This is a genomic window from Lacihabitans sp. LS3-19, from assembly GCF_024343575.1.
Lineage (GTDB): Bacteria > Bacteroidota > Bacteroidia > Cytophagales > Spirosomataceae > Leadbetterella.
Genome location: NZ_RJUA01000016.1, coordinates 1 through 55,036 on the forward strand (window position 1 = coordinate 1; position 55,036 = coordinate 55,036).

Annotated in this window: 49 protein-coding genes and 1 pseudogene; 22 read left to right on the forward strand and 28 right to left on the reverse strand. The window is 34.8% G+C overall.

Features of this window, described 5'->3' with window-relative positions; genetic code table 11:
- Window positions 1-93: 93 nt before the first annotated feature.
- Window positions 94-1,596 (forward strand): S8 family serine peptidase, encoded by a 1,503-nt coding sequence (locus EGI22_RS12265; RefSeq protein WP_255068735.1) that lies wholly within the window; start codon window positions 94-96, stop codon window positions 1,594-1,596.
- Between the two features lie 5 nt (window positions 1,597-1,601).
- On the opposite strand, the gene EGI22_RS12270 is transcribed toward EGI22_RS12265, so the two are convergent.
- Both EGI22_RS12270 and EGI22_RS12275 read right to left on the reverse strand, forming a co-directional pair.
- Window positions 1,602-2,411 (reverse strand): N-acetylmuramoyl-L-alanine amidase-like domain-containing protein, encoded by an 810-nt coding sequence (locus tag EGI22_RS12270; RefSeq protein ID WP_255068736.1) that lies wholly within the window; start codon window positions 2,409-2,411, stop codon window positions 1,602-1,604.
- 1 nt (window position 2,412) lies between these two features.
- On the reverse strand, window positions 2,413-2,874 hold the full coding sequence (locus EGI22_RS12275; protein WP_255068737.1) for an Lrp/AsnC ligand binding domain-containing protein: 462 nt from the start codon (window positions 2,872-2,874) through the stop codon (window positions 2,413-2,415).
- 570 nt (window positions 2,875-3,444) lie between these two features.
- Here EGI22_RS12275 and EGI22_RS12280 point away from each other — a divergent pair.
- The 6 genes from EGI22_RS12280 (at window position 3,445) to EGI22_RS12305 (ending at window position 11,408) form a co-directional block, all read left to right on the forward strand.
- Window positions 3,445-4,692, forward strand: coding sequence for a DUF819 domain-containing protein (locus EGI22_RS12280; protein WP_255068738.1), 1,248 nt, complete (start codon window positions 3,445-3,447; stop codon window positions 4,690-4,692).
- A gap of 55 nt (window positions 4,693-4,747) precedes the next feature.
- On the forward strand, window positions 4,748-6,244 hold the full coding sequence (locus EGI22_RS12285) for a capsule assembly Wzi family protein (protein WP_255068739.1): 1,497 nt from the start codon (window positions 4,748-4,750) through the stop codon (window positions 6,242-6,244).
- 99 nt (window positions 6,245-6,343) lie between these two features.
- Window positions 6,344-8,134, forward strand: a complete 1,791-nt coding sequence (gene lepA / locus EGI22_RS12290) for a translation elongation factor 4 (protein WP_255068740.1) — start codon at window positions 6,344-6,346, stop codon at window positions 8,132-8,134.
- Between the two features lie 183 nt (window positions 8,135-8,317).
- Window positions 8,318-9,937, forward strand: a complete 1,620-nt coding sequence (locus EGI22_RS12295; protein ID WP_255068741.1) for a 2-oxo acid dehydrogenase subunit E2 — start codon at window positions 8,318-8,320, stop codon at window positions 9,935-9,937.
- A gap of 52 nt (window positions 9,938-9,989) precedes the next feature.
- The gene (gene hslV, locus EGI22_RS12300; RefSeq protein WP_255068742.1) at window positions 9,990-10,526 is read left to right on the forward strand and encodes an ATP-dependent protease subunit HslV; all 537 of its coding nucleotides are present in this window, start codon (window positions 9,990-9,992) and stop codon (window positions 10,524-10,526) included.
- A 36-nt stretch (window positions 10,527-10,562) separates the two neighbouring features.
- Window positions 10,563-11,408 carry a helix-turn-helix domain-containing protein gene (locus tag EGI22_RS12305; protein ID WP_255068743.1) on the forward strand — a complete coding sequence of 282 codons (846 nt, stop codon included), beginning with the start codon at window positions 10,563-10,565 and terminating at the stop codon, window positions 11,406-11,408.
- On the opposite strand, the gene EGI22_RS12310 is transcribed toward EGI22_RS12305, so the two are convergent.
- Genes EGI22_RS12310 through EGI22_RS12320 form a run of 3 tightly spaced genes read right to left on the reverse strand, consistent with a single transcriptional unit; the run spans window position 11,386 to window position 13,600 of the window.
- Window positions 11,386-12,093 carry a hypothetical protein gene (locus EGI22_RS12310; RefSeq protein WP_255068744.1) on the reverse strand — a complete coding sequence of 236 codons (708 nt, stop codon included), beginning with the start codon at window positions 12,091-12,093 and terminating at the stop codon, window positions 11,386-11,388. The genes EGI22_RS12305 and EGI22_RS12310 overlap by 23 nt on opposite strands.
- A complete protein-coding gene (locus EGI22_RS12315) occupies window positions 12,074-13,129 on the reverse strand; it encodes an AMP-binding protein (protein ID WP_255068745.1) in 1,056 nt (351 codons plus the stop codon). Before EGI22_RS12315 ends, EGI22_RS12310 begins: the two co-directional genes overlap by 20 nt.
- A 3-nt stretch (window positions 13,130-13,132) precedes the next feature.
- Window positions 13,133-13,600 carry a ubiquinol-cytochrome c reductase iron-sulfur subunit gene (locus tag EGI22_RS12320; protein ID WP_255068746.1) on the reverse strand — a complete coding sequence of 156 codons (468 nt, stop codon included), beginning with the start codon at window positions 13,598-13,600 and terminating at the stop codon, window positions 13,133-13,135.
- A gap of 175 nt (window positions 13,601-13,775) precedes the next feature.
- On the opposite strand from EGI22_RS12320, the gene EGI22_RS12325 reads away from it, so the two are divergent.
- From EGI22_RS12325 to infC, 7 genes are all read left to right on the forward strand, one after another.
- Window positions 13,776-14,225, forward strand: coding sequence for a DUF2452 domain-containing protein (locus EGI22_RS12325; protein WP_255068747.1), 450 nt, complete (start codon window positions 13,776-13,778; stop codon window positions 14,223-14,225).
- Window positions 14,226-14,235: 10 nt separating this feature from the next.
- The gene (locus tag EGI22_RS12330; protein WP_255068748.1) at window positions 14,236-14,646 is read left to right on the forward strand and encodes an EVE domain-containing protein; all 411 of its coding nucleotides are present in this window, start codon (window positions 14,236-14,238) and stop codon (window positions 14,644-14,646) included.
- Entirely contained in the window at window positions 14,636-16,153 is a 1,518-nt protein-coding gene (locus EGI22_RS12335) for a hypothetical protein (protein WP_255068749.1), read from the forward strand. Before EGI22_RS12330 ends, EGI22_RS12335 begins: the two co-directional genes overlap by 11 nt.
- The gene (locus EGI22_RS12340) at window positions 16,150-17,670 is read left to right on the forward strand and encodes a hypothetical protein (protein ID WP_255068750.1); all 1,521 of its coding nucleotides are present in this window, start codon (window positions 16,150-16,152) and stop codon (window positions 17,668-17,670) included. Before EGI22_RS12335 ends, EGI22_RS12340 begins: the two co-directional genes overlap by 4 nt.
- A gap of 109 nt (window positions 17,671-17,779) precedes the next feature.
- The gene (locus EGI22_RS12345) at window positions 17,780-18,967 is read left to right on the forward strand and encodes a tetratricopeptide repeat protein (RefSeq protein ID WP_255068751.1); all 1,188 of its coding nucleotides are present in this window, start codon (window positions 17,780-17,782) and stop codon (window positions 18,965-18,967) included.
- Between the two features lie 7 nt (window positions 18,968-18,974).
- The gene (thrS, locus tag EGI22_RS12350; protein ID WP_255068753.1) at window positions 18,975-20,924 is read left to right on the forward strand and encodes a threonine--tRNA ligase; all 1,950 of its coding nucleotides are present in this window, start codon (window positions 18,975-18,977) and stop codon (window positions 20,922-20,924) included.
- 81 nt (window positions 20,925-21,005) lie between these two features.
- The gene (gene infC / locus EGI22_RS12355) at window positions 21,006-21,551 is read left to right on the forward strand and encodes a translation initiation factor IF-3 (RefSeq protein ID WP_255068755.1); all 546 of its coding nucleotides are present in this window, start codon (window positions 21,006-21,008) and stop codon (window positions 21,549-21,551) included.
- A gap of 74 nt (window positions 21,552-21,625) precedes the next feature.
- On the opposite strand, the gene EGI22_RS12360 is transcribed toward infC, so the two are convergent.
- Complete coding sequence (locus tag EGI22_RS12360) at window positions 21,626-22,072, reverse strand: DinB family protein (protein ID WP_255068756.1); 447 nt, start codon at window positions 22,070-22,072, stop codon at window positions 21,626-21,628.
- Between the two features lie 481 nt (window positions 22,073-22,553).
- Here EGI22_RS12360 and EGI22_RS12365 point away from each other — a divergent pair, with 481 nt between their 5' ends.
- Window positions 22,554-22,997 (forward strand): hypothetical protein, encoded by a 444-nt coding sequence (locus EGI22_RS12365; protein ID WP_255068758.1) that lies wholly within the window; start codon window positions 22,554-22,556, stop codon window positions 22,995-22,997.
- Between the two features lie 155 nt (window positions 22,998-23,152).
- Here EGI22_RS12365 and EGI22_RS12370 read toward each other — a convergent pair whose 3' ends face one another.
- From EGI22_RS12370 to EGI22_RS12405, 8 genes are all read right to left on the reverse strand, one after another.
- Window positions 23,153-23,824 (reverse strand): BON domain-containing protein, encoded by a 672-nt coding sequence (locus tag EGI22_RS12370; RefSeq protein ID WP_255068760.1) that lies wholly within the window; start codon window positions 23,822-23,824, stop codon window positions 23,153-23,155.
- Between the two features lie 255 nt (window positions 23,825-24,079).
- A complete protein-coding gene (locus EGI22_RS12375; protein ID WP_255068761.1) occupies window positions 24,080-24,748 on the reverse strand; it encodes a DUF6629 family protein in 669 nt (222 codons plus the stop codon).
- 87 nt (window positions 24,749-24,835) lie between these two features.
- A complete protein-coding gene (locus EGI22_RS12380; RefSeq protein WP_255068762.1) occupies window positions 24,836-25,540 on the reverse strand; it encodes a rubrerythrin family protein in 705 nt (234 codons plus the stop codon).
- 23 nt (window positions 25,541-25,563) lie between these two features.
- Complete coding sequence (locus tag EGI22_RS12385) at window positions 25,564-25,902, reverse strand: hypothetical protein (RefSeq protein WP_255068763.1); 339 nt, start codon at window positions 25,900-25,902, stop codon at window positions 25,564-25,566.
- 143 nt (window positions 25,903-26,045) lie between these two features.
- Window positions 26,046-26,513 (reverse strand): DUF2231 domain-containing protein, encoded by a 468-nt coding sequence (locus tag EGI22_RS12390; protein WP_255068765.1) that lies wholly within the window; start codon window positions 26,511-26,513, stop codon window positions 26,046-26,048.
- A gap of 24 nt (window positions 26,514-26,537) precedes the next feature.
- Window positions 26,538-27,803 (reverse strand): NAD(P)/FAD-dependent oxidoreductase, encoded by a 1,266-nt coding sequence (locus EGI22_RS12395; RefSeq protein ID WP_255068766.1) that lies wholly within the window; start codon window positions 27,801-27,803, stop codon window positions 26,538-26,540.
- 206 nt (window positions 27,804-28,009) lie between these two features.
- Window positions 28,010-28,543 carry a hypothetical protein gene (locus tag EGI22_RS12400; protein WP_255068767.1) on the reverse strand — a complete coding sequence of 178 codons (534 nt, stop codon included), beginning with the start codon at window positions 28,541-28,543 and terminating at the stop codon, window positions 28,010-28,012.
- Window positions 28,544-28,645: 102 nt separating this feature from the next.
- Window positions 28,646-29,314, reverse strand: a complete 669-nt coding sequence (locus EGI22_RS12405; RefSeq protein ID WP_255068769.1) for a BON domain-containing protein — start codon at window positions 29,312-29,314, stop codon at window positions 28,646-28,648.
- Window positions 29,315-29,577: 263 nt separating this feature from the next.
- On the opposite strand from EGI22_RS12405, the gene EGI22_RS12410 reads away from it, so the two are divergent.
- The 4 genes from EGI22_RS12410 to EGI22_RS12425 all read left to right on the forward strand — a co-directional run bounded on the left by EGI22_RS12410 (window position 29,578) and on the right by EGI22_RS12425 (window position 34,893).
- Window positions 29,578-30,906, forward strand: a complete 1,329-nt coding sequence (locus EGI22_RS12410) for a metallophosphoesterase (protein ID WP_255068771.1) — start codon at window positions 29,578-29,580, stop codon at window positions 30,904-30,906.
- A gap of 1,032 nt (window positions 30,907-31,938) precedes the next feature.
- Window positions 31,939-32,088 carry a lasso RiPP family leader peptide-containing protein gene (locus tag EGI22_RS12415; RefSeq protein ID WP_255068772.1) on the forward strand — a complete coding sequence of 50 codons (150 nt, stop codon included), beginning with the start codon at window positions 31,939-31,941 and terminating at the stop codon, window positions 32,086-32,088.
- A gap of 12 nt (window positions 32,089-32,100) precedes the next feature.
- Window positions 32,101-33,555 carry a hypothetical protein gene (locus EGI22_RS12420; RefSeq protein ID WP_255068773.1) on the forward strand — a complete coding sequence of 485 codons (1,455 nt, stop codon included), beginning with the start codon at window positions 32,101-32,103 and terminating at the stop codon, window positions 33,553-33,555.
- Window positions 33,556-34,893 (forward strand): lysyl oxidase family protein, encoded by a 1,338-nt coding sequence (locus EGI22_RS12425; protein ID WP_255068774.1) that lies wholly within the window; start codon window positions 33,556-33,558, stop codon window positions 34,891-34,893.
- A gap of 148 nt (window positions 34,894-35,041) precedes the next feature.
- On the opposite strand, the gene EGI22_RS12430 is transcribed toward EGI22_RS12425, so the two are convergent.
- The 3 genes from EGI22_RS12430 to EGI22_RS12440 form a co-directional block, all read right to left on the reverse strand.
- Window positions 35,042-35,503: an N-acetyltransferase gene (locus EGI22_RS12430; protein WP_255068775.1), complete on the reverse strand. Its 462-nt coding sequence runs from the start codon at window positions 35,501-35,503 to the stop codon at window positions 35,042-35,044.
- Window positions 35,504-35,581: 78 nt separating this feature from the next.
- On the reverse strand, window positions 35,582-36,457 hold the full coding sequence (locus EGI22_RS12435; RefSeq protein ID WP_255068776.1) for a carboxypeptidase-like regulatory domain-containing protein: 876 nt from the start codon (window positions 36,455-36,457) through the stop codon (window positions 35,582-35,584).
- A 413-nt stretch (window positions 36,458-36,870) separates the two neighbouring features.
- Complete coding sequence (locus EGI22_RS12440) at window positions 36,871-37,857, reverse strand: aldo/keto reductase (RefSeq protein ID WP_255068777.1); 987 nt, start codon at window positions 37,855-37,857, stop codon at window positions 36,871-36,873.
- A 142-nt stretch (window positions 37,858-37,999) separates the two neighbouring features.
- Between EGI22_RS12440 and EGI22_RS12445 the strand changes: the two genes are divergently transcribed.
- Window positions 38,000-39,238: a replication-associated recombination protein A gene (locus EGI22_RS12445; RefSeq protein WP_255068796.1), complete on the forward strand. Its 1,239-nt coding sequence runs from the start codon at window positions 38,000-38,002 to the stop codon at window positions 39,236-39,238.
- Between the two features lie 238 nt (window positions 39,239-39,476).
- Here the strand turns inward: EGI22_RS12445 and EGI22_RS12450 are convergent, their stop codons facing one another.
- The 11 genes from EGI22_RS12450 to EGI22_RS12500 form a co-directional block, all read right to left on the reverse strand.
- Complete coding sequence (locus EGI22_RS12450; protein WP_255068778.1) at window positions 39,477-40,007, reverse strand: lipocalin family protein; 531 nt, start codon at window positions 40,005-40,007, stop codon at window positions 39,477-39,479.
- Window positions 40,008-40,023: 16 nt separating this feature from the next.
- Window positions 40,024-40,980, reverse strand: a complete 957-nt coding sequence (locus EGI22_RS12455; protein ID WP_255068779.1) for a glycosyltransferase family 2 protein — start codon at window positions 40,978-40,980, stop codon at window positions 40,024-40,026.
- 16 nt (window positions 40,981-40,996) lie between these two features.
- The gene (locus EGI22_RS12460; protein ID WP_255068780.1) at window positions 40,997-41,698 is read right to left on the reverse strand and encodes a tRNA1(Val) (adenine(37)-N6)-methyltransferase; all 702 of its coding nucleotides are present in this window, start codon (window positions 41,696-41,698) and stop codon (window positions 40,997-40,999) included.
- Between the two features lie 2 nt (window positions 41,699-41,700).
- Window positions 41,701-42,321, reverse strand: coding sequence for a viroplasmin family protein (locus tag EGI22_RS12465; protein ID WP_255068781.1), 621 nt, complete (start codon window positions 42,319-42,321; stop codon window positions 41,701-41,703).
- 2 nt (window positions 42,322-42,323) lie between these two features.
- Complete coding sequence (locus tag EGI22_RS12470) at window positions 42,324-44,093, reverse strand: D-alanine--D-alanine ligase (protein WP_255068783.1); 1,770 nt, start codon at window positions 44,091-44,093, stop codon at window positions 42,324-42,326.
- Window positions 44,094-44,191: 98 nt separating this feature from the next.
- Window positions 44,192-44,446, reverse strand: coding sequence for a NifU family protein (locus EGI22_RS12475; RefSeq protein ID WP_255068784.1), 255 nt, complete (start codon window positions 44,444-44,446; stop codon window positions 44,192-44,194).
- Window positions 44,447-44,495: 49 nt separating this feature from the next.
- A complete protein-coding gene (locus tag EGI22_RS12480) occupies window positions 44,496-44,960 on the reverse strand; it encodes a CAP domain-containing protein (RefSeq protein ID WP_255068786.1) in 465 nt (154 codons plus the stop codon).
- 181 nt (window positions 44,961-45,141) lie between these two features.
- On the reverse strand, window positions 45,142-46,485 hold the full coding sequence (locus EGI22_RS12485; protein ID WP_255068788.1) for a Gfo/Idh/MocA family protein: 1,344 nt from the start codon (window positions 46,483-46,485) through the stop codon (window positions 45,142-45,144).
- 178 nt (window positions 46,486-46,663) lie between these two features.
- A complete protein-coding gene (locus tag EGI22_RS12490; protein WP_255068789.1) occupies window positions 46,664-47,770 on the reverse strand; it encodes an Mrp/NBP35 family ATP-binding protein in 1,107 nt (368 codons plus the stop codon).
- Window positions 47,771-47,834: 64 nt separating this feature from the next.
- The gene (locus tag EGI22_RS12495; RefSeq protein ID WP_255068790.1) at window positions 47,835-48,809 is read right to left on the reverse strand and encodes a GSCFA domain-containing protein; all 975 of its coding nucleotides are present in this window, start codon (window positions 48,807-48,809) and stop codon (window positions 47,835-47,837) included.
- 7 nt (window positions 48,810-48,816) lie between these two features.
- Window positions 48,817-50,544, reverse strand: coding sequence for an IlvD/Edd family dehydratase (locus tag EGI22_RS12500; RefSeq protein ID WP_255068791.1), 1,728 nt, complete (start codon window positions 50,542-50,544; stop codon window positions 48,817-48,819).
- 109 nt (window positions 50,545-50,653) lie between these two features.
- Here EGI22_RS12500 and EGI22_RS12505 point away from each other — a divergent pair, with 109 nt between their 5' ends.
- Both EGI22_RS12505 and EGI22_RS12510 read left to right on the forward strand, forming a co-directional pair.
- Window positions 50,654-51,883, forward strand: coding sequence for an OmpA family protein (locus EGI22_RS12505; protein WP_255068793.1), 1,230 nt, complete (start codon window positions 50,654-50,656; stop codon window positions 51,881-51,883).
- 373 nt (window positions 51,884-52,256) lie between these two features.
- Window positions 52,257-55,036: pseudogene (locus tag EGI22_RS12510) on the forward strand (PA14 domain-containing protein); the annotation flags it as partial.

Here is a 55,036-nt window from a genome sequence, read left to right on the forward strand (position 1 = left end):
ATATTTTCGTACCTCATTCGTTAATAGTTTATATTTGCAATAATAATTAATAAAAAGGACTTGGGTAAATTGTTTTCTCGAATTTTGGTTTTAATGTTTTTGGTGTTTTTCAAAGTCAATGGACAAGAAAAATATTGGATTTTCTTAAAAAACAGAGATTTGTCATCGGTAAATCCTGTTTCTGATAAGACTTTTTCAAATCGGAAAATGCTTGGTTTGAGTGAAAACCAAATTTCTGATTTTGGGCCCAAATATACTGATTTAGAAAAAATCAAGGGTTTAGGAATTCAAATTTCAAATACTTCAAGATGGTTTAACGCGGTTTCTGTTTATTTAAATTCTTCCCAAAAACTATTGGTTTCAAAATTAGATTTTGTAGATAAAATTCAAAGAATCAATGCTTTCCAGAGTTTAGCCTCTAACAAAAAATTCGGATATGACGACGGAATTTATCTCAATTATGCTTTGCATCAAATACATGCGGAGGCTTTTTTGGAGAGAGGACTTCTCGGTGATTCTGTCGATATTGGTATAATAGATGGCGGTTTTTATCAGGCAGATATCAATCCATTTCTTAAAAATATTTTTACTGAAAATAGAGTAAAAGATTACAAAGATTTTTTCATACCACCCAGAAAAGAGTTTTTCAACGAACGCAAATCCAATGGTGATTTACACGGCACCATGGTGATGAGTGCGGTGGGTGGTTTTGATGGGGAGAAAAAGCAATTAGGTGGTTTGGCTCTTCAAAGCAACTATTATTTGGCAAGAACAGAGTCGTCGCAGCAAGAGTCGAGAATAGAAGAAGACAATTGGATTGCTGCCATAGAATGGTTAGACAGCCTAGGCGTAAGGTTGGCAAATTCTTCTTTAGGCTATGCTTTGGGTTTTACCAATCCTGCCGAAAACTATTCTCCAAATGACATGAATGGCCATACAAGTGTGATAGCAAAAGGTGCCCAAATGGCTGTAAATGAGAAAGGAATGATATTGATAGTTTCAGCTGGTAATGAGGGTGAAAATAAAAAATGGGGAGGGATAGTGTCCACACCAGGCGATGTAGAAGAAGTGATAAGTGTTGGTGCCAATGACGAGAATAGTTTGAAAATGGGATACAGTAGCAAAGGCTCTGGAAATGTGAGTTTTATAAAGCCAGATGTAACAGTATATTCCTATAATGGCACCTCTTTGGCAGCACCAATTGTCACTGGATTTGTAGCTTGTATGTTACAAATTAATCCAAAACTGAAAGCCTCAGACATAAAGAAGATATTTCAAGAATCCTCAAGTTTGACAGCTTCACCCAATAATTATCTGGGCTATGGTATTCCAGATGCTAGATTGGTTTTAAATCAACTTGAAGGGAAGCTTTTTGAATTAAAAACTGCACAAAAAGTTAAGGCAAAAGGAAAATACAAAATTAGCTCAATAGGAGAGGAGAAAGCTGTAGTTTTTCATAAAACCAATGCTAAGAATGTTGAAAGTCAGGAGATTGTGGTTTTTTTAGACGGAAAATCAACAATTGTTAAGCCTGAGAAAATAAAGTTTTCAACTGTAGTATTAAAAGATAAAATTATTGAAATTAAATGGAAATGATTTTATTAATTCACTCTCAAAACCATCACGCCGGAGTCTTTTTTGATTCTCATTAAATACTGATAGAGAGTTTCGTCTGAAACGATAATCTTTTTCTTTTCTAATGATGCATGCATAAAATGCAATTTGCCGTTTTTCCAAACAGCAAATCCTTCGTGATTCACATCCAAACCAGCAATAGTGCTCGTAAATGCAATAATATCTCCATCCTTTATGGCAGATTCATATGTCTGGAAGTCTTCTTTTTTGATATAATAAAGTTGCTTTTTGGCAAGATTTTCTTCCATTTTAATAATCTCTGCTAATGTTTTTTCATCTTTTGCAAATGCAGGATATAGATTTCTGTGTTTACTCATAAAATCTATTTTCTTGTCCATTTTTACGCCTAAAATCGGACTCAAATCTTGTAAATATTTGTTCTTTTCTGCATTTTTTGCCCAGTCACTGAAATAATGGATTCTTGAAGCATAACCATTAATTACGCCATTTCTATATCTAAGATTCTGTAGGATTTTTTGATAATTGTCTGATGTTGCGTCATTTGAGCGTTTTACAAGACTAATTGCCATGACATTTTCAACAAAAGTATAGCAATCAAAAGCATCAAGTTTGCAAACCAGCTTTTCTTCTGGACCTTCCAAAGTGCCACCTTCATAGGGTAAACCTAAAAAAGTCTCACCGATTTGTATCAAAGTTTCGCCAATATTGCTTTTGGGAGGTAGTTTTAATTTGGCTTCTATTAATGAAGGTTGAAACTGTGCAAATAAATTTGCATTGAAAAGTAAGCAAAAAAGTAAAAAATAAATGCGTTTCATTTTAAATAATTGGTGCTGATCGGGAAAGACTTTCTTCTAACGAAATAAAGGTCTCCGTCCGTTGAATTCCTTGAACTTTTTGAATTTTATCGTGCAAAACGCTCCGTAAATGAGCGGTATCTCTACACATTAATTTCACAAATATACTGTAATTTCCTGTTGTATAGTTTATGCTCACTATCTCTGGAATCATTTTTAATTGTAAAGCCACATCATCATACATTTCACTTTTTTCTAAATAAATACCCAAAAAAGCAGCAATATCCCAGCCTAATTTTTTGATGTCAATACTTATGCTACTTCCCGTAATTATACCAGAATGCTCCATTTTTTTTACACGGGTATGCACGGCTCCGGGCGACAGAAAAACCTTTTCTCCTATATCTCCATAAGAAAGCTTCGCGTCTTCTGTTAATATTCTAAGGATTTTTAGGTCTATTTCGTCAATGTTCTCCTTTTGCATCTGAAAAATATTTAGTTTTTGAAGAGTTATGAACTTGTTTTTTAAATATTATTCTGTTTTTCATCAAAAATAATAAACAGAATTCTAATATTTTATAATTTTCATGAATAACTTTTATCGTTTCGATTTTTGGCTATATCTTTGCATTGTTTTAGAGAGAGACATCAAACAAATAAGAGTTCTTAATAATACTGTAGGATGACGAAATTGGCAGCCGTGCCCTCCTGTCTCGGGGGTGATGGTAACAGGATAAACGAAGAGTAAAGCCGAACGGGTTTTTTCAGTTCCGACTGGGGTTGACCACCAAATTTTGCTCTTTGGCTAACTGCATCGTGGGCGGTTCGACTCCCCCTCCTACAGCTTTAAATGGGCGTGGAAAAGAAAAGTATAAAAATTGTTTTTTTTTCATGCCCTTTTTTTGCATATTTGTCTTAGAAATTTTTATTTCAAGACATTATTTGGTTTTTAGTTTGTTGATGAAGTGTAATTGCGACACACAGTCTCATTTTGTAGATTGTGTGTTTTGTTTTTAGAGCAATCCAAGTTTTTGTATCTTTGAAAAAAAACTTGATGAAACCTGAGGCCTTGATTACAAATGATGCCGTAGTAACGGCAATATTATTTGCACTTTTATTATTCATATTCGAACTTTCAAAAAGTCATAATTCCTTTCTGAAAAGCTTCTTTAAGATTTTTCCTGCAATTTTGTTGTGTTATTTTTTGCCTGGAATACTCAATACCTTAGGTATTATCTCTGGTGAGAATTCGGGAGTTTATCCTTTCGTTTCAAAATATCTTTTGCCTGCCTGTTTGTTTTTATTTACACTAAGTTTGGATATAGAAATGCTAAAAAAGCTGGGCGTGAAAGCCTTGATTGTTTTTTTAGCAGGGACATTCGGTGTCATTATTGGTGGGCCATTGGCCGTTTTAATTGTGAATTTTATTCATCCTGAAACTTTTCAGTTTGGGCCTCCAAACGAGGTGTGGCGTGGACTTGGTACTATTGCTGGCAGTTGGATTGGCGGAGGTGCAAACCAAACTGCTTTAAAAGAAATTCTGCAACCTTCGGCTTATGTTTTTAGTCAGTCAGTTGCAGTAGATGTCCTTGTTGCCGAATCACTTCTGGCTATTTTATTAGTTGGCGTTGCAAATGCTGCCAAAATGGACAAATGGCTCAAAGCTGACGGCCAGATAGTAGAAGAAATGAAACAAAAAGTAGCAAATTTGAGCTATGGACAACAAAGAATTCCAGAGTTTCACGATTATCTTAAAATGATTTCGGTGGCATTTATTTTTACAGGCATCGCATATTTTTTATCAGATATTATAACGCCTTTTGTTAAACAAAACTATCCAGACTTAAATCGTTTTAGTTTGACTTCAAGCTTTTTTTGGGTGGTATTTTTTATAACTATTTTTGGTATTATCGCTTCAAAGACTCGATTGCGAAATCTTGAAACAGTAGGTGCTTCGAAAATCGGAAGTTTGTTTTTGTATTTTTTGGTTGCTTCGATTGGTATGCAGATGGACCTTTTGGCTATTGCAGAAAACAAATGGTTGTTTTTAGTCGGTATTATCTGGATATTGATTCATATTTCTTTTGTAGTTTTGGTTAGTAAGATTCTAAGAACGCCTTTCTTTATTTTAGCTGTTGGTTCTCAAGCCAATATTGGCGGTGCCGCTTCTGCGAGTGTTGTTGCTGGAGCTTTTCATCCTTCTCTTGTTCCTATTGGTGTGGTTTTTTCGGTTTTGGGGTATGCAGTTGGCACTTACGGTGGATATCTCACCGCATTACTAATGCAGTGGGTATTATCTTAAATTTGGCTTGATATTTGCCTTGTTTTTTGTACCGTTTAAACATTTACGGTATCGAATGAAGAGAGTGTTTCAAAATTCAATATTTACCTTATTGAGCATAATTTTATGCTTTTCTTGGAATATTCATGCTCAATCTAACCGAAAAATTGCTTATTCTGTGGAACTTGGAGGGTTTTATTCCATCAACAATAAAATTCCTTTTTGGCTTAGAAGTAATCAATTTGGAGCGTTTCCAAATGCTGACAATACTATTCTTTTTCGACAAAATATTGAATCTAAAAAAGATACAAGTAGTAAGAAGTTTAAAAAACAATTTTGTGTCGATATGGTCACTATTGTTGGTTCCCAAGCTAAAATAATTATTCCTGAAGCTTATTATCAGATAAATTATGGAAAATTGGCATTATTGGCAGGCCGAAAAAAACAAATTCATGGATTAGTTGATTCTACACTTAGTAGTGGCTCAATCACTTGGTCGGGCAACTCACTTCCTCTTCCTGAAATACAACTTTCAATTCCTGAATATACCAAGTTTATTTTTCCATTTTTAGCTATAAAAGGTCATTATTCCCACGGTTGGTTTGGGAATCAGGCATCTGCAAAGAATTTTTATTTACATCAAAAAAGTCTTTACGGAAGAATAGGCAGGCCAAATTCTAAACTCAAACTTTATGGAGGAATTTTGCACAATGCACAATGGGGCGGGGTGCCAAAATATGACATTCCTGAAGGTGATACCCGTTTTATAAATGGTAAATTCCCTACTGGATGGTACACTTACAGAAATATAGTTTTTCCATTTAATAATCCCAAAGTTGATTCGTCTTCTAATATTTCTGCCTACGATACCGAAAATCGATTCGGGAATCATCTAGGGCAAATAGATATGGGAGGAGATTTGAATCTAAAAAGAATGAGGATTCTGTTTTACAAACAAATAATTTTTGAAACAGGACAAACTTTTAGTAGTCTTTCCAATATCGACGACGGGCTTTATGGTATTTCTTTTATTTCTAAAAGTTCGACAACGCCTTTCCAAAAAGTTGTTTTAGAGGTACTACAAACTACTAATCAAGGTATGTACAGAGCTGGGCTTTTACGCCTTTTGGGTTTTCAAGGCAAGCATTATGGAAGAAATCAGAATTTTTACTTTAACCACGGGCAATATCTTGATGGTTGGTCTTATAATGGTTTTACAATTGGTTCTCCATTTCTAATTCCAAATCCTGAAATTAGAAGTGAAAAAAGAGATGATGGTCAAGTTCAATTGTTTTCCAATAATAACAATATCAAGGCAGGCTATATTGGGATACATAACAAGCTTAATTCCATAGATTTAGAAACTAGATTGTCTTTTAGTAGGAATTTCGGGTCTAGCAATCACCAATTAGGTGAATTGGGTATAGCGGATCAATTTTCTATGGGAATAAAAGCCCAAATACCCGCTCCAAAACTTCATGGAATATTAAATTTCAATGTTGGAATAGAACATGGCGACCTTATTTATGACAATTATGGCATTTACGCTTCTTTTAAAAGGATTTGGAAATAGTCTTTTTTAGTCTAAAATATATTAAATCAATCCATAATTTTTCTACTTTTTTTATGCTATTTTTGCACCTTGATTTTTAGTTCGATTAAATAATTTTTTGTGAAAAATATTCGTAACTTTTGTATTATAGCCCATATTGATCACGGAAAAAGCACGCTTGCCGATAGATTGTTGGAGTTTACTGGTACTGTAACTGCTCGTGAAATGCAAGCACAGCTACTAGATGATATGGACCTCGAAAGGGAGAGAGGAATTACTATAAAAAGCCATGCAATACAGATGGATTACCTTTTTAATGGTGAAAAATATACGTTAAATCTTATTGATACGCCCGGCCATGTTGACTTTAGTTACGAAGTTTCAAGGTCAATTGCCGCTTGTGAAGGTGCACTTTTAATAGTGGATGCTGCTCAGGGAATCGAAGCTCAAACCATTTCTAACTTATTTTTGGCTCTTGACCATGACTTAGAAATTATTCCTGTTATCAATAAAATTGATTTACCAGGAGCCATGGTTGAGGAAGTAAAAGATCAAATCGTGGATTTGATTGGAATAGATCCTGATAAAATAGTTTTAGCGAGTGCCAAAGAAGGCATCGGTATTGATGATATATTGGAAGCAATTATAAACAGGGTTCCAGCACCTGTGGGTGACCCAAAAGCTCCTCTCCAAGGTTTGATTTTTGATTCAGTATTCAATTCTTATAGGGGTATTGAGGTTATTTTTAGGGTTAAAAATGGAACAATTCGGAAAGGCGATAAAGTAAAGTTTGTAGCCACCGGAAAAGAATATATTGCAGATGAAATTGGTAGTTTGAAACTTAAAAAACAACCAAAAGATGTTATTGAATGTGGTGATGTAGGCTATTTGATTTCAGGTATTAAAGTTGCCAAAGAAGTTAAAGTAGGTGATACGATAACCCATACAGACAGGCCATCTACCGAACAAATTCAAGGTTTTGAAGAGGTGAAACCTATGGTTTTTGCAGGTATTTATCCAGTTGATACTACTGATTTTGAGGAACTTAGAGAGTCAATGGATAAGTTGCAGCTTAATGATGCCTCTTTGATTTGGGAGCCAGAAACTTCTGCTGCTCTAGGTTTTGGATTCCGTTGTGGATTCTTGGGTATGCTCCACATGGAGATTGTCCAAGAGCGTTTAGAACGTGAATTTGACATGACAGTTATTACTACTGTTCCTTCGGTTCGCTTCAATGTAAAAACTAGGAGAGGGGAGACAATTCAAGTTTCTGCTCCTTCAGAAATGCCCGATCCAAATTTGATAGTCTCAGTAGAAGAGCCTTATATTGCTGCACAGATCATAACCGCCTCTGACTATGTTGGGCCAATTATGAAGCTTTGTATGGAAAAAAGGGGAGAAGTTAAAAATCAAGTTTACCTTACAGCCACTCGTGTTGAATTGTCATTCGACATGCCACTTTCTGAGGTTGTTTTTGACTTTTTCGATAGATTAAAAACTATTTCAAGAGGTTATGCTTCTTTGGATTATCATTTAATTGGCTATCGTGAATCAGCATTGGTAAAGCTTGACGTTTTGCTTAACGGAGACCCAGTTGATGCCCTATCGGCAATTGTACATAGAGATAAAGCTTACGATTGGGGCAAAAAACTTTGTGAAAAATTAAAAGAGCTTTTGCCACGTCAACAGTTCGAAATCGCAATCCAAGCAGCTATTGGAGCTAAAATCATAGCCCGTGAAACTGTGAAGGCCATGAGAAAGGACGTTACAGCCAAATGTTATGGCGGTGATATAAGTAGAAAAAGAAAATTACTTGAAAAACAGAAAAAAGGTAAGAAAAGAATGCGTCAGATAGGTAATGTGGAGGTTCCGCAGGAAGCATTTATGGCAGTTCTAAAAATAAATGGATAATTGAGAGTTTTGTTCCAAATCTTAGATTTTTGCCTATTTTAGAGCGATATTTAAGGTGAAGGAGGAATAAAAAATCAAAAAAACATAAATTTCAGAAAGATTTTTGGGAACTTTGGGCTACAAAAGAGTTTAGTCTTTAGCCTAAAATACTTAAACATATAATTCTAAGCAAAAAAACAAATTATGGCAGAAGTTATCAGAATGCCCAAAATGAGCGATACCATGGAAGAAGGCGTAATAGCCGCATGGAATGTGAAAGTGGGAGATGTTGTAAAATCAGGTGACATTTTAGCAGAGGTAGAAACAGATAAGGCCACTATGGATATGGAGTCGTATTACGATGGCACCATATTATTTATTGGCGTTGAGAAAGGTCAAGCGGTTCCGATTGATGCTATTATAGCTGTAATTGGTGCTGCTGGTGAGGATTATTCTTCATTAATTAGTGGAGAGTCGGCACCTGCTGTTGCTTCGCCTGCTGCTGAAGTTGCTGCCGCACCAGTTGCTGTGGCGAGTCCTGCTATTGATACCTCAAACATTAAAGCTGCAATAGTTTCAATGCCGCTTTTGAGTGATACCATGACAGAAGGCGTGATTCATAAATGGTTGAAAAAAGTTGGCGATACAGTAAAATCAGGGGATATGTTGGCCGAAATCGAGACCGACAAAGCCACAATGGAGATTGAAGCTTATGACGAAGGTGTATTGTTATATATTGGTGTAAAAGAAGGTGAAGCGGCTCCAGTTAACTCTGTAATTGCTATCATTGGAGAAAAAGATGCTGATTTCGAAACTTTATTGAAAGCACATAATGCTGGTTCAGCCCCTAAAGTAGAAGCAGCTCCTGTAGTAGCAGCACCAAGTGCAGCTCCAAAAGTGGAAGTAGCTATACCTGTTGCTCCGAAAGTAGAAGAAATAGTTGTAAATAATGCAGATGGTCGTGTTTTAGCATCACCATTGGCTAAGAGTTTAGCAAAAGAAAAAGGGATAGATATTAATAGTGTAAAAGGATCTGGTGAAGGTGGAAGAATTGTAAAAGCGGACGTAGATAATTACGTTCCTTCTGCAAAACCTGCTGCTCAAGCCGCCGCTGCAATAGCTGCTCCATCTGGAGTTGAAAGTTTCGAGGAGATTCCTTTGACACAAATGAGGAAAGCTATAGCAAGAAGTTTGGCTGATTCGCAGTCAACGGCGGTTGATTTCTCGTTGACTATGGAAATAAACATGGATAACTCCATGGAAGCTCGTGTTGTTATGAACGAGGCCTCGCCAGTTAAAATATCATTCAATGACATGGTATTGAAAGCATGTGGAGTTGCTCTTAGAAAACACCCCAACGTGAATTCATCATGGAGAGGAGATAGTATCAGAAAAAATAGCCATGTACATATAGGAATGGCGGTCGCAATTCCCGAAGGATTGATAGTGCCGGTAATTAGATTTGCCGATACATTGCCTCTTTCTGTTTTAGCAGCTACTACCAAAGACCTTGGAGGAAAAGCCAAAAGTGGTAAACTTCAACCGGCTGATTGGGAAGGTAATACATTTACAGTGAGTAATTTGGGTATGTTTGGCATTGAGCAGTTTACTTCAATTATTAACAATCCGAAAAATGAATCATGTATACTTTCAGTTGGAGGAATAAAAGAAACTGTTGCTGTAAAAGATGGACAGTTTTATGCAACAAACGTTATGAAAGTAACTTTAACTTGTGATCATCGTGTAGTGGACGGTGCCACAGGAGCAGCATTTTTAGTGACTTTAAAAGAGCTCTTAGAGCAACCTTATAAACTATTAGTTTAAATCTTATTTTAATCCCTCCCTAATACGGAGGGATTTCTTTTTATATCCAAGAATGGCACAGATCAAATCAACGACGGTATTAGGGATTTTGCATAACGGTCAGTTAGCATTAGGTGCTGATGGACAGGCTACTATGGGAAATACCGTAGCAAAATCAAACGTTAAAAAAATCAGGCGATTGGCTGGTGGAAAAATAGTAGCAGGTTTTGCAGGTTCTACTGCTGATGCATTTACTTTAATAGAGAAATTCGAAGAAAAAATAAATTCATTCGGCGGAAACTTAAAACGAGCAGCTATAGAATTGGCCAAAGAATGGAGAACTGACAGGTATTTGCGTAAACTTGAAGCCATGATGATAGTTGCCAATGCTGAGGAAATGTTGGTAATATCAGGTACTGGTGATGTTTTAGAACCTGATAATCAAGTGGCTGCAATTGGTTCTGGAAGTATGTATGCACAGTCTGCTGCCTTGGCTTTGAAAAAACACGCACCTCATCTTACAGCTGAGGAAATGGTCAGAGAAGGATTGACTATAGCTGCTGACATTTGTATTTATACCAATCATAATTTTGTGATTGAGACTTTATAGTTTTTTGTATTTTTAGAAAAAATATCTGATTTTTTTATGCCTTTAGTAAACGAAAATATCAAAATTCTACGCAAACGAATGGGTATGACCCAAGAGAAATTTGCGGAGGTTTTGGGTATAAAACGTTCATTAATTGGTGCTTATGAAGAAAACAGGGCGATTCCGCCTGCAGATAACCTCAATAGAATTTCCAAGGTTTTTGGTATTACCTTAGACCAACTGATCAATTATTCCTACGAGAAAGAATTTAATCGGCATAGAGATAATAATTCAGTTCTTCATACTTCTGAACAATATCCAATAGAGCGAAAGTCCGTTTTTCAAAATACCCAAAGGGAATTGCCAACCGTACAGCCAAGTCTATTTGAGCCAGTAAAAAGTCAGGAAACTAGGGGAAAAGGAATAAAATACATCAAGGCTAGTTTGTTTGACAAATATATTTCTGGAAATGATTTTTCACAGTATTCTGAGAATTTGCCAAGTTTACAACTACCTTTTTTTACGCAAGATAACCTTTGGGCTTTTGATGCTCCGCAGGATTTTTTGATGGAAAACTGTGTTTTGATTGTCGAAAAAATATTGAATTTTGAGGATATTGTTGAAGGCGAAAATCATCTTTTGGTGAGTACTTCTTCTGGGTTTAAATATCGCAGAGTTTATAATCAGATAAGATTAAAAGGTGTTTTGTTAACTAATTCGGACAAGTCTGGTGTTTCAAGTGAAGAATTTAAAGTTTCTGACATAAAGGAAATCTGGAAACCGATAAGTTTTATTAGCAAATCTATGCCGCTGCCCGAAATTTCATTAGAAAGTGTTCAATCTAAAGTAGATAGCTTGAAAGCCGAAATAGATTTTATGCTTAATTTTCGAGCCACGAAGTAATTTTTGAAGGTTTAGTAAGAATAGATTTTCCCAATTCAAACCACCACTCATCTCCAAAATTTATAAACAAACCCGTTTTTTTTGGGAATTTTTCCGTTGCTTTTTCAAAATCAAATTCAGCTGAGTAATAGTCTTTTAATAAAGGCTTTAGTTTTTGCCAAGGCAATGATTTTTCTTCTCCATTTTTAGAAATAGCTAAGGTTTTGTTTTCAAAAAAACCTTTTATATTAAATGTGTTAGTTAGTTCATTATCAATCCTTAATACTGTGATTTGTAATGGATTTTCGAGTTTGTTTTGCTCAATTACTGCTTGTTGAAATTCTTCTAAGAATGCTTTCCACTGTGGATGGTTTTTAGGGTAAAAATTAGTTTTTTCTACTTCTATATCCCAAAATTCTTGCTCGTCTTCGAGTTCCTCAAGAAATGTCTTTTCTGTTTTTTCAATAAGAGATTTTAGTTCTTCTGCCCACACCTTCGGGAGTTCGCCTTCAAGCTTATAATCATCTTCCATCGTGAAGCCTTCTTCGTAGATTTCGTCTTCGCTTAGTTGGCTTCTGTCCAGATATTCCATTTCAAAAACATAAGCTAGACTGTCATTTTTAAGATTTAAAGAAAGCTCAATAGCATGTGCATAGGGTGCAGGAACGAGAGCAGAGGTTTGGAATCTAAGAACCAAGGATTTCATGGATGATTTTCAGTTTGTCTAATTTCGCAGAAGATGTTTCAAAGAATTTTTCTATGAAATATATCTCTTTTGGAACCTCAAATTTAGTGAAAATAGCTGATAGCTGACTTTTCTCAAGTATATTTTCTTTCGATTCCATTATTAATATGAGTTTTTGCCCAAGTTTTTCATCAGGTATTCCAAAACAGAAAAACCTATTTTTAAAATCAAAATTCTGTGAAATTTTACGTTCGATTTCTTCTAATTGGATTTTTAATCCACCACTATTGATGATATTATCAATTCGGCCTTTGAGAATAAAGCTACTCTTGTTTTTTAATTCTACTACATCATTGGTCTGAATCCATTCATTTCCAGTTGATTTGGCTTTAATTTTTAGGCAATTTTGTTCGTTTATTTCAATAGAAACTCCTTTCAGGATTCTAAAAAAATCTTCATTTTTTCTGAAGTCTTTAGTGGCAATGTGACTTATGGTTTCCGTCATGCCGTAAGTTTCAAAAACAGGTAAATATTCTTCCTGGACTTCTTTTTTTAATTTTTCGTTTACAGCAGCACCGCCTACCAATATTGCCTTTGCTGTTTTCAAAATAGCCAAATCCCCCTCATTTTGAATTAGGTTTTGCAATTGAAGCGGCACAAAAGCGAAGAAATTTCGACCTCTATTGTTTGTTAAAAGATAAGCTAGATTTTTGAGTTTTTCGAAAGGTTGTGAGCTTGGCTCAACTATTAAAACCTCTGCATTTAGATAAAATGCCCTTAGCATCATCATCAAACCTGCAATGTTTTCAATATTTAAACAACAAAAAAACAAGTCTCCCTCATTTAAGTTAAACTTGTTTTTTGTCAATTCTATTGAAGCTTCTATACGTTTTCTATCTAAAACAATAACTTTAGGCTTACCAGTAGATCCAGAGGTTTTTATACTGAATTCTATTTTGCCATTTTGCCACTTTTCGTAAATGTCAATCGCATTTTTGTAATACAGATTATTACTTTCTGTGTTTATTATTTCAGCATCTTTAGAAATGTAAAGCATATATTATCCAAAAACCCTCACGGTATTTGAGTTTGCGGTGAACGTTACATTGTATTTTTTTAGAGCTGAAGTAGCTGGTGATTTAGTGGCAGCACCAACTGAGCTAAACGTTGACCCATGATTAGGGCATAAAAAATCATTTGAAGCAGAACGGTAATTAACTGTAGTACCTTCATGTGTACATGCCGACGAAACGGCAATCCATGTATCGTTTAATGTACGAGCAATGATTACCTTTTTACTCGCAACAACCAAAAAACCGCCTTTAGTTTGCAATGCGGTATTTCCAGATGCAGTTATATCTATCGAAAAATCTAATACGTCTCCATTTCCTGTAGGGTTTGGGTCAGGGATTTCGGTTTCACCGCAACTTTGAAGGCAGTTCATGAGCATAATAGCTCCAAAACCAAGACCTACTTGCTTCATAAAGTCTTTTCTGTCAATTGTGTTTGTCTTTTCAGTTTCTGTCATTGTTTTTAGTATTTTAGATTTTTGTAAAGATAAAATAATAGCTACGTAAAAAATTAATGAAAGGTTAAATAATATTCCAAAAATATTAATTTTTGCTTCATCAAAGATTCCCTATTTTTACATTTTAAAGAAAACATTTGCGTTTTTTTTAGGTTTAACAAATAAAAAACAAAACGTGAGCGACGCATTAGATAAGAAAAATGTAGCAACCAATCCTGGTTTAATCGGCTACGCACACACTGCTGGAAGTGCGGTAATCAAGCCTGAAGATATGGGCAAAGTAAAAGGCAAGGCACAGATGGCTATGCGGCAGCAAACCCAGGACGCACTCCATAAAATTTACCGTCAGATTGAGCTATTGGGCAAACAAGCACAAGAAATAAATAATCGAATAGAAGTTTCAGAACGTATATATGATGCTCAGATGAGTTTTGAGCCAATCATCAATCACAACTATTTTCTGTATGAAAGAAATGACGGAGGCGATGTGTTATCGATGGTTGGGCCTGGCGAGTGGGGGAGGAAGTTTCCATTTTCTAGATTTTTAGCCAAGGTTTTTTTGATGGCTGATCACACTTGGAAGGTGGAGTTTATCAACGAAGACGACATAGATATAGAACTTTAAAATATTTGTTATGAATTATTGGTTAGTAAAGTCGGAGCCGAATAAATTTTCTTGGGATTTTTTCGTTAGTAAAGGTGGCGACATGTGGGACGGTGTACGAAATTATGCAGCTAGGTTAAATCTGATAGCAATGAAAAAGGGGGACTTAGTGCTTTTTTATCATTCTAATGTTGGATTAGAAGTAGTTGGAATAGCAAAAGTAGCAAAAGAACATTATCCTGACCCAACTGCCGAGGATCCAAGATGGGTGGTAGTGGATCTTGAGCCCGTAGAAAAATTACCCAAAACTGTGACTTTAAAAACAATAAAATCAGACCCAATTCTACAAAACATGGCATTGGTAAAGCTTTCGAGGCTTTCTGTTGTCCCTGTAAAAGTTGAGGAATTTGATAGAATATTAGCTTTAGCAAATGAGAATTAGACTTTTTGTATTTTGTGTTTTGAGTGTTTTGAGCCTTAACGCTCAGAATCTATTAGAAATTGGTATAGCTGGCTCAAGCAACCAAGTACGGATTGTCAATCTGAAACAAAATGGATTGATACTTTTAGATAAATCTTCATCAGGTTTGCTTAAAATCAAGAAAATAGATAGAGATTTAAATGTCTTGTGGGACGTGGATACTGATTTGTCTTCTAAAATGAATTTCTTGGATGAGTTTTATGATGGTAAGTTTTTGTATATTTTACTTGAGCAGAAAAATTCTATCAATTATCAACTATTAAAGATTTCCACTTCTTTTGCTGCCGTTCAAAGGTTTGAAATTCGGACGGTTTCAGGTTTTAACTTTGGACAATTTGTAGCTTCAGATAGAGGAATATGTGTAGGTGGTGCAGTAAAAAATGAGCCTTTTTTGATTTTTATTGAAAACGAAAATACAACTCCAAAGTACTATTCGAGTAATCTCAAAGGAGAAACTCAGATTCAGTCTATGAATTTGACCAATAATAGTGTGGTGATTACTTACATGAATAAGCAAAAGAAAACTACACAAATAATTTTCAGAGAATATCAGTTTTCTGGAAAAATCATTAAATCTACACCAATACTTGGCTCAAGTAATTATGCTTTTCTTTCTGCCAAATATTTTGATTCTTCAGATAGAAGATTATTGGTTGGGAACTATGGAATCGGAAAAAGCAATAATGATGATTATCAGAATTCGCAGGGTATTTATGTGGCTGATTTAGAAAATATTAAAAATATAAAATATTATAGTTTCGATAAATTTCAAAACTTTTTTGGTTTCCTAAACGAACGCCAAAAAGAAAAACTTGAAAAACAAGTAAAAAAGAAAAAAGAGAAAGGTTCAGAGTATAACTTTAACTATAGATTACATATCAACGAATTGATTCCCAATGGTGATAATCTTTTGATTTCTTCAGAGGTTTTTGTGCCTGAATTTAGGAATAATTCTCTCAATTCCCCTTTTTATGGAGGGTCATATTTTTACCCTGCGTCAATTTGGGGCAGGCAGTACTTAAACAGTTATTATTGGATGAACAGTCCGTCTATGTGGGGTTACCGAAGCAGAGGGTCGTCTTCATTTGATGGATTTAGATATATTGAAGGAGTTGTAATAGAATTGAATAAAAATGGAGATTTGGTCTGGGATAATTCGGTGCAGTATAAAAATCTAAAATATTATAATTTGATACCTCACTTAAAAGTGAGTAATGCAGGAGCAAATACTTTTCTTTCGTATACCAATTTAGACAAACTCAATATCAAAGAGTTTGCAAGTAATGGGGTTTTGGTCAATTCAGAAACAGTAGATAAAAAAAGCCAAGATTTTTTACAAAAAAACAAAAAAGCAGAGTTTGAAAATTACGAACATTGGTTTGATAATTATTTCTTCAATTGGGGTGTTGTCAAGAACTCTGGCTCAAACTTTAAGCAAACTTGTTTTATCCAAAAAATAGCTCAATGAGAGTTTTTTTTCTATTCTTTCTGTTTTCTACAAGTTTATCAGCTCAAATAATTCAAAATGTTGAAATAGAGGTGGTAGGCCGCCCATCTTGGCAAACTATTATTCCCTTCGGAAAGGATGGGATGCTATTGCTTACCAAAACCGACCAAACCAAAGCCAAAGTAGTGATGTTTGACGCGGACTTGAATAAAAAATGGGAAACGGATATTTTTTTAGACGTAGAGCGATCTCCAACTTCCTATTCTTTTGATAAAGAACAGATTACTTTTCTTTTTCGAGAAACACGAGGCATGTATTATCAAGTGTATATATTTGATTTGGCTACAGGGAAATATCAAAACAAGGGTTTTGAAGTAAGGGAGTTTTTTGATGACCAAAACTATATTTTCTTGAAAAATAAAATCTTGATGGCTGGAGCTACTACAAAAGGTGCCGGATTTTATTCTTTTGATTTTGAATCAGAAGAGGGAAAGGTAATAGAAATTGACATTAGAGGAAAAGTCGTATTGCAGGATTTGAAATTTGTGGAAAAAAGTAATTTGATAAAAACCATTTGGTCTGTTAAAGAACTGGCATATTCTAACCCAAAACGGAAAAAAGGCGAATATGTTAAAGATGCTTATCTGGCAATAGCTGACTTTGATACAAGTGGTAAGGTTTTGAATATTAGTAAGATAACTCAGAAGTCTGGAAACTTCCCAATGACGGCAAAAAGTTTAACGATGTTGGATGGACGAGAATTGATTTCGGGGACTTATCAAAATAAAACGGGTGACAACGGTTTATTTATAGCCTTTAGAAATCAAAGTGAAATCTCTACACCAAGTTTTATTTCATATGCCAGATTTTTGTATGGGAATACCGATTCTAATAGAGATGAACTGAAAAAGCTGCTCAAAGATTATAGGTTTTTGATGCACTTCCCAGTAGAAAATGATGGTTTTTTTAGTGTCGGAGGAGTTTTTTTCAAACCAGAATTTCAATCAAGGCAAGTTTCAGATGCATATTCTTCATCTTCAGCTGCTACCAGAGGCATTAGTTTTGGTAGACCTAGTTCTAGAACCCAGACTTTATTGGCAGGCTATACTTATTTGACTGGATTTGTTGCCAACATTAAGCCAAATGGAGAACTCTTAAATACAAATAAAATAGACATTAAACAATCAAGCACTCAGCTTCGTCAAACTTTGAGTTTTAATAGTGCTGGAGCGGTCGCTTATTGCATTAAAGGCGACTTGGCAGCGAGAAATTTCAACATTGGCACAAAACCAATTCTATACAAATTGAGCGATGAAGATAAATCTGTTTCAAATCAATCTTATTTGCCAGCTTATCAGGAAGTTAGATTTTGGTATGACAACTATTTTGTAGCAAATGGTGCAAAAAATAAAATCGAAGTTTTAAAACTCGAAAAAAAGGGACCCTTTAAAAAGAAAAAAAAGAACCAGAATTCTACTTTTACCCAAGTACGTAAAACCATCTATTTGACAAAAATAGCCTCTGGAATAAGTGACTGATAAAAAAGATTTGGTTAAAAACACTCTTTTAATGAAAGTTTGCTAGCTTTTCTTTCCCTTTTTGTTAAAAAATTCGGATTTTTGTGTTTTAATTTTTCAATTTCCTCCAATGCGGATTGTTTTGTTTTTTGTGATGTTGCTCACCCTGTCTTGTGCAGACCATTCCCGCGAAGGATTTAATATACCTGTAGCCCAAAAACAAAATAAGGAAAACCAACATTTGGCTGCGTTAAGTATACTTTCTGATGCTATTAAAAACAATCCAAGTGATTATGATAATTATTTTAAAAGAGCTAAGCTTCAATTTAGTTTAGAAAATTATCAAGATGCATTGGTTGATATTACACGAGCTGAAAGATTAAATCCTAACTCTGGATTGATATTATTTCAAAAAGCTAAGATTCAAAATGCTTTAAAAGATAAAAATGCTTTAAAGACAGCTTTGGACTCTGAAAGTCAAGGATTTGATGCTCCTGATTTGTTTGCACTTTTAGCTGAGCTAAATATAAAGGCCAAGAACTTTAAAGCTGCTCAACAATATATTCAAAAATCAGCTGAAATATACCCTTACAATTCTGACCTATTTTTGGTACGAGGTTTGTATTATGCTAATCAGAACGATACACTTACGGCTATTAACAATTATAAAAAAGCCTTGAGTCTTAAACCGCATGATTTTGAGAGTTATGATGCTTTGATAAAAATTTATAACAAAAAGCTATTGATTGATTCTGCTCTGATTTATAATGAAAAAGCTTTGAAGAGGTTTCCTTCGAAAAAAGAATTGGTTTATAATAAAGCACAGATTCTTCACAATGCTGGAGCTCTGGACAGTGCAACTAAAGTGTATCAAAGCTTTTTGAGGTTGGAACCTTCTAGATATGATGTTTTAGAAAAGGTTGGGGATATATATTTTAGGAAGAAAAATTATGCTTCTGCGTTTTTAATTTACGACAAATGGAGTAAAGGTATGCCAGAAAGTGTTGATGCAGTTAAAAAGGCGGCGATCTGTTATGAAGAGCAGGAAAGATTTTCAAATGCAAAGACTTATTTAGAAAATGGCCTTGAAAAATTTCCTGATAATAAAGTTTTGATAGCGGAACTTTCAAGAATAAATTATACAATTGAATCAAAGGCTAACGCTTATACTAACGCTCAACAGCTATACAGTCGACCTAAGAAAAAAGAATTAGAAGTAAAAGAAGAACCTCAAAGGCGGATTTTTGACATTGGAAATATCGAAAAAATTCAAAAAAGAGGACCAGTCACTATTGGAAAAGATACCACGAGAAATTAAAGAAAATATGATCAGTGTTACATTGCCTGATGGCAGCATAAGAGAATACGAAAAAGGAACTACTCCCATGGGAGTGGCATTGTCTATAAGCGAAGGTTTGGCTCGCAACGTTTTGGCTGCCAAAGTAAATCAGCAAGTTGTTGATTTGAATACGCCTATGGAGCATAATGCAGACTTGCAACTTTTAACTTGGAACGATACCGAAGGCAAATCCACGTTTTGGCATTCTTCAGCACACCTTATGGCTGAAGCTTTAGAGGCATTGTACCCAGGGGTAAAGTTTTGGGTTGGTCCTCCAGTAGAAAATGGTTTTTATTATGACATTGACACTGGTGATAAAAGCATTTCGTCTGATGACTTTAAGATGATTGAAGACAAAATGTTGGAATTAGCTCGTCAGAAGAACGAATTTCAACGTATTCCTATCTCTAAAGCCGATGCTGAGAAGTATTTTGGAGACAAAGGCGACGAATATAAATTGGATTTGTTGTCAGGGCTTGAAGACGGAAATATCACACTTTATAAGCAAGGTAACTTTACTGATTTGTGCCGTGGACCACATATTCCTAACACTGGATATATAAAAGCAGCCAAAATAATGAATGCCGCCGCAGCTTATTTTAAAGGTGATCAAAACAACAAAATGCTCACCAGAGTATATGGTGTTACGTTTCCTAAAGCTAAGGAACTGGAAGAATACCTAACACTGTTAGAAGAAGCTAAAAGAAGAGATCACCGTAAGTTAGGTGCTGAGTTAGAGTTCTTTACTTTTTCTGATAAAGTAGGCAAAGGTTTACCTTTGTGGTTGCCAAAAGGTGCTATGTTGCGTGAGAGGTTGGAGAATTTCTTAAAAAAGGCACAATTACGTTCTGGATATTTACCGGTAGTTACGCCACACATAGGTAGCAAGGCCTTATATGTAACTTCAGGGCACTGGGAGAAATATGGCGAAGATTCTTTCCAGCCGATAAAAACGCCAGAGGAAGGAGAGGAGTTTATGTTGAAACCGATGAACTGCCCTCACCACTGTGAGATATATAAGTCTAAACCGAGAAGTTATAGGGATTTGCCTTTACGTTTGGCAGAGTTTGGTACAGTGTATCGCTATGAGCAAAGCGGTGAGTTACATGGTTTGACTCGAGTAAGAGGATTTACGCAAGACGATGCCCATATATTCTGTGCAAATGATCAAGTAGAGGATGAGTTTAAAAAAGTGATAGATTTGGTATTGTATGTGTTTAAATCCCTAGGATTTGATGATTACAGTGCCCAGGTTTCACTAAGAAGTAAAGACAATCGTGCAAAATATATCGGTTCTGATGAAGATTGGGACAAAGCCGAGTCAGCAATTATAAAAGCGGCAGACGAAAAAGGTCTAAAAACCGTAGTTGAATATGGAGAGGCGGCGTTTTATGGTCCTAAGTTAGACTTTATGGTAAAAGATGCTCTGGGTCGTAAATGGCAATTAGGTACTATACAAGTAGACTATCAACTACCAAATAGATTTGAACTGGAATATACTGGAGCTGACAATCAGAAGCATAGACCTGTTATGATACATCGTGCACCGTTTGGTTCGATGGAGCGATTTATAGCAATATTGATTGAAAATACAGCTGGTAATTTTCCATTCTGGCTTTCACCAGAGCAGATTGCGATTCTACCGATTTCTGAAAAATATGAAGATTACGCCAACGAAATGTTTCTGAGCCTGCAAGAAGAAGACATTAGAGGCTATGTGGACCATAGATCTGAGAAAATAGGTAGAAAAATTAGGGATGCGGAAGTTGCTAAAGTACCTTTGATGTTAATAATTGGTGAAAAAGAAGCGGCAGAAGGTCGAGTTTCATTGAGAAAAAAAGGCGAAGGTGACCTAGGAAGTTTCACTTTGGAGGAATTTGTGGCATTTGCTAAAGCAGAAATAAATAAAAATATTCCAAAGTTTGGAAATAATTGAAAACTAAATAATAAATTTGATGAAATTTTGAGTGCTAAATAGCTCAAAATCTAACATTTAAATTCGTATATGGCAAAAAACATGAAAAAACCGTATCGTCCACCGGTTAGAAAAGAAGACGAACACAGGATAAATGAAAAAATAAGAGGAGTTGCGGAGGTAAGACTAGTGGGAGAAAATATTGAGGTAGGTGTCTATCCTTTCATGAAAGCCGTAGAAATAGCACGTGAGCAAAATTTAGATTTAGTAGAAATAGTACCGAATTCTAAACCACCAGTTTGTAGAATCGTAGATTATTCTAAATTTAAATACGAACAGAAGAAAAAGCAAAAAGAACTTAAAGCAAAGCAGGTAAAAACTGTAATAAAGGAAATCAGATTTGGCCCTCAAACTGATGACCATGACTTTGACTTTAAATTGAAGCACGCCGAAAACTTTTTGAAAGAAAACTCAAAAGTTAAAGCTTACGTGCAGTTTATAGGTCGCCAGATAGTTTTCAAAGACCAAGGGTTTAAGCTCCTTGAGCGTTTCGTTACAGCCCTTGAAGAACTTGGAAAGCCGGAAGCACCACCAAAATTAGAAGGAAAAAGACTAAATGTGATAATAGCACCAAAAGCTAAAAAATAATAGAAAGCCGACTCAATTGGGTCGGTTTTTTTGTTAAAAACACTTCGGTCAAAATAGTGTCAAAAGTTTACAGTTTATAAAATTAAAGCTATCTTTATTTGTTCCAAGTGCCCTTGGCAATGCCATTCAACTTTGCCAAATTCATCTTTTAGGGTTCTTAAGCCCGTTTCGCTATGGATAAATTCTTTTGTACCTAAACTGTCATAATATTTACTTGCTAAATAAAATATGTTTTCTCGGTTAGCTAAAAATACAGTTTTACTTAAATGCAAAGGATAATTTTTATAATCCAAATGAGCACTCCAAAGGTTTTGATCAAATGCCCAAATGACTTGTTTTGGTTCTGATATTACACGTTTTATTCTGTCTAATAATACGCTCTCTGCATCAGCTAAATGGACCAAAATCTCCTTTATTGACCATTTCCCTTCACCGTAGGATTTCTTTAATTTATCATCAGGTAAATCAAAATATTTTGCAGCTTCTAATTTTGAGTTACTTAGCAATTTTAGTATTTCCATTTTAGTTTTAATGTTTTTTTTATAGCATAAAATACAATTCGATATTGTATAAGTATCTTATAATTAGATGATTGTGGTTGGGATAAAATCGTTTATAATCATTGAGTAAATTCTATTTTAACTTGGTTTTATTTTATTAAATCTCTTTTGTAATAATATTGAACTGCTATTTATGCGTATAGTAAGAATTGTTTTTCAGAGCTTTTATTAATAAAACTATTTCTTTTCAATACTTAATCCCTTTGCCTTTAATGGCTTAAGCTTTTTTTTATAAAGTGTAAATCGATTTTCCTTAAAATTACAAATGTTAGTTTTCTTAACAAATCTTTGCTGAAAAGTATTTTGATTAAGCTCAACTTTTTTAATTATACAAATATTAAACCGCCAAATAGGAGTTATAAGTTTGTTTTGCATAGGATTTATATCATATTTATTTGGTTGCAGGTAGTTTATATTCGTTATAGAATCAATAAACGGTACAATGAAAAGAGGGAATATTTTAAATAGAATAATCGAAGAGCATAATAAAGTGATCGAAAATCTTAAAAATTCGGTTAATCGGTTTCATTTGGCGTCAGATTTGGACGAAAATGACACCTTAGATCCTGACGATTTTGCGAGACAAACTGAGGCCAAAGATTTGCAGATGCGGTTTAAACAGATGCTGAACGAGGCAGAAAGGGCACACAAGATAGTTTTGACTGAAAAAACAAAAGAACATACTGCAGTGGAAGAAGGAGCTATTATAGAAACGAGCACGACTTTGTTTTTTGTGGGACTTTCCATTCCTCATTTCAGTTTTGAAGAGAAAGAGGTCTTCTGCATCACCAAAGAAGCTGCAATTTTTAATAACCTTAAAGGTAAAAACGTAGGGGATGAATTTGAAATGGGAAAAAATACTTTAAAAATATGGGCTATTTATTGATTTGAAGAATTTGTTTTATGATGAAATAGTTTTTAGGTGTATGGTCACTTAAACTTTTCGGATTATAGAAATTTGAACAGATAGAAATTAAAAAATGCTTTATTTTTTTGAAAAAAAACGATGAAAGGAAAATCCCTTCACCGTTTTTTTAGCTTTTATGAAAGTAAAGCATATTCATAATCAACCACCAAGTCATTTTCCAAATGCCAGATACCAGGCGTGTTCCAAGCTATTCTACCTGCTTCTTCTTTTTCGTACCAAGAGTTCACTGTGCCTGTCAAAGTTACCGTAGTTCCTGTAACTGAAACACTTAAGTCTGTGTCATCAACATTCCAATTTCTTGCTATAGCGTCTTCTACAGTTTTCTTTTCGATTTCATCGTGCGTTTCTGCTTTGATTTTGATGTTGTTAGTAACACCTCTAACACCCATTAGATAGTTTACCGCGTTTTTTGCAGCATCTTTTTGGTAGTTCCATTGCAACTCTCCATCTAGTGTAATCCAACCATTTTCTACTTTTACCGTAACTTTGTCTTTTGGAACAGACCAGTTGGCTTTCAAAGCTGTCAATACCTCCTCTGCAATCTCCACATTGGTTTTAGTGAAATGACTTGGATATTTTACTTCAATTTTTTCAACCAAAGCTTTCACACCAAGCACTTTTTTAGCGGCATTTTCAGCCTCTACTTTTTTTGCATAGCTATCAACTACTCCCGTTAAAGAAACAATTCCATCTTTGGCTGTAACGCCAATTTCAGCTGAATGTAACAAAGGTTCCCATTTGATGGCGTTTTGAACGTCGGTTTGTAATTCTGCATTATTTTTCATTTTATGAATTTTTATGCCATGAATATGTTTTCACAACGGAACAAAGGTGATGTTTTATTTTATTTAAGGCCTTACACTATTTGCGATTTGAGTTACATCATTCACACTGTTGTGTTTTATTAAGTATTTTTGATTAAAAAAAGGTAGCCTTTTGGTACTGTAAAATGAAAAGTGGTTTTTAAATGAAAAATGCCAAAAAGGTCTTGTATGTTACTCTTTGGCTTTGAATCTTGAGTGTTTTTAGTTGAAGTGTAGCTAAATTACTTTAACATTTTTCAATTTCTGAGTGTTTGAGATTTCTATCATAATAGCATAAATGGATAAACTAATTATGGAAGAAAAAAAGCACCAAACAGAAAGAATATAATGTTCGTAAAATATATAGGCAATGATATATGAAATAGCGACTGTTGTTCCTAGTATCCACATTCGTTTAATATGAGAAAAGAAAGGTGGTGCCAAAGTCGCTAAAGCGTACAAGACAATTACATAGCTTTTTAAAGAATTGGGGTAATCTTGCAAATAAGAAATGTGCTGTCCTAAAATTTGTGCTTCCACATTATAGGTAAAAAGGCAGTAAGCCAAATAGATACCCACTATAAATCCTGCTGCTACAAAGACTTTTTGAATGTTTTTTCTAGTTATATTTTTTTCAAGAAGCAAAATCGCTAGCGGAACCCACATGGGCCAAAGAATTTGAGCAAAAAACAAGAATATATAGGTGAATATTTTTTGCGTATTTACAAAATCGGGAATGGGAAGCGTTAGCCATAAAACCCCTTCAGCTATTTGCTGCACCCCAAAAATAAACGGAATGCTAGCAAATAGCAATTGGGAAAAACGATGAGTCTTTTTAATAGATGCTACTCCAATTACAGTAAGTACAACACCTGCACCAAAACTAGCACTTGCTGAAAAACACATATTTCATTTTTTTAAAAGGGAAGAACTCTAAATTTAAAACAGAATAAGAATTATAGTTAATGTTTTATATTGCTTATAATGAGTTTCTTATAGTTTATCTACTTTGATAAATAACTTTGAATCCGTCATCGAAATTTCACAGCGACTTGGTGCTGTGGTGGCATAAGTATTACCGCAAGTTGGACATAAATAGTATATTTTAGCTAGCGACTTGTCGGTACCTGCTTCTAATGAAGCCAGAGCTGCTATATAAAAATCCCTATGTTTTTTCTCTACTTTATAAGCATAAGTTAAGCTTATCTGGGCCATATAATCGCCAGCCGTATTTGCATTTTTTATAAACTCAGGATACATTTTATTGTATTCATAACTTTCACCGTCAATCGCTTCTTTGAGGTTTTCAGTAGTGGATTTTACCGTAAATTCAGGTGTGATTTCAGGTATTGATTCACGCATTCTCATCAAAATTACTTTGTGGTTATTGGCGTGAATCAACTCTGCTCCAGAGGCTGCCTTGAAAAGTAGTGCAATTTCAGGATGCCCTTCTTCTGCTGCTTTTTTGCTATAAGCAGCATATTTAAAATGAGCAGTTGTCTCACCTTTATAAGCATCATGCATGTTTTGAATGATGACTTTTTGAGGATCTTGCTTTTCTACATTTGCGGTTGAGTCCTTTTCCATTTCTTTAGCGACTTTTTCCTCATCAGAACTTCCAGTTTTTTCGGTACAAGACTGAAGAATTATGCCTAAAAAAGCAAACCCTAAAGTGAATAGTATTATTGATTTTTTCATTTTCTTTTTTATTTAAACCTTTTTTATCTAGTACTTAAAACTATCAAACCAGGATATTCTACATTTCCTTCATTCTCGGCCGAAATAAAAAATGACACAGGTTTATATGAAGAAACGGCACTCAATGAACCTTTTAGGGCTTTAGAAAGAAAACTCGAACTGCTTATTAATTGGCCGATGTTTTTGGTTTCATTGTTTTCTGTTACCATCCAAACCACATAAGTATTGTATGGAGGTGTCAATTGTGAGGCTGGTGCTAAATGATTTATGCTAATCTTTATCGTGTGATTATTGTTTTTGTCGCTTTTTAAATTGATGCTTCCAACCGCAGCAGGTACCACGCTAGAATTTTTAAAAGCCATTTTTTTGGAGCATGACGAAAACGAAATAAACGTTATCAAGGAAATGATAAAACTGAAAGATACTGAGCGTACGAATTTTGTGTTCATTTTTTTATTTTTTAGAATTTGAAAGAAGATTTTTATTGAAATTTAAAAGCTAGATACTATTCTGAAGGTTTTGTCCCGAAATCAGGAAGTGCTAATTCTATACCTGCACCGTGTTTGAAAACCAGTTCTCCACCCAAAAAAGCAGTTCTTGTAACTGAACCCACCAATAAGGAAAACAATAAGAAACTTGCCCATTTTGCCCAGTTTTTTTGGTAATTCAAAAAATAGATTGCCGCCTTGGTTAGCACAGTTAGAATGGATAAAGAAAGGGTTACTAATGCAGCTTCTTTATGCATACCCAAAGGTTCTTGTAATAAGCCGTCTGTCATTCCGTCTCCAGCATAACTACCACTTATATAGGCTGCTATGGCACCTAAAGCTCCGATGCTAAGCAAGTAGAATGAAACATTTTTGAAAAATTGCCATTTGCTAAAAACCGCAATGATTTCGGACAGGAAACCTATCATTAACAGGGCTATTGGAAAATGAATAACCATGGCATGTAGATGTGGAGCTGTTATCATCGTATTGTTGTTTAATGTAATAATTTAAATAAAAGTATGGTCTCCTAAAATCTCACTCATTGCCAAACCCCAATGCGGAACTTTCCCTCCGAGCGTATAGTACATTTGTTTGAATCCCATTTTCAGGGCATAAGGTGTGAAGCCCATTTCTAGATGACTTTCTTTGCCGCCCCACCATTCGTTGGTTCGCATATAGAATCCTTTGATGCCTCCCATATCGCCCATGCAGAGCAATTCAAACTCCATCGGTTTCACATCTCCTTCAATAATACCCAATTCTTTTCCAAGCGTATTGGCCAAAACTTCGGCTTCCATGTGGCCCAGAGAACCGATTTTGGGAACAGTAATAGAGGCCGCATCGCCTACTGCAAAAATATTTTGGTAATCAGGATTTCGCATGTGCAAGTCCGTGATAACAAAACCCATATCGTCTGTAAATGGCAGCTCTTTTAGGAATTGATGTGCTTCCCAATCAGGAAATAGTATGGCGATTTCAGCTTCTTGTGTGGTGCCATCATTGAATTCAAGGCCACCTTTGTGTACTTTTTTTATACCATTGGTATTCGCTTGGTAATTATAGCCCATTTTGCCCATCATTGGTACGAGTTGGTTTAAAATGGTCTCTCCAGCGTCTTCTGCAATAACTTTTGCAGGTGTTGAAAGAAAAATAGTAGAGGTTTTTCCTTTGTCATTTTTCTCTAACCAATGGGCCATAGAAAATGCCATTTCCACAGGTGGTCCTTCGCAAGCAGTTAAGGCCACAGGCATATTTTTTGGTAATTTGTCACTTTTACCTTGGTGAAAAACATCTGAGGTAATGGCTATTGGGCCGCCTTTGTATTCATTGTGTAAATAATTCCGTAAGCGATTACCTAGAAATACATCCGTTACACTATGTCCATTTTCGTTGAAACCATCAATTTTGTCAAACGCCAGACGATTGCCTAAGGCAACCACCAAGTAATTGTATTTTATTTTACGAACAGGATGACCTGGCCGTTCGTTTGGTTGGTAAAAAAACGTACTCGTTTCTGGGTCTATTGTGGTGACTTCTGCCTGAACAAATTCGCTGCCGTCATGTTCTAAAAATGACATAAAATTAAAATGTAGATCCAAAGCTGGATTTACATTTGCCAACACTTGCATCGGAATATTCGGCACAAATGTTAGCAAAGATTTACGGTCAATTATAGTAATATCGGCTTTTCCTTTTACTACGGCATGGATATATCTGGCTGTGGTAAGTCCGGCAAAATTGCATCCGAGAATTATGATGTGTGGTTTTATCATGATTATATACTTTTGATTTTTATGAAATATTTTTCTCGAATTGCTAATTTGATGACTCGTACTTGCGACACTACAAAGGTGATTCTTTTCAATCCCTGAAGTCTTACATAACTATTAAAAAGAGTTATATCATTCACACATTTTCAAGATGATGCTTTTAATGTCTAAAGCAGCAAGAGGCTTTTAATGCTAATTTCAACTGAAAGCTATCTTGTTTCGGGCGTTTTTTCGGATTTTAAAACAGGGACGTAGAGTAAAATATTTATGCCTACCAAAAGAAACAGTATTCCTAGACCTTCTAATTGGAACGCCGATTGGTTTAATACCAATACTGACCCAATTCCCACTGCGATGCCAAGGAGAAGACGGATAATTATGATTTTGAAGACTACTTTTTGGCCTAAATTAAACAGCCAGCTACAAAAGATAACTTCGGAAAGCATATAGAAAATAAATAGAAATTCGGTTAAAGAAATTACTTTTTCGATGGTGTTGCAGAATATTAAAATGGATAATCCGTAAGCTAACATCGCCAATGCATGTAGTTCATGATAAGCAAACTGAATCTGTTTTCTTTGCCTTGAAAAAGCCGCAACAAAGGCAAATATTGCCCCGAAGATCAGCAAGAATCCTGTAGTATGGTTTATGGTAAGGAAAGAGATGTCTTTTGATAATACAAGGAAAATGCCTTCAAAAATGATGATGCTGCCGTAAATGTAAATGGGAAGAAATTTTTTCATTGGATATGTTTTATAATTTGTGGCTATTGATTTAAAAATTATTTGAACTATGTAAAAAAACAGAGGAGGCAGGATTTTCCTCCACTGTTTTAAAATCTTCTATTAAATATATGAATAGGCGTAATCTACCTCTAATTCATTTTTAACATGCCATATCCCAGGAGTTTTCCAAGCTAATCTGCCCGCTTCCTCTTTCTGGTACCAAGAGTTTACTCTACCAGTCAATAAAACGGTGGTGTCTGAAACCGAAACCACAATATCTCTATCATCCACCGTGCAACTTCTCTCGAAAGCATCTTCAATGTCTTTCTGTTCAATAGCTTCTTTTATTTCCGATTTGATTTTAATGTTATTCGATACCCCTCTGACGCCCATCAGGTAACTAATAGCTTTTTTAGCGGCATCTTTTTGGTAATTCCAAACCAATTCTCCCTCCAAGGTTACCCAGCCATCTTCTACTTTTACCGTTACTTTATTGTCTGGAACAGACATGTTTGATTTCAAGGCGGATAAAACTTCGTTTGCAATTTCAGAATTGGTTTTTGTCCAAGAACTTGGAAATTTTACCTCTATTTTTTCAACCAAAGCTCGCACACCTGATACATTTTTGGCTGCATTTTCAGCTTCCATTTTTTTTGCGTAGCTATCTACTACACCTGTTAATGAAACCACACCATCTTTGGCAGTAACGCCAATTTCTGCTGCATGCAATAAAGGTTCCCATTTGATGGCGTTTTGAACGTCAGTTTGTAATTCAGAATCGTTTTTCATGGTAAAAATATTTTCACTGTGAATAAATTTCCACAACGACTCAAAGGTGACCCCAAATAAAGTCTTAACCCTTACACAATTACAGATAATAGTTACATCATTCACACTGTTTTTAGGCGGGGCTTTATTACAATCAGCATCAACGAGTCGAAATAGAATTAAAAAATAGACTACTTGAATTAACGGGTATTTTTACCTGTAAAAGCTTGATAATGAAGTCGTATATTTGACTATTTAATAAAAACTTTAAATATATAAATACCATGAAAATTTCAATGTTAAACTACTTTTTGCAAATACAACGGAATCTGTCTGACGCACTAAAGTCTGGGGAAAGTATTGACCAAGAAATTTGGGAATTTTTGGTTGAAAGTGAAAATGCTTTAATAAAGCTCATGAATAATAATCCACCACGGCCTAACGACCCGGGGAATATTGAATTTGGCTGGGCATTATATTTTTTAAATAATGATATTTCTATTATTATTAAAGATGAACTAAAGAAATTTGGTAACCTCCCAAATTCTCAAATTACTAAAGCCGACTGGGCATGTTGGGAAAAAATTTGGCAAGGTGCTGGAGTGTTGATGGGCGATGGGACTTTGCTTTCAACTGCATGTTATGCTCAAATGGATCCCGGATGGTCATTATCTCTTTTATGTTTTCTATTGCAAAAAGTAAAAGTTATTGCAAAACAACCTTTTGCACACAATCCTGCAGTTTTGGATTTTAGCAATAAAGAAAGTTTAAAAATCGCCCTATTCGGAGATTGGGGAACAGGTGAATACAAAGATGGGAATTTGAAAAATAGTCCTTCTCAATTGGTTATGAAGCAGATAGCACTTTTAAAACCTGATATCATGATTCATTTAGGGGATGTATATTATGCTGGATTACCCAATGAAGAGTTTAAAAAATTGTTGAATTGTTGGATAAAAGCTCCTTTGGGTAATTTTACCCTAAATTCAAACCATGAAATGTATGACGGTGGAAATGGATTGTATAATGTGGCTCTAGCTGATGAATTGTTTCAAGATCAGAAATGTACTACCTATTTCTCTTTAAAATTTAAACAATGGAAAATTTTGGGCTTAGATTCGGCTTATAATGCCACGAAGTTCTATATGGATGGCGTAATAAACGACCCTTATCAGCCAGGTAAAGATGGTTTTATTAGCAAAGAGGCTAATTCTGAAAAATTGATGATATTAACTCACCACAACCCGATAGATACCCAAGGAGGTAATAAGAATTCTTTATGGGAGGATGTTGTGACTAACTCGCTTGATAGTATTTTACCTGATGTTTGGTATTGGGGACATACGCACAATGGTATTGTATACAATGAAAAGGCAGCAAGCGGGAAAACCAAAGCAAGGTGTCTTGGACATGCCGCTATCCCTTTTGGTGATGCTAGTTGGTTAAAAGGAGAGGAAAAGGTAGATTATTATACAAATACACCTCTTGGAGACGGCTATTCAAATAATGCAAAAAGGGTAAAAAATGGATTTGCAATTTTGGATTTTGATGCAAACGGTTTATTAACTGAAACATGGTACGATCAAGATGGAGAAGCAAAAATCATAAAGTGAAATTAAGGTAAAATAAAGGTTTGTATGATTTATTGAGTAAGGTGAAAGCTTGAATTTGGGTTAAAAAAATGTGTTTGTTTGTTTTATTGTCTAACATAGTTTTAAAGAGAGCGATAATCTGCTAATATAATATTAAAAACCATTTAGTTTTTTGCGAGTGAAACCCGCTATTCACCAATCCGAAGGAAATATCCTCTTGATAGCTGAATAAATTTTCTCAACCACTCAAAAGTGACCTGGAATAAAGTCTTAACCCTTAAATAATTACAGATAAGTGTTACAACATTCACACTGTTTGTATGCGGGCTTATTTTTTTCGAAAAAAAGGACCTTTTTGTTTTTTTAGGTTGGGTAAATTTCAATAGCATATTTTTTCGACCAAAGAAAAATTAATTCTTGAGTATTAGCGATGCCAAATAGTCTATGATAGAGACTCAACTGAATCAAAGACAGACTAAACTTTTGGGGAAAGCAAATTTTAAATAAAACAGAATTTAAAATAGACTTTAAGGGAATAATCAAAAAAAAACTACAAAAAGAATGGAACTCATATTGAAACCTTTAATGCTTTTTCTATTGTGGAATTTTCTCCTCTTTTGATAACCTTTTAGTGAAAACAGGTTTATGGAATTTCTAAGAAAACTATTATTCGTAAAAAATTAGAAGTCTTATTACTATTAACAATTTGGAATTAATCCAAGATAATCTGTTTTGAAGGTTGCACAATACATCTACAATCTTGTAAATGGTTTTTCCATAATTAGGAAAAAATACAAAATTTGGAAAATTTTCTGAAAAAAAAGTAAAACCTTGAAAATGAAATATTTATTATTTTGTATCTTTCTAATAAAAAATAGACTTTTATGTGTTTTTTTTGGATACAATTAGGGGAAATAAGTCTTTTTTGACAAGGTTTTTGTAAAAAAAATTAATCATAACTTATTTTTTTTCATTTGTAAAGAGTATTTCAAAATTGGCATAAAAGTTGAAAGTTATAATTTATTATTATAATATTTTTTAACCTATAAGAAAATGAAAAAAATATCTGATTCTATAATTCCTTCAGAGAAAAGGCTAAAAACTTATCAGAAGCCCAAATTGAAAAAACTTGGTTCAGTAAACAAGTTAACCTTAAAAACTGGCTCAACTTCAGATTTTGGTTCTAATCGTTATACAATTTAAACTTAATATCTTATGAAAAATATTTATGTTTCACTTCTGTTTTTTTTGATATTAGTCAAAGCTAATGGACAAAGCTGTACAACGGGTTGTACATACACTTATTCTGGTATTGCTCCAAATAATTCTACCAATTTAAATCTTGATCCTGGACAAACATTGTGTATAACCGGAAACGCTCCAAATTTAAATGTAAATTCAAATGGTGCAGGTAATAGATACATTTGTGTTGCTACAGGCGTGACATGGGACCAATCAACTCTCGGTATAAATGAAGCTACCTATAATGTTTATGGTACAATAAATACTTCTGGATTGCAAGGGAATGGAAATAGGGCAATGGAAATATTTTCAGGCGGAGCTTTAAATTTAAGTGGTGATGTTTATGCAAATAATCAAATTACATTGGTGAATAATGGGACTTTGAATTTCAATTCTGTTAACCCTCAAACTATGGCTGGTATAAACTTGACAAATGGTGGTGCAATTACTAAAGTAAATGGTCAATTAAAAATTGGTAATGGCTCATTTGTTACAACTACCGGCACTATTGATGTAGCAGCACTAGAGAACGAAGAAGCTAATAGTTTTGTTAATAGCGGTTCGATAAATATAGCTGGTCTATTTAATAATCATGGATCTTTTACAAATAATGGGACTGTAGATGCTGCTGGGCTTATAGTTGGAAATAAAGGTCCAGGGAAAATTTTAACAAACAATGCCAATATTACCATTACAGGTGATGTAACCATTCAGTCTTCCATAGTTAATACTGGGGGATTTGACATTTTTGGAAATTTCACCCAAAACAATCTGAATGTTTCAGGGGATGATACGGGTTATTTTTTAGTGACAGGAACTATTTCATCAACGTCTGGTACAATTACGGGTACCACAGTTTTTACCTCAGAAGCAGCATTGCTTGCAAGTACCACTCCTGTTTTTCCTGTTAAAATAATTAATTTCAACGCCATTCAAATAAAAGAGGGTATTAATGTTTCTTGGGAATTTGTTGAAGCAAGTGGTTTTGATAAATTTGAACTCGAAAGAAGCAAGGATGCGGTAAATTTTGAAAGAATTGCCAATCTTAAATTAAAAGATTATATTAATAATTCATTTTTAGATTTTGTGGATATTTATCCAATAAAAGGTAATAATTATTATAGGCTAAAAATGGTAAATTTGGACGGCTCGTTTGAATTTAGCAAAATAATAAACGTGAACTATCAAGAAAATGGCGAATATGTGTATTTAGAGAATCCTGCTGTAGGCCAGTCTGTTAGGGTGTTTTCAAACATTAAAAAACCAAATGTTAAGGTTGTAGATATGTTGGGTAGAACTGTAGATTTCAAATTAAATAATATGGCAGATGGGTTTAATATTACCCCCAAAAGGTATTTTTATGATTTATTAATAGTTACTATTTCAAACGAAAATGTCAGGTTCGTTAAAAAAGTTATCTTAAATTAAATGAATATTTTTAAGGCTGTTTTAAGCTTAGCTTTGTTTTTATGTTTTTCTAAACCATTGTATTCCCAAGAATTTAATAGTTACGGAGGATTTATTAAAGATTTTCCAGGTGTAACTGTAGCTGATACCTTTAAAATTAAAATAAGTGGTATAAAAGATACCATTAATTCAACATTTGGAATAGCAAAGGTGTGTTTTACCATTGCACATTCATTAACATCTGACCTGAAAGTAGAGTTATTTGCACCAGACGGTACAGGGATTTGGCTTACCAATAGAAATGGTAATGAAAATGGTGAGAATTATACTTTTACATGTTTCAAATCTAACGGATTTACTGGTTATATTCATGAAGGGAGTAATCCATTTTCGGGTGAATTTATACCAGACGGAAGAATGGAATATCTAAATAATGGTCAAAGTCCAAATGGTATTTGGAAACTGTTAATTACAGATTTAAAAAGTGGGGATACAGGTAAGTTATTAAATTGGTCTCTATTTTTTAACGATAATCCCAACCCTAATAATGCTTCTAGGCCATGTGGGATGGAAAATCCAGATGCATGTAAATGCCATTTAGATGCATCTAATTGTACTTTACTTCCTGATTTAGTTCTACTTCCTGAATTCACAAAAAATCAGATTAAAGAATATCAGTGGAACCATTATCAATATGCTGGTCAACTTCGATTGGCCGCATCAATTGCTAATATAGGTAATGGGCCTATGGAAACTTTCGGCAAAAATGAATGGTTTTGTGGAAATAGTAAAGTAACTGGTTCTATAAGGTGTTCGGATGGAAGTTTTTCTAGACAAAAATTATATCAAAGAATATATAAGTTGGAAAATAAAAACATCATTTTTGAAGATGTTCCAGCAGGAACTAATTATTATGATGATAAACCTGGGCATAATCATTATCATGTAGATTCTTGGATATCCTTTAAACTCTACAGGCCAGCAAAGAAATCTAGGAAAAGGAAATTAATGGGGGAGGGAGAGAAAGTGAGTTATTGTTTATTTGATACTGGAATTTTGCAAAATGACCACTTGTCCGTAGTGGATGGAGTAATGTATGGAGATAAAAATCTTCCAAATTATGGTTTTGGGTATTTTCCGGATTGTAAACCAGGGGTTCAAGGTATTAGTGTTGGTGGATATGATACTTATGGAATGCTTTACGAAGGTCAATATATCGACTTACCCAAAAAATTAAAGCCAGGGAAATACGAATTGGAAATAGAGATAGATCCTGATAACAAATATCGAGAATTGAATAAAGAGAATAATGTTTTTTCAATGTTGATAGATTTAAACAAACAAAAGGGGAAAAGATAGCTGGCTACTTTCTGTGTTATTTTTTTTTAGATATTTACTTAAGAAGTTTGAATATATCTTAATTACTATTTGAATATTTGAAAAATGAACAATTAAGAGGGAGATATGCTGTGAAATTTCTTACGGAGACTCCCAAAGACAAAATATTTTATAATTTAAGTTTCATGCCTTCGTGTGTTGCTATAAATCCTATATTTTCATAAAACGAAATGGCGTCTGGTCGCTTTTTATCAGTTGTTAGCTGAACCATAATGCAGTTTTTTTCTTTCGCTCTATTTATTATATATTCAAAAACTCTTTTGCCAATTCCTTGTCCTCGATATTTTGAATTGGTTCTAACTGCCTCAACTTGAGCTCTAAGACCACCTTGGTGTGTTAAATATTGAATAAAAGTTAAGTGAAAAGTCGCAATTTTTTCTCCATTCATTTCAACAATGGTAAGTTCTTGATTTGTGTCTTTAATAATGTTTTCAAATGCTCTTATATAATTTTCGGAAAGTTTAGCCTCGAATTTTTCTCTAGTAGCACCCAAAGTATCATCAGACAACATTTTTACAATGTCAATAAGGTCATCGGAATTTGCGATTCTAAAACTTAGTTGGTTTTCCATTATTTGTTTAATTTTTTCAAGCTTGAGCGAAACCCGCCATTTACCAATCCGAAGGAAATATTCTTTTGATAAATTTTGTTAAGTTTTTTTTCTTTTTCGATAATATGAAAAATCTTTCCCGATTCCTAAAGTAAATTCATTAAAACCCTTAATCGAGTAAAATCTAAAAAAAGTATTAAATAGCCTAAATGGTCTTTCTATTTCAATATTTGTCTCTACAAATTGCTTATTAAACGTACTTTTGAAAGTGGTATTTATCCCTAACGGTCTAGAGGCCCAAGTTCTAAATCCCAATGTCGGTCCATATGAATTAGATAGAACATTTCTGTCATATAGACTGCCGATACCAGTGATTATTCCAAATTTATTTAGATTTAGATTAGTTGAAAAATTTATTGTAGATAAATCTAGACTTTGGTTGAATTTTAAATCTTTATAGTTCAGGTTAATGTCCGCGTCAAAAACGCATGAAACAAAAAGGTGATAAAGTCCAATATTTCCGTTTAATAGTTTGTTACTCTTGAGGTTAGTTTGATAGCTTAAATTGGTTTTTATAAGCGGAAGCCCTTTTACAACAAACGAATAATTCGTTTGTCCTCCAATTGGAGTGTTATTTAGCCCACTTAATAAGTCAAATCCTAACATATTATAGTCAAACCAATCTTTATTACAATCTTCTTTTATTCTTATTGTTAAAGTAGGGTTACTTTTTACTTCCACCTCTTTAACCTGATAACCAAGAAAAGTCACAACAAGAATTGCTCTTTCGTTGGCAACTATTAATTCAAATTGACCATTACTATTTGCTATTGTTCCATTAGTTGTCCCTTTTTCAATTATTTGTGCGGGAACTCCAGATTTATCAAATTTAGCAATTATTGTTCCCCTTACTTTATATTGGCTCATCCCTATGAAAGGGAGAATTGTAAGTATTATTGTGGAGATTTTCTTCATTATTTATCTTATTATAGTTTTTCCATATGGTTAGTCAGATTTTATCATTTTATTTTCTTCGGGTGAAACCCCAATTCACGTTTTTGAAGGAAATATCCTTCGGATAGCAGGCAATTGTTTTCCCACATTTAATGTCTATTATCCTTTTTATAAGAATTTTTACAATTTTTTAATAACAAACCTTACTTAGGTTGAGACATCGATAATTCCTTTTTGTCAATTCAGAATCACATATTTGGTGATTCTGAATTGTTTAATTCAAATTACATCGTTTTATGTCTTAGAAAAGGAGAATTCCAATATTTTGAGACGAATCTAATGTCCTTAAAAAGAATCTTTTAAATCGTAATTCTTTAATTAACTTTATAAAATATAGTTTTTGTCATCCAATTTAGTCAGCTATTTACCAATTTTCACCACCAATGATGTATAGTCTTCTTAAAATATTTCTGATATAAATCTTTAATTTTGATCATTTTGTCATCGTCAAAAGGAGGGGTGTTGGCTGCAGCTAAATTTGATCCTATCTGCTCGGGACTCGATGCACCAGGAATTACAGTACTAATAGCATCAAACATCAAAATCCATCTTAGTGCCTGAGCTGCCAATGTAAAGTCAGTGGAAAGGATTTCTTGTAATTCACTAACTGCCTCCAAACCAGTTGCATAGTCAACTCCCGAAAAAGTCTCGCCTTTGTCAAACATCTCACCGTTTCGGTTAAAATTGCGGTGATCGCCTTTTTCAAAGGTTGAGTTTGCCGAAAACTTTCCTGTAAGCAATCCACTGGCCAATGGTACTCGGGCTATTATTCCCACATTTTTCTTTTTGGCTTGCTCAAAAAACAGTTCCGCAGGTCGCTGCCTAAACATATTGAAAATAATTTGTACCGAAGTAACATTGTCGTATTCAATACCTTTTAAAGCCTCCTCTATTTTCTCTACACTTATACCCAGATTTTGGATTTTACCTTCCAATTTAAGCTGATCAAAAAGCTCGAATATTTCAGGTCTATAATATACTTCGGTAGGAGGACAGTGTAACTGAATCAAGTCCAAAGTGTCTACTTTTAGCCTTCTGAGGCTATCTTCTACATATTTTCGCAAAACTGGCACTGTATAACCTTGGCTTACATGAGGATTGATTTGTCGTCCACATTTAGTAGCTACGATAAACTTTTCTGAACGAGTCTTTAAGAATCTTCCAATAGCTTTTTCACTCTCGCCATCGCTATATACATCTGCTGTATCAATGAAATTTATTCCTTGGTCGGCAGCTGAATTTAAAATATTTTCAGCCAATTTTGGGTCAAAGTCTGATCCCCATTTACCGCCTACTTGCCAAGTCCCGATTCCAATTTCTGTAATTTTAAAATTGGTTTTACCCAAAGTTCTGAAGTTCATATTTTTTGATTTGGTTGAAGATGTAAAAATAAGGAAAATAAAGAAAAGTGAAGGTTTTGTTTAGCCTTTTTAAAATTTTAATAAATACATTTGTAAAACAAAAAACTAAGTATTGGATTCATTTGCACCATTGGCCGAACGTATGCGACCTCGTAATCTCGACGATTATGTTGGGCAGGAACATATTTTGGGTAAAACAAAACCTTTACGTCGGGCTTTGGATGCTGGCATAGTGCCTTCTATGATTCTCTGGGGACCTCCTGGAGTCGGTAAAACCACCCTTGCCTTGATGATGGCTGAGATAACCAAACGCCAGTTTCATAGCTTAAGTGCTATCAGTGCTGGGGTGAAAGATCTTCGTGAGGTGCTTTCAAAACCTTCAGGATTGTTTCCGCCAATATTGTTTATAGATGAGATTCACAGATTTAACAAGTCGCAACAAGATGCACTTTTGGGTGCTGTGGAGAAAGGCCAAGTTACGCTAATTGGTGCAACAACTGAAAATCCATCTTTCGAAGTTAATTCGGCTCTTTTGTCTCGATGTCAAGTATATATTTTAGAAGCTTTCGGGAAAGAACAGCTCAATTCCATGCTGCAAAGAGCCTTGAAAACTGACAACTGGCTAAATGAAAAAGACATCAAAATTGTAAACACCGATTCACTTTTTAGAATTAGTGGAGGCGATGGGCGTAAACTTCTGAATCTTTTAGAATTAATAGTCAATGCACAAATAGGGCAGAAGGAGGTTTTGATTGATAATGTGTTGGTGGAGGAAGTCGTACAGAAAAACCTTGCCCGATACGATAAATCAGGCGAACAGCATTATGATATTATTTCGGCTTTTATAAAGTCTATTAGAGGGTCAGATCCCAACGGGGCACTGTATTGGATGGCCAGAATGATTGTGGCAGGGGAAGATCCTAAGTTTATTGCCCGGAGGATGCTCATTTTAGCATCTGAAGATATTGGATTGGCGAATCCCACTGCCATGATGGTGGCCAACGCTTGTATGGATGCAATCATGAAAATCGGATATCCCGAAGGCCGAATTATTCTTTCTCAAACAGCAATTTATTTGGCTACTTCTCCCAAATCAAACGCCTCTTATGTGGCCATTGACGCTGCTATTGCTTTAGCAGAACAAACATCTCATCTACCCGTTCCTATAGATTTAAGAAATGCTCCTACCAAGTTAATGAAGGAAATTGGGTACGGGAAAGAATATAAATATTCGCACAATTATGCTGGAAATTTTGCTCAACAAAACTTTATGCCTGACGAACTAAAAGGCAAAAAACTTTACGAACCGAGCGAAAATGCCCGTGAAAATGAAATCAAACGTTCACTGCAAAATTGGTGGAAGGACTGGTATGAATATTAAAATGTTTGTTTTTGAACACAGGTGACACAGATGCTAACAACACAGATATTGACAGCTTTTTAAATTTGAAGTTCGTATTTGAACACAGATGCTAGCAGCACAGATATTCACAGATTATTAAATTTAAAGTTCGTTTCTCGAATACTGATGAAACAAGTGATGGCAAAACAGATATGTATTTAAATATTAGAACAGTGTAAATCAGTAAAATCAGTGTCATCTGTGTTCCTATAAAAAATCAGGAAATTTTTTTGAAGCTTAATGTGTAATCGAACTCGAGCATTTGACCAATGAAAATATTTAAAAAGGCTGCTGTGAAAGGGTCAAGGCCAGTTGCAGCTGCTGTAAAACTATCCTTTACTTCAGCAAGGCCCATATATAATACTAAATCTGTATCTGTATTGGTTTTAATTTGCATACTTTGTGTCAACTCTTTTTCAAGATCTTGGTCAATGTAAGTTATGCTCAATACATTTCCTTTTAGCGAATACTTACCTGTACTTTCTGTGCCATTCGAATTTATTTCTCCTATAGACCAATATGCATTGGTTTTGTAAGTTCCATCAGTATTGAAAATGTAAAAAATGCCTTGAGAAGACACATCATCTGTGTATTTTTCAGGATCTTCACTTGTGAATTTCGAATTGAAATCTATAATTTTTAGTTCATATTTTCCACTTAATGAGGATGGGGAAACATCATCACTTTTAGTACATGAACTTAATGAGGCAACAATGAGCGTTATTAAAATTAGAAAATGATTTTTCATGGCGTTTATTAAATAATTATACTGTTTCAGAAACCAAGTAGTCATCTTTTGTGACACCTTGTTTTACTAATAACTCACCCAAAAATCCCGCCAAAAATAGTTGCGAGCCAACAAGAATGGCAACCAAGGCTAGATAAAAAAGTGGATTGTCTGTTACGTTTCGATAAGGCAAACGACTGTAAATCGAATATATTTTTTCTCCGATTAGAAATACAGTAATAAATGAACCCAACAGAAAGGATAAAACGCCAAATAGACCAAAGAAATGCATTGGTCTTTTTCCAAATTTATTGACAAAAGTGATGGACAATAAATCTAAAAAACCATTGACGAATCTCTCTAGGCCAAACTTGGTTGTACCATATTTTCTAGCTCTATGTTGTACTACTTTTTCGCCTATTTTAGAGAATCCGTTCCATTTAGCTATTACAGGTATATAGCGGTGCATTTCGCCATAAATCGTGATGTTTTTCACAACTTTGCTGTCATAAGCTTTGAGCCCACAGTTGAAGTCGTGAAGGTATATGTCTGATATATAGCGTGTTGTGGCGTTGAATAGTTTAGTTGGTAAAGTTTTGGTTATAGGGTCAAAACGTTTTTGTTTCCATCCTGATACCACATCATAGCCGTCTTGTTTAATCATTTTGTAAAGGTCAGGAATCTCGTCGGGGCTGTCTTGCATATCTGCATCCATCGTGATTATGACATCTCCATTACATTCATTAAATCCTGTTTGAAGTGCGGCAGTTTTTCCATTGTTTTTCGAAAACTTAAAACCTCTAACTTCTGGATTATTTTCTTTTAATTTTTTTACGGTATTCCAGCTTTCATCATTGCTGCCGTCGTCTATAAATAAAACCTCATAGGAAAATGCATTTTCTTCCATCACTCTTTTTATCCATGCATGAAGTTCGGTCAATGACTCGTCTTCATTGTAGAGAGGAATAATTACAGAAATATCCACTTTGCTCATGTTTTTTTTATTTTATCTAAAAAATCAAATAATAATCCTTTAATAGCTTTACAAAAATAGGGCTATATTGCTTGTTTTCATAAATATTTATTTCCGAGTATGCTGGATTAAGATTTTCCTGCCTCGAAAGTTCAATAATTTCTCTAAAAATTGGCTTTGTTTCGTCATGTTTTACGCCGTATTTTTTATTTAAAAATAGCTGGTATTTAGTGCATATTTTAAGAAAGCCGTTCATCTCGAAAGGTGGGAGTAAAATCCATATTTTTCCATCCTCAGAAATAAGATTATGCAAAGACAAGGCCAAATCTTCAAACGAAAGTGAAGAATTATGATGAGCTAGGTTTATTTCTTCTTTTGGAGATTTAAGATTATTTTGAAAAAACGGAGGATTTGAAACTATTAAATCAAACTTTTCTTTGCTGGCTTTTGTGAATTCTTGAATAGATTTATTCGCAATTTTTATTTGCTTTGAAAAAGGACTATTGGCAATATTTAATGAAGCATCTTTTACTGCATTTTCGTCTATTTCTACGGCTGTAAGGTTTAGGAATTCAGATTTTTGAGCAAGCATTAGAGTTAAAAGGCCTGTTCCCGTACCAATATCCAGTATTTTTTGGTGGTTTTTTGCATCTATGAGTGCTCCAAAAAGGCAAGAGTCGGTACACACTTTCATTGGTGTGTTTTCTTGAAATATGCTAAATTTCTTAAACTTAAACATGGCTATTTTCTGCCAAAATCTGCGGGGACTTCACCCCACCATTTGGTTTCCCACTTTAGTATTTTGTTTTTGAAAGTATTTTGTTTTAACCAATTTTCCGCTCTTTCTATTAAGTCGAAAAGTTCAGAATTCCGACCCGTTTCTTCCAGTTTTGTATTGGCTTTTTTAGCTTTTACCCAAGCTATGGCGGTTTTGGAATCAGAGAAAATAGGGACTTCTGAGCCAAGGTTCTTTAACAATGCAAGTGCATGTACAATTGCTAAAAACTCTCCGATATTATTGGTGCCATCTTGAAATGGCCCTTTTCTGAAAAGTTGCTTTTTTGTTTGTAAATCAACTCCTTGGTATTCCAAATCACCAGTTTTGGTGTTCCAAGCAGCATCTACTGTCCAAGCTGGAATATTTGGTTTTGGGGTTTTTATGAGCTGTTGGCTCGAAGGTTTTGGATTTACAACGGCAAAATAGTTTTTCTTGATTGCATTTTCTGCCTCAGTTTTGCTCTCAAATGATTTGTATTGAGCACCTTCAAATCCTTCTACTTGTTTTTTGCATTCATCCCAGGAGCTGAAAACGCCTTTCTCACGTCCTTGCCAAACGGCATAGAATTTTACCTTTTTTGCCATATTTAAGATAAAACCATTTCTTCTATTTTGCAGTCATAAACGGCATTGAATTCATTAAGGAATTCATCTTCTGACAGTTTTTTTAAGCCAAAATCCACTTCTCCAATATAAAAATCACGAATTGGAGCTGTGCTATTTATGTTTTTTTGGATGAATGGGTGCTTTTCTTTACCGATTGACATCCCAAATTCCATGATGTCTGGCTTAAACATCAAATTGAGAGGGATTCTATATTTGCTCCCGTTAAGTGCAGAACAAACTGCTACTGGTTCGTATTCGGTGTTTCCTCCAAACTGTCCATATTTTGCTCTAGCTACTTTGAATTCTTCCTCATTTTCTCCGAAAAGTATCGCTAGCTTTTTCCTTGGTCTAGTTTTAGCCAATTGAATTTTGGCATCTAAAACTTGTAATAAATTTCTTAAGCCAAAGACATTCTTACCAGTTTTTATTCTTTCTCGAATAGACTGACGTATAAAATAAGTAACTGAATTTGTAATGTTGAAGCCAATCTCTGCCATTTGTTTGAAAATAAACGAAGCTGGAGACATGCCAGGTATCGTATTTGGGTCATGCAAAATAACTTCATCTTCGGCAGTCAAAAAGCCATCAATTCGGCTGATTACGCTCATACTTGTAGCTTCAAAAGCCTTCAAAATATCTGCATGAATTTTCTCCAAATTCTCATATTTGGTCTCTACAGGTATTCTTTTTTTACTTACCGAAGATTTGTATTTAGACTTGAAATCGAAGGTTTGTATATCGCCGTAAACTTCGGCAGGTGGCAGAGCATATGCTTTGCCGCTATCGTCCTGAATTACGCCAACTGAGAATTCTTGACCAACTATAAACTCCTCAATTAATACATAATCTTCTGCATTTACAGAACTTATTACAGCAGAATCGTTGTAATTTAGATATTTGTCTAATTCTATTAATAATTCGGCAGGATGATAAATTATTTCATTGTTCAATACCAAAGGGAAACCTATGCCTTCGTCTAGATTTGATGTTTTTTCCATCAAATTTTTCTTTTGTCTTTGGCTGAGTTTTGCCCAGTCTTTTTTCAAAATCTGGGTTTCAAAAAAACACTGACTCATGCCTTTTGAAAACTCCTCTAAGCTTCGTTTTTTTATGATGGCTACCCCAATAGAAGAGCCTTGGTGAGGAGCTTTTACCACTAAAGGAAAACCTAATTCTGATATTAAATTGGAAAATAATTTAGATTTGTCTGAATTATCCCATTCGTTTTTGGAGATTGTTCGGTATTTTTTGGTTTGCCCTGTCGCAAAAGCCATCAGCTTATTTTGCACAGGTTTGTCTATTCCCACACCAGAACCTAATATTCCAGGACCAAGATAGGGAATATTCAGCCATTCCATAATTCCTTGAATATTACCGTCTTCAGAGTATGGTCCATGCATAACCACAAACGCAAAATCAATCAAATCCTTTAGTTCTTCAATTTTTACTTGAGATCCAATTTTATAAATCAATTTATACAATTGCGTATCGCGAAGCGGTCCTAATGATTCAATGTAAATTTTGTAGCCATTGTTTTGGTTTTTAGAAGGGTAGAAACTTCTAATGTCTTCCTCATAAAGTAATTTGGAATCTACTTTTATAAAGTTACCAATGCTATCTACAAAAATCGGAATAGGCTCAAAAAAGCGTCTATCTATATGCTCAAGAGCGGTTCTGCCACCCAAATAAGAGATTTCTCTTTCTCTTGATTGGCCTCCAAAAAATATTCCGACTTTTATTTTGTTATCCATAGTGATTTAGGGAACATGTAGACATAAAAATAATTTGCAAGTTTATAAAAAAAATGCCAAAAAACTATTTTATATACTTATTGGGCGATTTTTTTTAATCAATGAGGGTCTGGAACCATCATATTTATGGCTTCCACTTTTTTGATTTCAGATACATTTTTTAGGATGGCTTCTTCCAAACCTGCTTTGAAGGTCATAGAAGACATAGGGCACGAACCGCAAGATCCTGTGAATTCGAGAATTGCTGTAAAGTCTGGCGTGATTTCAATTACATTGACATTGCCTCCATCGGCAATCAAATATGGTCTTATGTTGTCTAATGCTTTTTCTACTTTGTTTATCAATTCTTCCATTTTTCAGCTGTATATACATACAATATTACGAAAAAACAGCGAAAAATGTTCATTTTAAGCCAAATAATTGTGTCCAATAATTTTCATATTTTCCTACAGCCATTTCTTTGAAGTTTGGATTCATAATATTGGCACAATGCGTAGGGCTATTGGTCCATTGCATGATGATTTCTGATGGAGTGGGAGAGAAGCCAGTGGCGGAATAAATATTTTCGGCGATTGATTTAAAATTATAATTTTGAGCCAATACTCTTGAAGATGGATCGTCGCCTTTTGGAGATACATGTGCAAAGTATTTATTGTCGTACATATCTCTGCTGTGATATAATGCAGCTTTTTCTAAGGCATTGTTCCAAGTTACGACTCCAGCAGCTTTAAAAAACTCACTTCCACATTTTCTGCCTTCTGCTCTTGTGGTATTTACCAAATCCAAATATTGCTCTTGAATTGATTTGCTTGAAATATCCGTAGGTTGGATTTTATCCTGACAGGAAGAAAGGAATATTAAACACAAGAAAATGAGGTATTTAAACATTAATATTATGGGGTAATAGAGCATTCTAACGCAAATTTTATTCCAATTTGTATATTTTTGAAAATAAAAAAAGTCCATCTGGATTAGATGGACTAATAGGATTTGCAAACTTGTTTTTACTATACTTTATGAATTAAACTGCTGGCTAAAAGTATGCTAATCAAACTTTAGGTAATTTCCAACCGTTTTTGTAATCAGAAACCATCAATGCATTGGCTTCTTTATCATTTTTGAAGTTGCCTTTTTCTGCATCCCAAAATACTTTTCGGCCAAGTTTGTAGGATACATTGCCCATAATTGCGTTTATGGCTGCTACGCTTCCAGTTTCTATGCCACAGTTTAGCGATGAAGGATCATTGTTTCTTATGGCTTTTATGAAATTTTCTGCGTGCATATAAAGATAATCGTCCTCTGGTTTTTTTATGTATGTAGGAAGTGGCTCCACCTTGTTTTTCTTAATTTTGTTTTCGGTATAAGTTTCAGGAATAAGCTCCCAGCCGCCTCTATGAACTACCAATGTGCCATTGTTTCCAATAAAAGCTATTCCTTCGGTTTTCCCATAATTTCCTCCGTCTATACCTGTTGCATGCTCCCAAAGCATATTAAAACCGTCGTATTGAAATACCGTTTGAAGCGTATCTGGAGTTTCAGAGGCATCGTCTGGATAGGCGAATTTTCCTCCAGAAGCCATTACGGAAATTGGAGCTTTTGCTCCCATAGCGTGTAAAGCTATGTCGATTTCGTGAACTCCCCAGTCTGTCATTAGTCCGCCTGCATAATCCCAAAACCACCTAAAGTTAAAATGAAAACGGTTTTCGTTGAAGGCCCTTTTCTGTGCAGGTCCTAGCCACATATCATAATTTACACCTTTTGGCACTGCGGTATCAGGCAAAACTGGTACTGGCTTCATCCAGCCTTGGTATGCCCAAACTTTCACCAACCTGATTTTGCCAAGCATTCCAGATTTTACCATTTTGAATGCCTCTTCGTAGTGAGGTCCACTGCGTTGCCATTGACCCACCTGTACTATTTTTTCATATTTTTTTGCGGCTTTTACCATCAGATTACATTCGTCCATGGTATGTGCTATGGGTTTTTCAACATATACATGCTTTCCAGCATCCAAAGCTCCAATCATGTTAAGGCAATGCCAATGGTCAGGTGTTCCAACTATCACATAGTCAATATCTTTATTGTCAAGCATTTCTCTGTAATCACCATAAGTTTTTGCTTTTTTACCTTGAAGTTTTTCTAGATTTGCAGAGCGTTCATCAAGTACATTTTCATCAATGTCACAAAGCCCAATGCATTCTACGCCAGCGTTTTTTATATGCCTTGTAAGATTAGAAAATCCCATTCCTTTGCAGCCAATTAATCCCACTTTTAGTTGATCAGAAGGTGCAAGTTTTTTTGGTCTAGAATTGGCCAATGAGGCAGAAATACTTGGAATGGTTAAGCCTGCAAAAGCCATGCTTTTTACAAAGGTTCGTCTTGAGTTTTTCATTTTTTTTAGGTTGAATTAAATTTGAAATGACATTTTCAAAATAGAGAATGATTATGCCAGATTTTCTTTAAATGTAAATGTAATGAAAAACTTTAAATGCGAATAGTGAAAAATCAAGAAAAATACACAAAAAAAGGAGTTCAAAAAATGAACTCCTTGAGACATATTTTAAGAAAAATTACATTCGCATTTTTACAGGTTCGGTTTTAGGTAAATTGGCATTTCTAATGGCAATTTGTTGGGCCAAATTTTCTGCAGCTTCTTGGAAGGCTTGCGTCACTATTTGGTCTTGTTCCATCATGATTGGTCTGCCTTCATCGCCACCTTCTCTTATTTTTTGTACCAGTGGTATTTGTCCCAAAACAGAAACGTTAAATTTGTCGGCAAGTTGTTGACCACCGCCAGATCCAAATATAAAGTACTTATTGTCAGGTAATTCTGCTGGTGTAAAATAAGACATGTTTTCAATAACTCCCAAAATAGGGACATTAATATTAGGTTGGCTAAACATTGAGCCACCTTTCGTAGCATCAGCCAAAGCTATTTTTTGAGGCGTTGTAACAATTACTGCACCGGTGACTGGTACAGTCTGTACCAAAGTTAAATGAATATCACTTGTTCCCGGAGGTAAGTCAAGCAATAAATAGTCTAATTCACCCCAATCTACATCTCCAAAAAACTGTTTCAAAGCCTGACTGGCCATAGGTCCACGCCAAACGACTGCACTGTCTGGCGGAGTAAGGAAGCCGATAGAAATCATTTTTATACCATATTGCATTATGGGAGTAATGAAGTTCTTCCCGTCTTTTACAGAAACCATCGGTTGCATTTCTTCAGCACCGAACATGATAGGAATGGATGGTCCAGAAATATCAGCATCAATAATTCCTACTTTAGCTCCAGATTTTTTCAAAGCCATAGCCAGGTTTACTGTAACAGTAGATTTACCTACGCCGCCTTTTCCTGAAGATATTGCTATGATGTTTTTTACTTGGGGTAAAAGTAAATTTTTGTTTAAAATTGATGTGACATTGAAAGTCATTTGGATATCAATTTCAAATCCTTCACCCAGATCTCTTCGTAAAGCATCCACGCAACGCTGCTTTATCAATTCTTTAAGCGGGCAAGCCGGTGTTGTTAGAATTACCGTGAATTTAACTTGATTTACACCAATTTCTACATCGGAAATCATGTTAAGTGTTACCAAGTCTTTTTTTAAATCAGGCTCTTCAACTGTACTAAGTGCTTTTAAAACTTTTTCTTTTGTTATCGTAAATTCTCCCATTGATATTGTTAGTCTAAAATACCCAACATTGAGGTATTGTTTAAAGTTCGAGGTTTTTGTTTTTCTATATCAAATTTTGGTTAATGAAATCTAACTCGGCATTCGTATCTATTTGATTATCAAAAGCTTCTATTTTTTCTTTTATTTTTTGTAGAAATTCCTGATGTTTTGAGTTTTGAGGATTAAATGGTCTATGAGCCAAAGCTGTAATAATTTTTCGCCATTCTTTGATGAAGTTAATTAGATTTTCGTCAAAGTACCATTTCGAAAACAAGTCTACTATATATTGTTCTGCAACTTCGTTTGGATGAATTAAATCCGACTTATAGAATCTATAATCTCGTAAGTCATCCATCATGATTTCGTAAGCAGGAAAATAAAAAACGTCAACAAATTTTTTGGTGAATACATCACAGGCTAATCTGAGATTTGCTTTGGATAAACTATTCAAAACTAGGGTGTCTTTGGTGTGTCTTACAGGGCTTACGGTGACTATGATTTTAAGCTTTGGATTTAGATTTTTTAAAGAAAAATAAATATTTTCAAAAATATCTAAATGCTCATTTTGATCTAAAAATCTTTTTTCAAAAAGATTGGAATTTTGTTTGTGACAATTAGATACAATCCTTTGATTTTCTGATAGTTGGTAAATCCAACTAGTACCAAGGGTTAATATTAAAAAATCGGCTTTTGAGACGAAATCAAGAACTTCTTTTTGTTTTAATTTAATTTTATCTGTTAAACCTTCTTTAGTTTCAGCTCTAATTTCTGAGTGATAATCATAATGAAAAAAGACCTCATCTTTTGTTAAAATGAGATCTCCTTCTATTTCATCTAAATTTATAGTTTTTTGTAAAAGATTGGCAATAGAAAATAAATTAAAAACCACTCCAAAAGGATTAATTAAACAATCCATTTTGTTTTTTTGCAAATAAGAACCCAGTACATCCGAAAAACACGAACCAATTGTTAGTATTTTTGAATCTTGGCTTATTTTAAAACTTGGATTTTGGTTTTCTATAATTGTTCTAAATTCCATTTCTAGATTAGTGTGACTCTCTGTTTACTTTGCTACCTGAATTTCCTACCAAAAAGTCAAAATCCGCTCCTAAATGTGCTTGGTTTACGGACTCAATGTAGAGTTTAGCATAGCCTCTATTATAACCCAAATCTAAAGGTTTCCAGTTTTTACGTCTGTTCTCCATTTCTTCGTCAGATATATCTAAATGAAGCTTTTTCCCTAAAACATCTACAATAATCATATCGCCATTTTGCACAAAAGCTAAAGGTCCACCAACGGCAGATTCAGGGGATACATGCAAGAAAACCGTTCCAAATGCCGTTCCACTCATTCTGGCGTCAGAGATTCTAACAATATCTTTTATTCCTTTTTCTAGAAGTTTTTTAGGCAATGCCATACTACCCACTTCAGGCATGCCTGGGTAGCCTTTAGGTCCAGAGTTTTTCAAAACCATCACAGAGTTTTCGTCAATGTCTAAATTGGGGTCATCTATTCTAGCGTGATAATCTTCAATGTCCTCAAATACCACTGCTTTTCCTGTATGTTTGAGCAATTTTTCAGTAGCTGCCGAAACTTTTATTACGGAGCCATCAGGGCATAAATTACCTTTTACCACCGTAATCCCCGCCTCTTTCATTAGTGGATTGTTATAAGGATGAATCACATCCTCATTCCAATTTCTAGCTTTTGCAGAGTTTTCAATAATAGATTTTCCGTTTACACTGATAGCACTTTTATCTAAAATCTCAGTCATTTCTTTTATCACAACTGGAAGACCACCAGCATAATAAAAGTCTTCCATAAGATATTTTCCTGATGGCATGAGATTTACCAAAAGTGGGATTTTGCTACCTAAATCATCGAAATCTTCTAGTTTTAAGTCTATTCCTACTCTTCTAGCTAGTGCCAAAAGATGGAGTATTAAATTTGTAGATCCGCCAACAGCAGCATTTATTTTTATAGCGTTTTCGAAGGCAGGTTTTGTTAAAATTTCAGAAATTTTAAGGTTTTCTTTGGCCATTTCCACTGCTCTCATTCCACTCATGTGTGCGAGCATTTTTTTGCGAGAATCTACAGCAGGTATTGCAGAAATGCCCGGAAGGGTTAAGCCCAGTGCTTCCACCATTACGGCCATTGTAGACGCAGTGCCCATGGTAGAGCAATGTCCAGCAGACCTGCTCATGCAAGCTTCAGCTTCTTCAAAATCTTCAGCAGACATTTTTCCTGTTTTAAAGTCATCTGCAAACTTCCAAACGTCTGTTCCTGAGCCAATTGCCTTACCTTGGAATCGACCATTTAACATTGGTCCCCCAGGTACAACTATGGTAGGAATGTCGACACTCGCTGCTCCCATTACTAATGATGGTGTGGTTTTATCGCAACCAGTCAATAATACCACAGCATCAAACGGATTGCCTCTTATACTCTCTTCTACAGTCATTGCTGCGAGGTTTCTATATAACATTGCTGTAGGACGAATGATAGTTTCGCCAAGGGACATAACGGGGAATTCTAATGGAAATCCACCGGCTTCATAGATTCCGTTTTTTACGAATTGTGCTATTTCTCTAAAATGCCCGTTGCATGGTGTAACTTCTGACCAGGTATTGCAAATTCCAATAACAGGTTTTCCTTTAAATTGGTGAGATGGATAGCCTTGGTTTTTCATCCATGATCTATAAATGAATCCGTCTTTACCGGTTTTTCCAAACCAGTCCCTACTCCTAAGTTCTTCTTCTTTATTGTTTTCCATTAACGATTGAATAATAATTGATTTCAAAAATATAAATAGCGGCATAAATATAGGTAAAACCACGTTTTTTTTGTTTTTTTGCGAGTAAATTTTAAACTTTAACACAGAAATGAATCTTTTTGAAAGCTTTGACGAAGTTATCAGCGACGACTTTATCCAACAAGTAAAATCCTTATCCAATGATAATTTAGGCGATGTAGAAGTGGCTATGAAAGGGGTTTTCTATACTTTATTGGCTGGCCTTATTAGAAGAACGAATAGCGATATGAGTTCTGGAATGCTATTTAATCAAATTAAAGAAAAATATAAAAACAACTCAATTCCACTTGACAAGCTAAGTATTTTTGAAAAAAAGGCAACCATTGACAATGTAACTGAAAATGGATCAAAAATTATTAGCCAGATATTTCCCGCTTATAAAAGCCCTCTGTTGAGTATGATTGGCTCTTATGCTAGTACAAGTAAAAATACTACAGTTTTAACTTCGGGTATCACTGCTTCCTTATTGGTGGATTTGTTGGGAAAACAAATATCTGCTGAAAACATGGATAAAGAATCCTTGGTTTATTTTCTAAAGCAACATCATGAATTGCTGCTTCAAAAAGCCCCTGAAGCTTTAATGGAAAAGATGATTCCTGCTCTTGGTTTGCAAGAGCTTATTAATTCAAAATTTGCTCCTTTGAAAAAGCCAGAACCAAGTGCCAAAAATGTAGAAGAAGTGGAGGCACCTAAGGCTTATGAAGAATATACTGATGATGAAGGTGGGACTTTTTTTAATAAAAAGGTTTTATTGGGGCTTTTGGCTTTGGTAATAGTTGCGGGAGTAAGTTATTATATCTGGGCAAATAATGGAAGTTTTAGTTTTTTTAACAAAGAAGATGCCCCTGTAGAATCTTTAGATGAAGAGATGCAATTTGCAGATTCACTTTCCAATGCTTCTTCTGATTCTTTGAAAATTGATAGTGAGGGCTCTGCGTCAAAAACTGTGCCGTTAAATAATTCTGAAAAAGAAAATTTTCAAAAGTATATTTTGGATTCAAACGAAAAACAAGGGAAAGAATTTGACTTTACTAGTATACAATATGTGGACAAAACATTTGAATTAACAGCTGCTTCTTTACCTATTATTGATGAGATAGCTAATCTTATGAACTCAGATCAAAAAATCCAAATTAAGGTTATTGGTTTTTCTGAAGAAAATGACCTTAAGTTAAACAACAAGAGGGCTTTTGCTGTAAAAAAGGTATTAATGAGTAAAGGTATAAACACATTAAGAATAGATGCTGGTTCTGGAGGGAAAGGTGGTAATTTTCCTAGAATTAAAGTAGTGTCTAAGTAGAAATTTTTAATTTCTTTCAAATTTTCTAATGGGGAGAAAAGTTTAATTTTTTAAACTTTTCTCCCCATTTTTTTTGTATTTTCTTGAAATTTTTATTTTTTTTTGTATTTTCAATATTAATTGAAAAATATATAAGTTGTTGATAATTTATTCTAATTATAAGTGACAAAGTTTTATTAGATGTGTCTAAGGTGAATTACAAGGCAAAAATTTTGTGGCTAAAAAAGTATTTAAAAAAAATATTTTAAAAAAAATATTTTAAGGCACGATTTTTGCAAATTTTTATCTAAGGGATACACATCGTTATTTTCTGAGAAATTAATTATAAGTCTACCCTTTTGAATTAATAAATAAAATTGTGCATCATATTATAATGAGTAAAGGATTTCACAAAATAAAAAATAAAAAGTTTGACTTCAAAAACTCGATCTTTAGTTTTTTTGCAGGCTTTATTTTCGTTATTTCTATTCAAAATTCATCTGCCCAATGTACCGTTGGTTCATCAGGAATAACATGGGTTGGAGCAGGTTCTGGAACTCAATCTGTAATTCCTACTTCCGGAAGTGCTGGAGGGCCGCCATCACCAGTTGTACTTTCGGTACCTGGATGTACAAATACTAATAGTGCTAATCCATTTAATGTTACTACAACAATTACTGAAGTTGTAGGAAACGTTTATGATGCCATGCGATCTGGTACTTCGGGTTTGTATGCACAACCTGGGTTTACGATCACGATTGATAATGTAGATAATGGTTGTATCACATGTGATAATACTACTAACCCACCAATTCCTAATGGAAGTAGGGTGGATGTTACATTTACATTTCAATATCCTGTTCTACTTTCTGCTCTTAGAATCGATGATATAGATGCTGCAGATACTCAAAGGGCACCAGCAGGACAATCTTCATTTCAAGATCAAGTAACGGTTTCCGCTTTAGGAATTACTGGTGCTAATGTTCCACTAAGTTTATCTTTGGGAGCTGCTGGAAATGTTAATATTTCTGGTCAAACAGCCACGGCAGTTTGGGTTTCAGGTGGAAATAATAACGTTACTGAAAACGACCCTTTAGGCCAGGTAACTGTTTCAAGTACACAATCAGTGAAATCTGTAACGATTTCCTATTTAGTTGGTCCAAATGCCATAAATGCAGCACAGCAAGGTATTAGAATTGGAACTTTTAATTTTTGTTGCCCTGTTGTTGTCGATTTAGCAGGTGCTGTTTTTAATGATTGTAATGCTTTAGATAATAATACTGTAGACGGGACTGGCCTAGGTAATCCCGCTGGTACCACCCTCTATGCTAATCTGGTGGAGCCAAGCACTAATCGAGTAATTGGTGTTTCAACTGTTGCTGCAAATGGTACTTATTCGATTAATAATATCCCTGGAAATGTTACATATAACGTTGTTTTAAGTACTACCCAAGGAGTAGTCGGTAATCCGCCACCTTCCGCTTCTTTGCCTTCTGGCTGGTCTAATACAGGTGAGAAATTTGGAACCGGTACAGGAAGTGATGGAACTGCAAATGGCATATTAACCAATGTAGTTGTTGGTTCCACAAATACTACTAATGCTAATTTTGGTATAAGAGCAACACCGACATGTATTGTTACAAACAATGGGCCAATATGTCAGGGAGGTATAGCTAATTTTACTGAGTCTGGAGTAAATGGAGCTTCATGGAGCTGGACAGGGCCTAATGGATTCGTTAGCAATTCAAGAAACCCTTCAAAATCATCAATAACCTCTGCAGATGCAGGCGTTTATTCGGTTACAATTACAAATTCAAATGGTTGTACTACTTCTTGCACCACAAATTTAGTGGTTGCTCCTGCCACCTCAGTATCTGCAACAGTTGATAATAGTGTTATTTGTGCGGGGAATTCATTTACTATTAACGGAACTGAGACCAATGGTGTACTTCGCGAATTTTTTGCAAATATTAATGGTACGGCTTTAACAAATTTAACATCTAGTCCGAACTATCCAAATAGCCCAACTTCCAATGAAATACTTCCTACGGCAATAGGTCCCTCGGGAATTGCAGATAATTACGGAACCCGTGTTCGTTATTATTTAACACCAACAGTTTCGGGTGTTTATCAATTTGTAATTTACGGAGATGATGAAACTCAGCTATTTTATTCTGGTAGTAGTGCTTCTTCTCCTTTAACAACAATTGCCAGTATACCGGACTGGACAAATGTTGGGGAGCTCACAAAGTATCCCTCGCAGCAGACGGCTAATATTACCTTAGTGGCAGGACAACAATATTATTTTGAGTTACTTCAAAAAGAAGGAAGTGGAGGAGACCATTATGGTATATTGTGGAAGTTGCCTTCTAGTGGGACGTATACCAATATTCCAACAGCAAATATTTCTCCATCGTTAGTTTCTTGGAGTGGCCCAAATGGATTTACCTCAAATTCTTTAACTAATACAATATCAGGTGCTACTACAGCCCAAGGTGGAGTCTATACATTAACCTCTACTGATTTATACGGATGTGTGAAAACTGCTACTGTAAATGTCACAGTGAATCCATTACCAGCGGCAAATGCAGGTAATTCAGGTCCTTTTTGTGAAGGAAGCACCATATCCTTAAGTAGTTCAGGAGGCTCGACTTATAGTTGGGCAGGACCAGCAGGCTTTGTTTCTTCTATTCAGAATCCTACTAGGGTTAATGCAACGCTTTCTATGTCTGGAATTTATACTGTAACAGTTACAAATTCTTTTGGTTGTACGCAAATTGCAACCACAAATGTTATGATTAACCCAAAGCCAAACGCTGTTCTATCTTCTCAAACGAATGTATCTTGTTTTGGTGGTTCAAATGGGGCAGTTGTGATAACGCCAAGTGGCGGCACCAGTCCATATACAATAACACCAATACAAACGGGCCTAACCGCTGGAGCAAAGACATTTACGGTAACAGATGCCAATGGTTGTACAACAACAGTGAATGCAACTATTTCGCAACCAGCAAGTTTGCCAACAGTAGTTTTAACTTCACAGACAAATGTATTGTGTAGAGGAAATTCAACAGGAGCGATAAATATTACAGCAAGTGGAGGCACAGGACCATATACCTATGACTGGGCTGATGTAGCAGGCACAAGTAATACAGAAGATAGAACGGCATTGGC

Coding starts and splice junctions, on each gene's coding strand:
- EGI22_RS12295 (WP_255068741.1), top strand. CDS start 8,318: ATGGCAGAAGTTATCAGAATGCCCAAAATGAGCGATACCATGGAAGAA.
- EGI22_RS12385 (WP_255068763.1), bottom strand. CDS start 25,902: ATGGCTTTTAAAAATTCTAGCGTGGTACCTGCTGCGGTTGGAAGCATC.
- EGI22_RS12475 (WP_255068784.1), bottom strand. CDS start 44,446: ATGGAAGAATTGATAAACAAAGTAGAAAAAGCATTAGACAACATAAGA.
- EGI22_RS12340 (WP_255068750.1), top strand. CDS start 16,150: ATGAGAGTTTTTTTTCTATTCTTTCTGTTTTCTACAAGTTTATCAGCT.
- EGI22_RS12420 (WP_255068773.1), top strand. CDS start 32,101: ATGAAAAATATTTATGTTTCACTTCTGTTTTTTTTGATATTAGTCAAA.
- EGI22_RS12305 (WP_255068743.1), top strand. CDS start 10,563: ATGCCTTTAGTAAACGAAAATATCAAAATTCTACGCAAACGAATGGGT.
- EGI22_RS12435 (WP_255068776.1), bottom strand. CDS start 36,457: ATGAAGAAAATCTCCACAATAATACTTACAATTCTCCCTTTCATAGGG.
- EGI22_RS12275 (WP_255068737.1), bottom strand. CDS start 2,874: ATGCAAAAGGAGAACATTGACGAAATAGACCTAAAAATCCTTAGAATA.
- infC (WP_255068755.1), top strand. CDS start 21,006: ATGAAAAAACCGTATCGTCCACCGGTTAGAAAAGAAGACGAACACAGG.
- EGI22_RS12330 (WP_255068748.1), top strand. CDS start 14,236: ATGAATTATTGGTTAGTAAAGTCGGAGCCGAATAAATTTTCTTGGGAT.
- EGI22_RS12430 (WP_255068775.1), bottom strand. CDS start 35,503: ATGGAAAACCAACTAAGTTTTAGAATCGCAAATTCCGATGACCTTATT.
- EGI22_RS12455 (WP_255068779.1), bottom strand. CDS start 40,980: ATGAGCAAAGTGGATATTTCTGTAATTATTCCTCTCTACAATGAAGAC.
- EGI22_RS12505 (WP_255068793.1), top strand. CDS start 50,654: ATGAATCTTTTTGAAAGCTTTGACGAAGTTATCAGCGACGACTTTATC.
- EGI22_RS12465 (WP_255068781.1), bottom strand. CDS start 42,321: ATGGCAAAAAAGGTAAAATTCTATGCCGTTTGGCAAGGACGTGAGAAA.
- EGI22_RS12280 (WP_255068738.1), top strand. CDS start 3,445: ATGAAACCTGAGGCCTTGATTACAAATGATGCCGTAGTAACGGCAATA.
- EGI22_RS12335 (WP_255068749.1), top strand. CDS start 14,636: ATGAGAATTAGACTTTTTGTATTTTGTGTTTTGAGTGTTTTGAGCCTT.
- EGI22_RS12310 (WP_255068744.1), bottom strand. CDS start 12,093: ATGAAATCCTTGGTTCTTAGATTCCAAACCTCTGCTCTCGTTCCTGCA.
- EGI22_RS12405 (WP_255068769.1), bottom strand. CDS start 29,314: ATGAAAAACGATTCTGAATTACAAACTGACGTTCAAAACGCCATCAAA.
- EGI22_RS12440 (WP_255068777.1), bottom strand. CDS start 37,857: ATGAACTTCAGAACTTTGGGTAAAACCAATTTTAAAATTACAGAAATT.
- EGI22_RS12285 (WP_255068739.1), top strand. CDS start 4,748: ATGAAGAGAGTGTTTCAAAATTCAATATTTACCTTATTGAGCATAATT.
- EGI22_RS12265 (WP_255068735.1), top strand. CDS start 94: ATGTTTTTGGTGTTTTTCAAAGTCAATGGACAAGAAAAATATTGGATT.
- hslV (WP_255068742.1), top strand. CDS start 9,990: ATGGCACAGATCAAATCAACGACGGTATTAGGGATTTTGCATAACGGT.
- EGI22_RS12390 (WP_255068765.1), bottom strand. CDS start 26,513: ATGATAACAGCTCCACATCTACATGCCATGGTTATTCATTTTCCAATA.
- thrS (WP_255068753.1), top strand. CDS start 18,975: ATGATCAGTGTTACATTGCCTGATGGCAGCATAAGAGAATACGAAAAA.
- EGI22_RS12495 (WP_255068790.1), bottom strand. CDS start 48,809: ATGGAATTTAGAACAATTATAGAAAACCAAAATCCAAGTTTTAAAATA.
- EGI22_RS12410 (WP_255068771.1), top strand. CDS start 29,578: ATGAAAATTTCAATGTTAAACTACTTTTTGCAAATACAACGGAATCTG.
- EGI22_RS12270 (WP_255068736.1), bottom strand. CDS start 2,411: ATGAAACGCATTTATTTTTTACTTTTTTGCTTACTTTTCAATGCAAAT.
- EGI22_RS12470 (WP_255068783.1), bottom strand. CDS start 44,093: ATGGATAACAAAATAAAAGTCGGAATATTTTTTGGAGGCCAATCAAGA.
- EGI22_RS12485 (WP_255068788.1), bottom strand. CDS start 46,485: ATGAAAAACTCAAGACGAACCTTTGTAAAAAGCATGGCTTTTGCAGGC.
- EGI22_RS12415 (WP_255068772.1), top strand. CDS start 31,939: ATGAAAAAAATATCTGATTCTATAATTCCTTCAGAGAAAAGGCTAAAA.
- EGI22_RS12375 (WP_255068761.1), bottom strand. CDS start 24,748: ATGTGTTTTTCAGCAAGTGCTAGTTTTGGTGCAGGTGTTGTACTTACT.
- EGI22_RS12360 (WP_255068756.1), bottom strand. CDS start 22,072: ATGGAAATACTAAAATTGCTAAGTAACTCAAAATTAGAAGCTGCAAAA.
- EGI22_RS12320 (WP_255068746.1), bottom strand. CDS start 13,600: ATGACAGAAACTGAAAAGACAAACACAATTGACAGAAAAGACTTTATG.
- EGI22_RS12460 (WP_255068780.1), bottom strand. CDS start 41,698: ATGTTTAAGTTTAAGAAATTTAGCATATTTCAAGAAAACACACCAATG.
- EGI22_RS12445 (WP_255068796.1), top strand. CDS start 38,000: ATGCGACCTCGTAATCTCGACGATTATGTTGGGCAGGAACATATTTTG.
- EGI22_RS12425 (WP_255068774.1), top strand. CDS start 33,556: ATGAATATTTTTAAGGCTGTTTTAAGCTTAGCTTTGTTTTTATGTTTT.
- EGI22_RS12490 (WP_255068789.1), bottom strand. CDS start 47,770: ATGGGAGAATTTACGATAACAAAAGAAAAAGTTTTAAAAGCACTTAGT.
- EGI22_RS12345 (WP_255068751.1), top strand. CDS start 17,780: ATGCGGATTGTTTTGTTTTTTGTGATGTTGCTCACCCTGTCTTGTGCA.
- EGI22_RS12315 (WP_255068745.1), bottom strand. CDS start 13,129: ATGCTTTACATTTCTAAAGATGCTGAAATAATAAACACAGAAAGTAAT.
- EGI22_RS12380 (WP_255068762.1), bottom strand. CDS start 25,540: ATGAAAAAATCAATAATACTATTCACTTTAGGGTTTGCTTTTTTAGGC.
- EGI22_RS12395 (WP_255068766.1), bottom strand. CDS start 27,803: ATGATAAAACCACACATCATAATTCTCGGATGCAATTTTGCCGGACTT.
- EGI22_RS12370 (WP_255068760.1), bottom strand. CDS start 23,824: ATGAAAAATAATGCAGAATTACAAACCGACGTTCAAAACGCCATCAAA.
- EGI22_RS12365 (WP_255068758.1), top strand. CDS start 22,554: ATGAAAAGAGGGAATATTTTAAATAGAATAATCGAAGAGCATAATAAA.
- EGI22_RS12450 (WP_255068778.1), bottom strand. CDS start 40,007: ATGAAAAATCATTTTCTAATTTTAATAACGCTCATTGTTGCCTCATTA.
- EGI22_RS12400 (WP_255068767.1), bottom strand. CDS start 28,543: ATGAAAAAATTTCTTCCCATTTACATTTACGGCAGCATCATCATTTTT.
- EGI22_RS12500 (WP_255068791.1), bottom strand. CDS start 50,544: ATGGAAAACAATAAAGAAGAAGAACTTAGGAGTAGGGACTGGTTTGGA.